This is a genomic window from Flexivirga meconopsidis (genome assembly GCF_026162425.1).
Lineage (GTDB): Bacteria > Actinomycetota > Actinomycetes > Actinomycetales > Dermatophilaceae > Flexivirga > Flexivirga meconopsidis.
This window is the reverse complement of sequence record NZ_JAOBQJ010000002.1, coordinates 625,359-681,761: the sequence shown is the minus strand read 5'-3', so window position 1 is coordinate 681,761 and position 56,403 is coordinate 625,359. Positions and strand designations below refer to the sequence as shown.

Sequence of the window (56,403 nt, the reverse complement as noted above, 5' to 3'; positions counted from 1 at the left end):
CCAAGCGCGACATCTTTACCTGGGGCGCGCTCATCGGTTTCGTGGTCTGGGTGGTCGCCTCCGGTGCGCTGGTCACCTACTTCGGACTCACCCAGGGCGCCAGCTACCAGAAGACGTATGGCGCGTTCGCGGGCGCGATCATGTTCATGCTGTGGCTCTGGATCACCAACATCGCGATGCTCTTCGGGGCCGAGGTGGACGCCGAACTGATCCGCACCCGGCAGCTGAAGTCCGGTCTGCCCGCTGAGGAGATGATCCTGCTGCCGCCCAAGGACGACTCCGGCTTCGCCGGGCAGGACCTGAAGGCGGCGACCACACTCGACACGGCGCACGACCTGCGGCTCACCTCGATGAAGGAGGCGTCCGGCGACCCGACCAGTTACGGTCGCGCGTCACTGGCCGCCGGGCATGCCGCGCTGGTCAGCGGCGAAGCCAGCACCGCCGTGCGGGACAAGCAGTCCGGCATCGTCGGGCCGCGTGACGCGAGCGCACCGCGCGGCACCGGCAGCGCGTTGCTCACCTCCAACGACCGAAAGGCGGGAAACACCGTGACGTCATACAACCCACAGTCGGGGCCGGCAGTGGAGGAGGCGCGACTGCTGCGCCGCGACGCCGCCCTGATCAAGTCACAGAAGTCGCGCGCGGCGCGTGATCGGCTCGCCCGGCAGGAGGCCAAGGCCAAGGCCGCGGCGAAGGAGCGAGAGAAGAAGGCCGCGCAGGCACGCAAGATCGCCGAGTCACACATCACCCGTGAGGAGCGTTGGGCCTCGGTTGACCGGGTCCGCGCACAGTACGCACCGACCGAGACGGCCGAGCGCGATCAGGTCGCCGCCGAACGCACCGCCCGTCGCGCGACGTATGACGCGAATCTCGCTGAGCGGCAAGCGAAAGCGGCCGCCGAGCCGCCGAAGCCGCCCGAGCCGAAGAAGCCCAAGGTGAAGAAGCCGCCGATGCCGAGCGCGCTGCGCACCGAGACCGAGCAGGAGCAGCAGCGGCGCCGCGACGAATGGTTCGCCGCGCACCCACCGCGGTCCACTGATTGAAATCGAGTGGACCCGCTCCCTTTTGGATGTGGCGCGGATGGGGTAGACACGTTGGTGGCGTCGGCATCGGCCGCGCCCCCGCGGGTGGACAGCCCGCAGTGCACCCAACAGGTCCCTGATGGACCACGAGATTCGCAGGAGGACGCATGACTGATTCCACGCAGGACTCGTTCGGGCAGGAAGGTTCGACCGGGGGTAACGACAACCTCTCCGGCGGCCAGGACAGCAACACCGGCGGTTCCGGTGGCTTCGGTGGCTCGGAGGGTCCCGCTGACGGCGGAGCCTCGGGCCAGCAGGGTGTGCAGGACGGCGGTGCCGATGGCGGCGCGGCCGGCGGTGCTGGTGGCGCCGGCGGAGACGGTGGTGCCGACGGTGGCGCCGACAGCGGTGCCGAAGGACCCGCCGACGGCGGAGCTGCCGGTTCGACCGGCCAGGACGGCGGCGCCGACGGTGGCGCGGGCGGTGGCTCCGGTGAGGGCCCGGCCGACGGTGGAGCTGCCGGTTCGACCGGCCAGGACGGCGGCGCCGATGGCGGTGCCGACGGTGGCGCCGGCGGCGGCTCGGACTTCAACAATTGAGCATTTCTCGCTCTGACCTTCGCGACCCCGGTGCCTCTGCAGGCGCCGGGGTCGCGTCGGCTCGCTTGTTCGACATACCTCTGCCGACCTTCGCCGACGAGCATTGGGCAGCGCGTGCGCTGCTCACCCGTGACGCCGACGACTACCGCGATCTCTTCTCGGCCGCGGCCGTCGACGAGTTGCTCTCCGAACGGGGGCTGCGCACGCCGTTCCTGCGGATGGCCAAGGACGGGTCGACGCTGGCCGAGCGCAGCTTCACCTCCGGCGCCGGTGTCGGCGCGACGATCGCCGACCAGCTCGACGACACCGCCGTATGGCGGCAGTTCGCCGACGGCGCGACCATCGTGCTGCAGGCATTGCACCGCACCTGGTCGCCGATCACCGACTTCACTGCCCGGCTCGGCACCGAGCTCGGCCACCCGGTGCAGGCGAACGCCTACGTCACTCCGCCACAGAACCGCGGTTTCGACGACCACTACGACGTGCACGACGTCTTCGTGCTGCAGATCGAGGGCAGCAAGCGCTGGATCATCCACGAGCCGGTGCACCCGGACCCGCTGCGCGACCAGCCGTGGACCGACCGCCGAGACGCCGTCGCCGAAGCCGCGACGCGACCGCCCGTCATCGACACCGTGCTGCAGCCCGGCGACTGCCTTTACCTGCCGCGCGGCTGGCTGCACGCCGCGCAGGCACAGGGAGCGGTGTCGATCCACCTCACCCTCGGCATCCACAACTGGACCCGATACGCCGTGGCCGAACAACTCATGCAGGACGCGCTGGCCAGGATGCGGCAGGACCCCGAGCAGCGGGCCTCCCTGCCGCTGGGCGTGGACGGCACGGCAGACGTCGTCGACGAGGTCCGCCGGGCGCTCGCGGCGGCGCTCGAGCAGGCCGACCCGGAGCCGGCCTTCCGGCGCACCCGCGGCACCCAGGCACGCCCCGCCGCGCTCGGTCCGTTGCAGCAGCTCGCCACGCTCGACGCGTTGAGCCCACGGACGACCTTGCGCCTGCGCGGCAACCTTGCGCCCCGGCTGGACGGCACCCGGTTGCACACGCGGGTCGGGTGGCTGGACCTGCCGACCGATGACCTGCCGGCAGCCGAATTGCTGCTCGGGGGAGGGGCTTTCAGCGCCGACGAGCTCGGTCTGGAGTTCGCGCGGCGCCTGCTGCGCGCCGGCATCGCCATACCCGCTGCGCCGTGACGCAGACCGGCGATTTCAGGTGTGCTGTGCAGGCGCGCCGGCGAGGTGACGACCAGGCCGGCACGGCGGCTCCGGCGCGCGGCTGGGTGCTGATCGAGCACCACGGGCCGTGGCCGTTCGGCGGCTTCGCCGAGCTCCCGATCGACCCGGAGATCGTCCAACCGGTCAGACACGCCGCGCAGCGAATCGGCGCTCGGGTGTTGCTGATTCGGCGCTATGGCCGCCGTGTTGCCGAAGGCCCGTTGCGGTGGGCAGTGCTGCGGTATGACGCGGACGGCAACCACCGGCAGCAATGGGGTACGTGGAGCACGGACCAGGACCTGCTGCGTATTGTGCCGGCGACCGAGGCGCCCGGCCGCAGCGATCTGCCGCCGGTCTTCCTCGTCTGCACGCACGGCGTGCACGACGCCTGCTGCGCGATCCGGGGACGTCCGGTCGCTCGCGCGCTCAGCCAGGTGTGGCCCGAGAACGCCTGGGAATGCAGCCATGTCGGCGGCGACCGCTTCGCCGCCAATCTGCTCGCGCTGCCGTCCGGTGTCTACTTCGGCGAGGTCGAGCCGGCCCAGGCGGTCGAGGTCATCCGGGAGCTGTTGCGCGGTCAGGTGTCCGCCGATCACCTGCGCGGCTATGCCGACCTGGCCCCGGCCGCCCAGGTCGCGGTGATCGAGGTGCTACGTCGCTTCGGTCCCGCGGGCCGGCACGCCATACGGCTGGAAGAAGCGGTGCGGTCCGGGGAGCAGTGGCGGGTCAGCTTGCGCTGCGCGCCTCCGCTGCCGGCGCGGATCGAGGTCGAGCTGCGGGCGCACCTGCTGCCGCAGGCCAGGCTCACCTGTCGCGCGCCGCTGCCGACGCAGGCGGTCGGGTTCGCGCTGGTGGAGCTGCGGGCGGACTGACCGACGTGCAAAGGCCCGGTCGTCTGTGCGACGACCGGGCCTCTTCCCGGGGTGAGTGACGGGGCTTGAACCCGCGACATCCGCGACCACAACGCGACGCTCTACCAGCTGAGCTACACCCACCATGGCTGCCTCCGGCGGGAGGCAACGCCGACTATCGTACCTGCTCCGGAGCAGTGGTCGTGACCACCACCAGGGCGGCTGGACAGTAGGCGTTATTCGCCGCTGTACTTCTCGGCGATCTTCTTGGCCTGCTTCGAGTCGGGACCGGGCGGGGCGACGAAGACCGCCTCCCGGTAGTAGCGCAACTCCTCGATCGACTCCCGGATGTCGGCCAGCGCGCGGTGGCCCCCGTTCTTCTCGGGGGCGTTGAAGTAGGCACGCGGATACCAGCGCCGGGACAGCTCCTTGATCGACGAGACATCGATGATCCGGTAGTGCAGGTGCGACTCGAGCTCCGGCATGTCGCGCGCCAAGAAACCGCGGTCAGTCGCGACGGTGTTGCCGCCGAGCGGCCAGCGGCCCTCGTCCGGAGCGAACTCACGGACGTAGTCGAGCACCTGCCGCTGGGCTTCCTCCATCGTGACGCCGCCCGAAAGCTCTTCCAGCAGACCGCTTTTGGTGTGCATGTCGCGCACGAAGTCGTTCATCTGCTCCAGCGCGTCGTCGGACGGTTTGATGATCACGTCGACACCGTCGCCGAGCTGGTTCAGCTCGAAGTCGGTGACCAGCGCGGCGACCTCGATCAGCGCATCGTCGGTCAGGCTCAACCCGGTCATCTCACAGTCGATCCAAACGATGCGGTCGCTGCGTGCCTTGTCCTCACTCACCCGCACACTGTAGGGGCATGTTCGCCATCCGGCGCACCGTGCGGGTGCGGGGCTCCCGTCATTAGAGTGCCGGGGTGATGCCGACGATGCAGGCCCGCGCCGACCGGCGGCCCCTGCTGCGCAAATGGCTGTATGCCGCCCTCGGCGCCCTCGTGTTCGGCTTCGGCGGCGTGGTCATGCTCGTCCTGATCGGCAGCCAATCGGGCGTCACCGCAACAGTTTTGGGATTTGTGCTGTCGCTGATCGTCGTCGGCGTCGTGGTGCCGGTCTTCCTGTGGCTCGATCGCTTTGAGCGTGAGCCACCGTGGATGCTGATCTTTGCGTTCCTGTGGGGCGCCTGCATCGCGACCCTGGGTGCGGCCATCCTGAACGACGTCGGCTCCTACCTGATCGACCCGTTGCGCGATCAGCAGCCGAGCGTCGCGGTGTGGGTGGCGCCGGTGGTGGAGGAGTCGATGAAGGGGCTTGGCCCGCTGATCCTGCTGTTGGTGCGACGGCGCGAGATCGACGGTGTCGTCGACGGCATGGTCTACGCCGGGCTGACCGCCGCAGGCTTCGCGGCGGTCGAGGACATCGTGTATCTCGCTGCGGGGTATGCCGATTCGGGGGACAAAGGTCTGGTCGCCACCTTCATCGTGCGCGTGCTGATGAGCCCGTTCGCGCACCCGATGTTCACCGTGTGCACCGGCATCGGCATCGGCATCGCGGCAACCACCCCGCACCGCTGGCTGCGGGTGGTCGCGCCGGTCGTCGGCTGGTGTGGCGCGGTGGCGCTGCACTGTGTGTGGAACCTCGGTGCCGTGCTCTCCCAGGACGGCTGGCTGATCTTCTACATCGCCCTCCAGGTGCCGCTCTTCGTCGGATTCGTGGCGCTCGTCGTGCTCGCGCGACGGCACGAGGGCCGCACGATCGCGGTCGAGCTCGGTCGGTATGTCGGCCCCGGCCTGCTGTCCGCGCAGGAGGTCACGATGCTCGCCTCGGTCAAGGAACGCCGCTACGCGGTCGCCTGGGCCGAACGACACGGCGGCAAGCGCGCGCAGCGTGAAATGCGGGAGTTCCAGGATGCCGGCAGCGAGCTGGCGATGATCCGCGCCCGGCTCGACCGCGGCCAGACCGACCCCAAGACCGTGCAGGCCGAGCACGAGCTGCTGCAACTGGTCGGCCGCCGACGTGCGCAGTTCCTCGGCACCGCGCTCTACCGCTACTACGACGACAGCGGGATCACCCGAGGCGGGGAGCAGCCGGTATGAAGCATCACATGGCGCCCCCGGCAGGACTCGAACCTGCGACCTAGGGATTAGAAGGCCCTTGCTCTATCCAGCTGAGCTACGGGGGCGGGCCTAGCAAGTGTAAAAGGCGCGCGGGGATGCCCCGGAAGTTGAGTCGGGGGCGCTGACACGAAATGCTGTGCCCTGTGTCCGACGACGTCGAGGGCGAACGCCTACTCACCGCGCTGCAATCGCTGCGTCGTGGCGTGGACGCGACGGCGCTCCCGCTGGACCTGCCGGCGGTCGACCAGGCTCGGCGTGAGCGCGCCGAACTCCTCGCCCAGCTCGACGACTACATCATTCCGCGGGTCACCGCCCTCGACGCGCCGCTGCTGAGCGTCGTCGGCGGCTCGACCGGTGCCGGCAAGTCCACCCTGGTCAACTCGTTGGTCGGCACGGTGGTCACCCGCAGCGGCGTGCTGCGCCCGACCACCCGCGCGTCGACGCTGATCCACAACCCGGCCGACGAGCGGTGGTTCACCGGCACGCGGGTGCTGCCCGGCCTCGCGCGACTGACCGGTGCCTCGCCCGAGACCGGCGACCCCAACACGCTCCGGCTCGTCGCGAGCACCGGCGTACCCCAGGGCCTGGCACTGCTCGACGCACCCGACATCGACTCGGTGGTGTCCGCCAACCGGGACCTCGCCCGACAGCTGCTGTCCGCGGCGGATCTGTGGCTGTTCGTCACCACGGCCGTGCGGTATGCCGATGCGGTCCCCTGGGACCTGCTGCAGCAGGCGATCCGCCGCGGCACCTCCGTCGCGGTCGTCCTCGACCGGGTGCCGCTCGACGCGATGGAGGAAGTGCGGGCCGACCTGGCCGGGATGCTGATGGAGCAGGGGCTCGGTCAGTCGCCGGTTTTCGCGATTGCCGAGGCGACGCTGACCGAGGACGGGCTGCTCCCGCCCAGTGAAGTCGAGCGGATCAACGGCTGGCTGCGCTCGCTCGCGGCCGACGCGCACGCGCGCAGCATCGTCATACGACGAACCCTGCAGGGAGCTCTTGACTCGCTCGACGGCCGAGCCCGCGCGCTCGGCAACGCCGCTCAGGAGCAGACCGACGCCCGTGGGGCGCTGCACACGGCGGCGCTCGACGGTTACGCGACGGCACGGTCCGGCGTCGAGGAAGGCATGCGGGACGGATCCTTGTTGCGTGGCGAAGTGCTTGCGCGCTGGCAGGAATTCGTCGGCACCGGAGAACTCTTCCGGCAGCTCGAAGCGGGCGTCGGACGGATGCGCGACCGTGTCGTCGCCGTGCTTCGCGGCCGCGGCCGCCAGCAGCCCGCGAACGAGCTCGGCGAGGCGCTGCAGAGCGGTGTCGCCGCGCTGCTCCAGGCGCACGGCGAAACCGCGGCGATCACCGTGAGCCGTGCCTGGCGCAGCCTGCCCGGTGGCGCACCGATCATCGAAGCGCATCCCGAACTCGCAGACGTGTCAACCGATTTCCACGCTCGCTCCGAGAAGCTCGTGCGCATGTGGCAGGACGACGTGATGGCGATGGTGCGCGAGGAAGCCGGCAATAAACGCACCACTGCCCGCTTCCTCGCGTTCGGGGTCAACGGCATCTCGGTGCTGCTGATGCTGGTGGTCTTCTCCGCCACCGCCGGCCTCACCGGCGCCGAGATCGGCATCGCCGGCGGTTCGGCGATCCTGGCCCAGCGACTGCTCGAAGCAGTCTTCGGCGACCAGGCGGTGCGTTCGCTGGCCGCCCGAGCTCGCACGCGCCTGCTCGAACTCGCCGACGAGCTGTATGGCGCCGAACGCGCCCGGTTCGAGGACGTGCTCGACCAGGCCGCGCCGGTCACCGAACCGGCCGCGCTCGCGAGCGCAATCTCCGACGTACAGGCGGCTCGATGAGCAACCTCTTCCGCCGTGACACCACGGCCACCGCCGACAGCGCGGTCTCCCGCGCCGACCTGACCTCCCGCAGTGAGGCGTTGGCCGAGGCACTGCGCATGGGCGCGGGACGCCTGCCTGCGGAGCAGGTCACCCAGACCCAGGAGCTGTTGCGCAAGGTCGACTCCCGCACCTCGATCGCCGGCTCACGCACGGTCGTCGTGCTCGCCGGTGCCACCGGCAGCGGCAAGTCAAGCTTGTTCAATGCCCTTGTCGGAGAACCTGTTTCGCGCATCGGCGCGCGCCGTCCTACGACCTCGGTGCCGAGCGCCGCAGTCTGGGGAGACGAGCCGAGCGGCGAGTTGCTCGACTGGCTCAAGGTCGGTGCGCGTCACCAGGTCCCGCCGACCGCACGTCGCGCCGAGACGCTCGACGGCCTGGTGCTGCTCGACCTGCCGGACTTCGACTCGCGGGTCGCCGCGCACCGCGCCGAGGCCGACCGGGTGATCGGGCTCGCCGACGTCTTCATCTGGGTCACCGACCCGCAGAAGTATGCCGACGCCGTGCTGCACGACGACTACGTGAAGCGGCTGGCGGGACACAACACGGTCACGCTCGTGGTGCTCAACCAGATCGACCGGCTCACCCGGCCCCAGGTGGCCGCGTGCGTGGATGACCTGCACGGACTGCTCACGGCCGATGGACTGAAGGACGTCACGATCATCCCGACCTCGGCGGCGCGCGGCATCGGCCTCGACGACGTCGCGGGCACGATCGCCGCGATCGTGCAGGAACGCAACGCGGCCGAGCAGCGGCTCCTCGCCGACCTGCGCGGCCAGGCGCGCACCCTGTTGACGAGCGTCGCGCCGGGCGAGGCGACCCTGCACCGGTCCGACGACTCCCAACTGAACGACGCGCTCGCCCGGGCCGCCGGCGTGCCGGCCGTGGTGAGCGCGGTCGAGCGGGACTACCGCATGCAGTCGGTGCGGCACGGCGGCTGGCCGTTCACCCGCTGGGTGCACCAGTTGCGTCCGGCGCCGCTGCGGCGGCTCGGGCTGGACAAGGTCGGGGGTATGACGCGCAGCGAGGCCAAGCGCGCGCTCGGCCGTTCCTCGGTGCCGCCGCCGACGCCGGCCGCGCGGGCCGCGGTCGATCTGGCGACCCGCAAGGTCGGCCAGACCGCAGCCGAGGGTCTGCCGGCGCCGTGGGCCGATGCCGTGCACGACGCGGCCACCCCGAGCGACCAGCATCTGCACGACGCTCTCGACCAGGCCGTGCTCGGCACCACGCTGCGCGAGCGATCGCCGATCTGGTGGACGGTCGCGTCCGTCCTGCAGTGGATCTTCGCGGCCGCGGTGATCGTGGGCCTGCTGTGGTTGGTGCTGCTCGCGGCGCTCGGCTTCGGCCAGATCCACGTCTCCGCGCCGACCTGGCTCGGCATACCGATCCCGTTGTGGTTGCTGGTGGTCGGTGTTCTCGCCGGACTCTTGCTCGCGCTGCTGTCGCGGTGGTTCGCCGCGCGCGGGGCGCGGCGGCGGGCCGAGCACGCCGACCGCAGGCTGCGCAAGGCGGTGTCCGGCGTCGCGGCCGAGCAGATCCACGAACCGGTGGCCCGGATCTTGCGCGAGCACCGTCATACCCGGGAAGCGTTGGAGACGGCCGCGGCCTGAGCCGCTTGTCCACATCCCCGCGCGCGCACGACGCTTTGTTCACAGCCGGCTGCATCGCGGGTTCCCGGGACGGTCGGATCGTCCGACTCTGGGCGCAGGTGACCGCCTGGTCGCCGCATCCACGCAAAGGACGAGTCATGAACGAAACCACCGTCACCATCCACGGCAACCTGGTCGCCGACCCTGAGCGGCGCACCGGACGCACCGGTGAGTTCACCACCTTCCGCGTCGCCGTCAACGAGCGCTGGTATGACAGGAAGACCCAGTCGTATGTCGACGGCGCCAGCTCCTTCTACAACGTCCGGGCGTTCCGGACCCTTGGTGAGCACGTGCACAAGTCGTTGCACTCGGGCGCGGCCGTGATCGTCACCGGCTTCCAGCGCGTCAATCGCTGGCAGACCGCCTCGGGGGAGTCCCGCGAGACCATCGAGATCGACGCGCACAACGTCGGGCCCGACCTGCGGTGGGGCATCGCCACCTTCCAGCGGGTGCGAGTCCGGGAGGAGTCGACCGGCTGGGGCGAGCAACGCACGGAGAAGCCGCAGGGTCCGCAGGTCGACGCATGGTCGCAGCAAGCATCCACGCAGGAGGCGTCCCCGGCCGTCCGGGCGGCGGCACCGGGCTGGCAGTCCGGCCCGTTGGTGTCCTCCGATCAGGCGCCGGACTTCGCCTCGGCTGAGGCGACGGCGCTGCAGGAATCCGTCGACGGGGCAGGCGATTTCGTCGAGCAGGATGCGTCCGCGTCCCACCAGGAGTTGCCCGTCGGGCAACAGGCGAGCTGAGGTGTAGCCCGCAGGCCGCCGCTGTGCGCGGGCGCGATTTCGAACGCACCGCCTTGCCCCGATAGCCTGACGGCCATGCCCGAGTTCATTTACACCATGACCAAGGCGCGCAAGGCGGTCGGTGACAAGCTGATCCTCGACGACGTCAGCATGTCCTTCTACCCCGGCGCCAAGATCGGCGTCGTCGGGCCGAACGGCGCCGGCAAGTCGACGATCCTGAAGATCATGGCCGGCCTGGATCAGCCGTCCAACGGTGAGGCCCGACTGTCACCCGGTTACAGCGTCGGCATCCTCCAGCAGGAGCCCCCGCTCAACGAGGACAAGGACGTCCGCGGCAACGTCGAGGAAGGCCTCGGGCAGATCAAGGCCGACCTCGACCGCTTCAACCAGATCTCCGAGGAGATGGCGCAGCCGGACGCCGACTTCGACGCGCTCATGGCCGAGATGGGCACCCTGCAGGAGAAGATCGACGCCGCCGACGCCTGGGACCTGGACTCCCAGCTCGAGCAGGCGATGGACGCCCTGCAGTGTCCGCCCGGCGACGCCGACGTGAGCGTGCTGTCCGGTGGTGAGCGCCGCCGCGTGGCGCTCTGCAAGCTGCTGCTGTCCAAGCCGGACCTGCTGCTGCTCGACGAGCCGACCAACCACCTGGACGCCGAGTCGGTCAACTGGCTCGAGCAGCACCTGGCGTCTTACGCCGGCGCCGTGCTGGCCGTGACCCACGATCGCTACTTCCTGGATCACGTTGCCGGCTGGATCTGTGAGGTCGACCGCGGCCGGCTCTACCCCTACGAGGGCAACTACTCCACCTATCTGGAGAAGAAGCAGGAGCGCCTGCAGGTCCAGGGCAAGAAGGACGCCAAGCTCGCCAAGCGATTGAAGTCCGAGTTGGAGTGGGTGCGGTCCAACGCCAAGGCGCGGCAGACCAAGAGCAAGGCGCGTCTGGCTCGCTACGAGGAGATGGCCGCCGAGGCCGAGCGCACCCGCAAGCTGGATTTCGAAGAGATCCAGATCCCGCCGGGTCCGCGGCTCGGTGCTCAGGTGATCGAGGTCAAGGACCTGCGCAAGGGTTTCGGCGACCGGGTGCTGATCGACGGTTTGTCCTTCACCCTGCCGCGCAACGGCATCGTCGGTGTGATCGGCCCCAACGGCGTCGGCAAGACCACGCTCTTCAAGACCATCGTCGGACTCGAGGAGCCGGACAGCGGCGAGGTCAAGGTCGGCGACACCGTCAACATCTCGTATGTCGACCAGGGCCGCGGCGGACTGGACGAGAACAAGACGCTCTGGGAAGTCGTCTCCGACGGGCTGGACCACATCCAGGTCGGGCAGGTCGAAATCCCCTCGCGCGCCTACGTTTCGCAGTTCGGCTTCAAGGGGCCGGACCAGCAGAAGAAGGCCGGCGTGCTCTCCGGTGGTGAGCGCAACCGTCTCAACCTGGCGTTGACCCTCAAGCAGGGCGGCAACCTGCTGCTGCTCGACGAGCCGACCAACGACCTCGATGTCGAGACCCTCGGCTCGCTGGAGAACGCGCTGCTCGACTTCCCCGGCTGTGCCGTGGTGATCAGCCACGACCGGTGGTTCCTCGACCGGGTCGCCACGCACATCCTGGCCTACGAGGGCACCGACGAGAACCCGGCCAACTGGTACTGGTTCGAAGGCAACTTCGCCGCCTACGAGGAGAACAAGGTCGAGCGTCTCGGCGTCGAGGCTGCCCGCCCGCACCGGGTCACCCACCGGCGCCTGACCCGCGACTGACCCCAAGCGCGACAGGCACGGCAAACGCTTTGCGGGGACCACGGATCTGTGGTCCCCGCAAAGCGTTTCTGGTCGCTTCGAGCCGAGCGCCGGCTACTGTGTCGCGGCGGCTCGTCGAGCGGCAACCTCGCCGTCCGACATCAGGACGCAGAACTCGTTGCCCTCCGGATCGGCAAGCACTGCCCAACCGCTATCCGGTTTGCGGCGGTCGTCATACATCGTCGCACCGAGCGCGAGGATGCGATCGACCTCCTCGTCGCGAGTCAGATCGGTCGAGCGCAGGCAGATGTGCATGCGGTTCTTGACCGTCTTGCGCTCCGGCACCTTGAGGAAAATCAGATATGTGTTATCCGGGCCGGCCAGGCCGGCCTCCTTGTCGCCGGGCTGCGGTGGGTCGTCGCTCTCGAGCTGGTAATCACCCAGCACCTTGGCCCACCAGAGCGTCTGAGCGTAGGGGTCGGCGGCGTCGATGCAGAAGTTGGCAGCGCGTGAGGTCATGCGCCACATCGTGCTGCCCACCACCGACAGCCGCAATGACCTCAACCGGACGCGCGTTGTGGGCGACCGTCGTCGCAAAAGTGCGGTGGTCGGTCGGTGGGGTGCGCGGTGGGGGCGACCGTCGTCGCAAAAGTGCGGTGGTCGGTCGGTGGGGTGCGCGGTGGGGGCGACCGTCGTCGCAAAAGTGCGGTGGTGGGTCGGTGGGGTGCGCGGTGGGGGCGACCGTCGTCGCAAAAGTGCGGTGGTGGGTCGGCGGGGTGCGCATTGGGGGCGACCGTCGTCGCAAAAGTGCACATCGGTCGTGGCGGGCCGGCCTCAGATGCGGTGCCGCAGGCGATGCTCCAGGTTGGCGCGGACGGTTGGCCACTCGTGCCGCAGGATCGAGAAGAGTACGGCGTCGAGCAGGGCGCCGTTGCGGTGCCGCTTGTTGCTGCGCAGCACGCCGTCCTGCTTGGCGCCGAGCCGGGCGATCGCCTCGCGTGACTGAGTGTTGACCCATTGGGTGCGCAATCCGACGCATTCGACGCCGAGTTCGTCGAAGGCATGCTCCAGGAGCAGCAGTTTCGACTCAGGGTTGGTGCCGGTGCCGTGCGCGGAGGCGGCGTTCCAGGTGTAGCCGACCTCCAGCCGAGGCACCTCCGGGTCGATGTCGTAATAGGTGGTCATCCCGATGACTCGATCGTCGGACTGCCGGATCGCGGTGAACGGCACCATCTCGCCCTTCGCCTGCAGAGCGAGACGACGCTCGATCTCGGCGCCCATGTCCTCCGGGCGCGGCACCGAGGTGTACCACCGGTCCCACACGTCTCCGTCGCGGATGGCCTCGACCAGTCCGTCGTGATGGTCGGGGGAAAGCGGCTCGAGGCGGACAAGTTTGCCGGTCAGGGTGACCGGCTGCAGGGGAGTTGGCATCGATGAAGTCGGCGTCATACGAGGATTCGATCAAATACTGGTCATCCAAATCAGACCAGAAAGAGCAAAACTGAAAGACCAGTATGGTGTCGGTGTGCCACGCACCCGTCGACCCGACACCTTCCACCTGCCGCCGCAGGACGCGCGCTCGGCGGATGCCGTCGCGGAGCACGTCGTCCGGCTGATCGCAGCCGGCACGCTCGCCGTCGGTGACCAGCTGCCGTCGACGCGCGCGTTGGCACTGGATGCCGGGATCCCCAGGTCGCGTGTGGTGCGTGCCTACGAGTTGCTCGGCGCCGGTGGCTATGTGACGGCCAAGGCCGGGTCGGGTGTGCTGGTCGCGGCCGGCCGTGCGGCGGCGAGCAGTGTCACAGCGCTGCCCGGGCCGAGTGCGCGGGGTCGGTCCCCGAAGCGGCCGATCAGTCGTCCGCGGCTCAATCTGATGCCGGGAGCGCCGGACACGTCGCTGGTCGACGAGCGTGCGTGGAGGCAGGCGTGGCGGGAGTCGAGCCGCCAAGTGCCGGAGCTGGACTGGTATCGGCCGAACGACCACGACCGGCTCTCGCGTGCGCTGCGCGACCATCTTCGTCGGGTGCGCGGAGTTGTCGCCGACGCGGCGGACATCGTCATCTTCCCGGGGGTGACCGCCGCGATCACCGCTGTGATCGATGCAGTCGCTCCCCGACGTGCCGCGATGGAAGACCCTGGCTACCGTTGGGCACGAACACCGTTGCAGGACAACGTTGCCCGAGTGGATTTGCTCGCGGTGGACGACGAAGGTCTGCCGGTAGACCAGCTGCACCCCGCACACCAGCTCGTCTATGTCACGCCGGCGCACCAGTACCCGCTGGGCGGCCGGATGCCGGTGCAACGTCGGCACGAGCTGCTGCGCTGGGCGCGGGAGCATCGTTGCGTGGTGATCGAGGACGACTTCGACGGTGAGTTCCGCCACGACGCGCCACCATTGGGGCCGTTGCGTGCGATGGCGGGCGCCGCGGATCAGGTCGTGTATGTCGGGACGGCCTCCAAGACGCTCACTCCGCACCTTCGCCTGGCGTGGGCGGTGACTCCACCCGGCCTCACCGAAGCGGTGCGACTGGCTGCGTCCCGGCGGCGCGCCGATGTCTGTCTGATCACCTCCGGCGCACTGGCGAGCTTCATCGAATCAGGTGCAATGGCAAAGCATTTGGCGCGGACCCAGCGCACCTATGCCGCGCGTAGACAGCGGCTGGTGGCGGCACTGTCCGAGCAGTTGCCCGAGCTCCGGCTGACCGGCGCAGACAGCGGCATGCACCTGACTGCACGCTGGCTCGGTGGCCGGGAGGACGTCGAGGTGGTCGACCGGTTGCGCAAGCGTGGGCTGGCGACGGCGGCGCTCTCGTCATACGGCGTGGAACATCGGCCGAACGGTCTGCTCCTGGGCTACGCGCAGCTGCCGGAGACGGCGGCGACCGGGGCAGTGCGTGACATCGCGCGAGCCCTAGACTGAAGGCCCCTCGCTCGGAAGGAGCCGGCTGTGCGTGCAGCTACCTATTCGGCCTATTCCCAGGACAATTCGACCCTCGGGGTCACCGAACAACCCGACCCGAAGGTTGCGCCGGGCACGGTGCTGATCGAGGTCGGGGGAGCGGGAGTCAACCCGGTCGACTGGAAGGTGATGGCCGGCTATCTGGACGGCCTGATGGACGCGGTGTTCCCGGTGATCCCCGGCTGGGACGTCGCCGGAGTGGTGAAGGCGGTCGGACCGGACACCCCGGAGTTCGCGGTCGGTGACGAGGTGTACGCCTACGCGCGCAAGGAGGTCGTGCACGGCGGGACCTTCGCCGAGCTGGTGGCAGTGCCCGCCGAGTCGGTCGCCCGCAAGCCGAGCAGTCTGGACCTTGTGCAAGCGGGCGCCGTGCCGCTCGCCGGCCTGACCGCCTTGAAAGCATTGCAGAGCACCGGAATCAGTCCCGACGGCAGCGGCAAGACAGTGCTGATCCACGGCGGCGCCGGCGGTGTCGGTGGGTTCGCCGTGCAGATCGCCAGGGCCGCCGGTGCTCGGGTGATCGCGACGGCGTCCGAAGGCAACCACGACTACCTGAGGTCGCTCGGCGCCGAGCCGGTGACGTATGGCGCAGGCCTGCCCGATCGGGTGCGCGCCCTCGCCCCTGACGGCGTCGACGCGGTCGTGGACTTCGTGGGCGGCGTCGAGCAGGACACCCTGGCAGTGCTTGCCGGTGACGGGCAGCACGCCTCGATCGCAGACGCCGAGGTGACCGAGCACGGCGGCGAATACCTCTGGGTGCGGCCGAGTCATGACGGCCTGGTCTTTCTCGCCGAACTCATCGACGCAGGAAAGGTGACCGTCGAGGTGGCGCAGACGTTCGGCCTCGACGGAGTCGGTGCTGCCTTTGACCTCAGCCGGGCCGGTCACACCCGGGGCAAATTGGTGATCGTGCCGACTGACCGGGGCTAACCCGACGTTGCCGTGGCGCTCGCGCTGCCGGTTGCTGCGGAGGCCTTCTTGCTGTCGTCGAAGACGATCATGCTGCCGCCGTAACAGGCGACCCAGACCTGTCGCGTCGTGTCGTCATACGTGATGCCGATCGGGCTCTGATCGGTCTCGACCCGCTGAGTGACCTTCATGTCTGCGGTGCTGATCTTGCTCATCGAGGCGCCCAGGTAGTTGACCGTGTAGAGCGCGGTGCCGTCCTGCGAGATCGTCATGCTGCGCGGCTCGGGCCCGGAGACCACCTGGGAGACGGTCTGGTCGTTGGACGTGTCGATCTTGTAGACGCTGTTGGTGCCGCTCGCGGCGAGGTAGAGGTACTTGCTGTCGGGGGAGAGCACCAGGTGGCGGGGTCGGTTGACCTCCTTGATCACCTTGGTGGTGCCTGTCTGCAGGTCGACCTTGACGACCTTGTTGCCATACATCGCCGCGACGTAGGCGGTGCGGTTGTCGGGCATCACCACGATGCCTCGTGGCTGTTGCCCGATCTTGATCACCTTGGTCTGCTTGGCGCTCGCCCGGTCGACGACACTGATCGTGAAGTCACACCAGTTGCTGACCAGCACCTTGCTCTGATCCGGTGTGATGGCAACGTATTTCGGCACTGCGCCGACGGGAATCACCTGGTCCCAGTCCATCTTCTCGGCGTTGAAGCGGTAGAGGTAGCTCGACCCGACGCCGGAGTCGGACGTGCAGTCGTCGAAACCCTCCTTGCCGAAGCCGGTGCCGTACATCGTGTACTGCGACACGTAGGCGTACTTGCCGTCCTTGGTCCACGCGGCTTCCACCGGCGAACCCTTGGAGATCCCGGGGTGCCCCGAGATCCCGAACTTCGCCAGGTCCACCGAGTCGGGCAGCTTCTTCAGCAGCTTCCGGGAACGGGAGTCGTAGAGCGCAACGGTGTGGCTGTACATCATGTTGTTGGCGATCACCAGGCCGTGCTGGCTCGCGTCCACCGACTTCGGCGTGATGCCGCCGGTGAAGCGGTCGATCCGTTGCAGCGCGGTGCCCGAGGACGGGCCGTCCTGTGCCGGCGACTTCGGTGCCGGCGACTGCGAGGACTCCGACGGGGCCGACCTCGAAGTGCTGCTGGTGCCGTCGGTTGCCGCGTCGGCAGCCTTCGAGGGGCTGAACGAGCGCCATACCGCGACGGTCGAGCCGACCGCCACGACAAGCAGCAGCACCACCAACGCCAGCACCAGACGCCGCCGTCGGACATAGATGTCGTCTTGTTTCCACCGGGCCCCCGCCATGGCAGTGAGCGTACGGGAGAAACGCCCAGTTCAATGTGATAGAAGCCGCATCGGCGAGCCGCCGCCGCGGGGTCACTCCGGTTTGAGCCGGACCATGCCCTCCTGCGCGACGGATGCGATGAGTGTTCCGTCCAGTGCGAAGATCTTGCCCAGTCCGAGACCTCGGCCACCGGACGCGGAGGGGGATTCCTGCTCGTAGAGCACCCACTCGTCGATGCGGCCCGGCCGGTGAAACCACATCGCGTGGTCCAGACTGGCCGCACGCAGCCGCCGGTTGGCCCAGGCCAGACCGTGCCCGCGCAGCACCGACTCCAGCAGTGAGTAGTCGGAGGCGTAGGCGAGCACTGCGGCGTGCAGCAACGGATCGTCGGGCAAGGTGTCGAGCGCCTTCATCCAGACGTGCTGCTGGGCCGCGTGCTGCCGACCGGGCACGAGGAAGATGGCGCCCTCGACCGTGCGCACGTCCATCGCCCGGCGCTTCCAGTGCTCGGCCGCCGGGTGGTCGATGCCGGCGAGTTCTTCGGCGGTGGTGCGCACCCGATCCGGGTCGGGCACCGAACTCATCGCGGCCTGGTGGTCCAGGCCTTCGGCCGGCTCCTGGAAGGAAAGCGTCGCAGACAGGATCGTGTGGCCGTACTGCATCGCGTAGACCCGGCGCACCGAGAACGAGTTGCCGTCGCGCAGGTTTTCCACCCCGAACTCGATGGGGTGGCCCGAGTCGCCGGGGCGGATGAAGTAGCCGTGCAGCGAATGCACCAGCCGGCTCTCCAGCCCGGCCGACGCAACCGAGCGGCCGGCCGCGATGACCGTCTGGGCGAGCACCTGGCCACCGAACGCTCTGCCGTGCGGGGTGCGCTGGCTGCGACCGGTGAACAGCTGCAGGGTGCGCTCGCTGATGTCGATCTCGGGAGCGTCGGCCGGTGCGGTCACCACCGAGCTGGTCTGCGCCTCGCCGACCGACCGCAGGTCGAGCACGTCGAGCAGGTCGGCCACGGGATCGGGGGTTTCGTCGTCGGAGCTCACGGCGTGAGCCTAATCGGCGCCGTTCGGCCGGTGCTGGGAGCATGGGGACATGCCGACTCGTCCCTATTACGTCGATGTCCCGCTTCGCTGGTCGGACATGGACGCGCTGCGTCACATCAACAACGTGCAGTTCCTCCGCCTGCTGGAGGAGGCGCGGGTGCACGGATTGCGCGAGTGGTTCGAGAGCACCGCCGCCGATCGGCACCGGCCGCCGCTGCTCATCGCGCGCGCCGAGATCGACTACGTCCGGCAGCTGCACTACCGCGAGGAACCGATCGTCATCGCCATGTGGGTGCCGAACATCTCCGGAGCCTCCTTCGACCTGGCCTACGAGGTGCTCTCCTCGCGTCAGCCCGACGCGGAGGTGTATGCCGTGGCCGAGACCACCCAGGTCGCCTTCGACATGGAGACCCAGCGGCCGATGCGCCTGAGCGAGGCCGATCGCGAGGTGCTCGGGCGATATGCCGGTAAGCCGCCGCACATGAAACGGCGGCCGAAGGGCCACCTGTGACGCTGCGCCTGGCGGACGCCGAGACGCGCGCGGACCTCGCGACGTATGTCGGGCGGGTGCGGCGCCTCGACGAGAGCGGTGCGATGCGTCTGCAGGCGACCGGTCGCACTCTCGCTGCCTGGGCCGGGGTCCTGTCCGGTCGCGGGTTGTCCGCCGAGGGCACCGCGCTCGGGCTGCGGGTGATGGCGCTCGCGGAGGACGCCGACGACGATGCGGTGGTGCCGGTCGCCGCGCTGGGCGACCGGCTTGCTCGTGCCGGGTCCGGGACCGACCTCGACGTGCCGCCGACCCGCGTCATGGTCAGCTGGGCTGCGGTGTCGCCACCCCGGTCGGGTTGGGAGCCGATCGGCGAGGTGCCGACGAGCGCACTCAAAGACGTTGCCGAACAAGGCATTTCGCAGATCGCGGCAGGTGCTCCGGAAGGTTCCGGGGCGGCAGCCGTCGAGTCGCTACGGCAACGTGTCTGGGGCCGGGGCTTCTCGGCTCCGGGCGGTGCCGACGGGTTGCCGGCCGGTGCGGCGTTTGCGGCATACACGTTGGGTTTCGTGGTCGGCGACCATGCCCAGGTGTATGCCGCAGGCCGCTGGCACCGGCTCAGCACCCCCGTCGGGCACGTCCTCGTGCGCTAACCCAGCCAGACGGCCGTGTCGGTCGGCAGTTCGGCGGTGATGCCCGGTTCACTGGTAACCAGCACCGCACGGTCCGCCGGCAGCGGCACCGGGGTTGCGCCGAAGTTGACGATGACCCGGACTGTGGACGCACCGCTCGTCACGTCATACGCGAGGACGTCCTCGCCGAGGTCGACCGCGGCGAGCGACCCCTCGCCGAGGTCGAGCTCGCGTCGCACCCGCAGCAGCCGGCGGTAGAGCTCGAGCGTGGAGCCCGGGGCGCCGTCCTGCTGGTCGACGGCGAGCTCGCCATACGCCTCGGGCTGGGGGAGCCAGGGCCGGTCCCCGTTGCCGAATCCGTATGACGCAGCGTCCTTTTCCCACGGCATCGGGACGCGGCACCCGTCGCGTCCCTTCTCCCGGCCCGCGGTGCGGTGGAAGGTCGGGTCCTGACGCACCTCGTCCGGCAGGGTGGTCGCCTCGGGCAGCCCGAGCTCCTCACCCTGGTAGAGGTAGGCGCCACCCGGCAGGGCCAGCATCAGCGTCGTCGCGGCACGTGCCCGGCGCAGGCCGAGCTCGGCGTCCGGCTGCGGGTCGTCCGCGCCGATCCCGTTCGGCCGCGGCTGGCCGACCGGCAGCCCCAGCCGCGAGGCGTGCCGCACGACGTCGTGGTTGGACAGCACCCAGGTGGTTGGGGCGCCCACCGCGTCGTTGGCCAGGTAGGACCGGCCGATCGCGTCCGCGAGGTCGCGCGCCCGCCAGGGCGCCTGCAGGAACTCGAAGTTGAAGGCCTGCTGGAACTCGTCGTCGCGCACGTAGAGGGCGGCCCGGTCGGCCGGCTGCACCCAGGCTTCGGCGACCATCGCACGCTCGCCGGGGTAGGACGCGAGCACCTTGTGCCAGGCGCGGTAGACCTCGTGCACGCCGTCCTGGTCCCACATCGGCGGCCGGGTCTGGTCGCCGCTGAGCTCCAGCATGTTGAGCGGACCGCTCCAGTCGGGCAGGCCGTCGGCCTTGATCAGGCCGTGCGCGACGTCGACCCGGAAGCCGTCCACGCCACGGTCGAGCCAGAAGCGCAGAATGTCCTCGAACTCCGAACGCACCTGGGGGTTCTGCCAATTCAGGTCCGGCTGCTTGCTGTCGAAAAGGTGGAGATACCACTGGCCGGGAGTGCCGTCGGGCTCGGTGACGCGGGTCCACGCGGCGCCGCCGAAGACGCTCTCCCAGTTGTTCGGCGGGAGCTCGCCGTGCGCGCCGGAACCGTCGCGGAAGATGTAACGCTCCCGCTCCGCCGAGCCCGGGGCGGCCCGCAGTGCCGACTGGAACCACGCGTGCTCGTCGGAGGTGTGGTTGGGGACCAGATCGACCAGCACCCGCAGACCGAGCTCGTGGGACTTCTCGATGAGCGCGTCGGCGTCCGCAAGCCTGCCGAAGAGCGGTTCGACTCCGCGGTAGTCGGAGACGTCATACCCGGCGTCCGCCTGGGGGGAGGGGTAGAAGGGCGACAGCCAGACCGCGTCCACGCCCAGTGCCTTGAGGTAGGGAAGTCGTGACGTGATGCCCGGCAGGTCGCCAACGCCGTTGCCGTCGGCGTCGGCCCAGGAGCGCGGGTAGATCTGGTAGATGACCGCGCTGCGCCACCACTCACCGCCCGGGTGGGCGCCGTGCAGCTGCACTTCGGTGGTCGCCTCGGTCGTGGCCGAGGTGTTGGTGTCTTGCATCGAAATCCTTTCTCGTGGTGCGAAGTTCATGGGTTTTTAGAAGTTCATGGCTTCGGGAGGTGCTCACGGCCGGGCCAGCAGCCGCTCCCAGGCGTATGACGAAGCTGCAGCCACGCCCCCGTGGACGACCGCGGTGCCGCCCAGCGTCGATGCCCGCAGGGTGACCGGCCGCCGCTGGAGCTCCTCCATCTGCGGCAGCCCAGCCTCCAGTGCCGCGATCAACCCCGGGGCTCCGGCGACCGCCCCGCTGATGACGATCACCTCCGGGTCGAGCAGCAGGTGCAGCGAGGCGATGACCCGAGCGACCGGCCGGACCGCCCGCTCGACCAGGCGCCGGGTCGCGACATCCTTGGTCGCGAGGTCGAACACCGTTGCCGGATCGGTCATTCCGCGAGGCGCGGCAGCCTGGCGGACCAGGTAGCCGACACCGAGAGTGCCCTCGACACCGCGGAGGAGGCCGGCGCCGCCGATCTCGCCGGCGCCCCCGCGCGAGCCGTGCAGCAGACGCCCGTCGCAGACGACGCCGGCGCCGAGCCGTTCCCCGGCGAGCAGTGCCACCAGGTTGTCGCTGCCCTGAGCGACGCCGCCCGCTCGCTCTGCGAGGGCGGCGAGGTTGGCGTCGTTGTGCAGGACGACCGGTGCCCCCTGTGCGCGGGCGACCTTGTCGGACAGCCCCGCCCGCGGCAGGTCGCCGAGGAAATCCTCGTCGGCGATGATCTCGGCCCCGTGCACCGGCGCCGGAAGCCCGATCGCCACCGCGAGCAGCCGGTGCTCGGGCAGCTTGGCGCGCAGGGCGGACAACTGCTTGTTGATCGCGCCGATGCGGGCTCGCCCGCCCGCCGTCGGCGAGATCGCCACGCTGCTGGAGTGCCGGATCCGGCCGGCCAGGTCGGCGATCGCGACGCGCACCCGCCCGAGACCGAGGTCGACTCCGGCGACGAAACCGGCGTCCGGGTCGATCTCGAACGTGCGGGCCGGGCGGCCCCGTCCCGACGTGACGCCGGGCACCTCGCGCACCCAGCCCGCCGCGACGAGGTCGTCGCAGGCGGTCAACACCGTCGGCCGCGACAGGCCGGTCGCCGCGACCACATCGCCCGCGGCGGCGGGGGAGCCGGTCCGCAGCACGGTCAGCACCCGGACGGCGCTGTCGGCGCGGGCATCGGGCACCCCGAGGGCCAGTGCGGGCAGGTCAAGGCTCGACGTCGTCGTCATGGGCGCGCTCCCTCCCGATTGTCGCGAAGTGCTTGACAGTGGCCTGCGTCACACGACAATATCAACTCGGTTTATTAAAGTCACCTTATTTAATCGTCGGAGGCAGCATGTCACAGCTCCCACCCACGCGGCGCCAGGTGCTCCGCTGGGGCCTGCTCGGCGCGGCCGGTGCCGCGACCTCGGGCGCCCTGGCCGGGTGCGGACTCGGCTCGAGCGACGACATCCGCTTCCTGCAGAACAAGCCCGAGGTGATCCCCTACTTCGACAAGCTGACCGCACAGTTCAACAGCTCGCAGCGCGGCGTGCGCGCCTCACACGATCCGACCACGACGCCGCTCACGCCGCAGTTCGTGCGCGGCACACCGCCCGACTTGGCTTGTTACAACTACCAATTGGAAGCGGCCAGCTTCCTTGCTCGCGGTGCGCTCAGCGACCTGTCGGACCTGCCCGAGGCCAAGACGATCGCGCCGAGCGTGCAGGCGCTCGTCGGGCAGTTCGCCAGCTACAAGGGCCAGACCAGCGTGCTTCCCTACTCCGTCGCGTCGGCCGGAGTGATCTACAACAAGGAGCTCTTCGCCAAGCACGACGTCGCGGTGCCGACCACGTGGAGCGAACTCATCTCCGCCTGCAAGAAGTTCCAGGCGGCCGGGGTGACGCCGATCTACTTCACCTTCCTCGACGGCTGGACGCTGTTGCAGGGCATCTGGGACTACGTCAGCGGCGGCACCCTGGACGTGGCCGCATTCTTCAAGCGGCTCAAGGACGAAGAGGGCAAGGTCGACAAGAACTCGCCAGCGTCGTTCAGCCGCAACTTCGGCGACGCCTGCCACAAGATGGTGCAGCTCTACCGCTACCGCAACGCCAACGCGCCGAGCCTCAACTACAACGCCGGCAACACCGAGTTCGCCAAGGGCAAGGCGGCGATGTATCTGCAGGGGCCGTGGGCGCTGACCCCGCTGGCCGCCGCCAACCCGAAGCTGCAACTCGGCTCGTTCGCGCTGCCCTGCACCGACGACCGCGCCGACACCAAGGTGCGGGTCAACCTCGACCTGGCGCTGTGGATCCCGAACGACTCCAGCCGCAAGGAGCAGGCGCGCACCATGCTGCAGTGGCTGATGAGGCCCGAGGTGATGAACGCCTACAACAAGCAGGCGCTGGCCACCTCGCCGACGGTGAACGCGCCGCCACTGGCTGATCCGCGCGTTGCGGGACTCTCGTCATACGTGCAGCAGGCGAGGTTCTACCAGGGCGCGAGCACCTACATCTCGATGACGATCCCGCTCGGCAACTACATCCAGACCATGCTCACCAGCGGTGACGTGCCCGGTCTGCTGAACCGGCTCGACACCGACTGGGCAAACCGCGCCGCTCGGTCGGCGGCGGCCTGAGAGGACCGATCCGATGACCGCAACAACCCGCCGCCGTCGATCCGACACGGCATACGTCTGGATGCTCTTCCCGGCGCTCGCACTCTTCACCGTCTTCGTGACCCTCCCGGCGCTCGTCGGGGTGTTCTTCAGCTTCACCAACTACGCCGGCTTCGGCTCGTGGAAGTGGGTCGGCTTCGAAAACTATCGATCGCTCTGGCACGACAGCACGATCCTCGGGTCCTACCGGTTCACACTGCTTTTCGCGGTCGTGACCACAATCGTGGTCAATGCGCTCGCCCTGGCGCTGGCGATCGGGCTGAGCTCGAAGATCCATTTCAAGCGCGGCCTGCGCAGCGTCTTCTTCGTGCCGATGGTGCTGTCCGGCATCGTCGTCGCCTACGTCTTTCAGTATTTCTTCTCGTTCTCGGTCCCGTCCGTCGCGAGCAGCCTCGGCTGGACCGGCGGTGAGCAGAGCCTGCTCGCCAACCAGGACTGGGCCTGGCTCGGCGTGGTGATCGTGACCGCGTGGCAGGCGATCCCGAGCGCGATGATCATCTACCTGGCGGGGCTGCTCGCCATACCTGGTGAGGTCTACGAGGCCGCGTCGCTGGACGGCGCGAGCGCGTGGCGGCGCTTCCGCAGCATCACGCTGCCGCTGGTGGCCGGCTACGTCGTGGTCAACTCGATCCTCAGCTTCAAGAACTTCCTCAATGCGTATGACGTGATCGTCGGTCTGACCGGCGGCGGTCCCGGCACCTCCACCACGAGCGTGGCGATGGGCATCTTCAACGGCTTCAACAACGGCGACTACGCCTACTCGATGGCCAATGCGGTCGTCTTCTTCGTGATCACCGTCGTGATCTCCCTGCTGCAACTGCGGCTGCTCCGCGGTCGAGAGGTGAATCTCTAGACATGGCAACGATTCCGACTCCTGCACCTCGCGCGCGCAGCAGTGCTGCCACCGGCGAGCGCCGCAGCTGGAAGCTGACCACCGTGCTGGCCATCGCCAGCCTGGCAGTGTTCATCCCGCTCTACCTCGCGGTCACGATGGCGCTCAAGACCAACGCCGAGGCGTCCAGCGGCAGCGGCTTCGCACTGCCCACCTCGCTGCACTGGAGCAACTTCTCCACGGCGTGGGACCTGGTGCACTTCCCGCGGGCTGCGGCGGTGTCGGTGGTCATCGCGGTCGTGGCGGTCGTCGGTTCGCTCGCCGTCTCGTCGATGGCGTCCTACGCGATCGTGCGCAACTGGCACCGCAAGGCGTTCCGCTACTCCTACTTCTACCTGCTGGCCGCGATGTTCATCCCGTTCCCGGTGATCGCGCTGCCGCAGGTGAAGCTGACCGCACTACTCGGCCTCGCCAACCCGATCGGTGTCGGGCTGCTGCACGTGCTGCTCTCGATGGGCTTCAACATCCTGCTCTACACCGCGTTCCTGCGGTCGATCCCGTTCGAGCTGGAGGAAAGCGCCCGGCTGGACGGCGCGAGCACCTGGCAGACGTTCCGGCAGCTGATCGTGCCGCTGCTCGGGCCGATGAACGCGACCGTCGGCATCTTCGCGTTCCTCGCCTCCTGGAACGACTACATGATGCCGGCGATCATCACCGCCGACGCGCAGTACCAGTCGCTGCCGGTGGTACAGAACATCTTCGCGGTCTCACTGACGACCAACTACAACGTGGCCTTCGCGTCATACCTGATGGCGATGCTGCCGACCCTGGTGGTCTACTTCCTCGCCCAGCGCTGGGTGCTGAGTGGCGTCACCCAGGGCGCGATCAAGTAACCCCACGAAGTTCGGGGGTCAGTCCTCCCAGGCGTTGACCATCGAAAACGCCGCGCGCGTGAGGTATTCGCGCAGCAGGGCGTCGTGCTGGGCGTCGAGGTCGAGGGAGTCGACCGCGGCCAGCATGTGCGTGAGCCAGCGGTCGCGCTGCGCCGGCGTCACCTTGAACGGCAGGTGCCGCATCCGCAGCCGCGGGTGACCCCGCTCCTGGCTGTAGGTCGTCGGGCCGCCCCAGTACTGCTCGAGGAAGAGCAGCAGACGCTCCTCGGCCGGGCCGAGATCCTCCTCGGGGTAGAGCGCCCGGAGTTCGGGGTCGCTCGCGACGCCGACGTAGAACTCGTGCACCAGCTTGGCGAACGTCGGGTGTCCGCCGACCTCGTCGTAGAACGTGCTCACCACGCCATCCAATCAGTTCGTGGTCGGACCGGGCGCCGCGCCCTGGCCGGGGTATGACGGGAGCTGCGGACCGCGCACGCCCGCCGCGTCGAGCGCGACCTTGGCCCGCTCGCGAATCTCCCGGGCCACGCTGTACTGCTCGTTCGGCACACAGGTCGCGATGATCCGCAAGGTGACCACACCACTGCTCACCGACTCCACGCCCGCGACCTGCGGCTCCTCCAACAGCCTTTCCTTCCATGGGGATTCGTCGTCCACGGCGGCAACCACCTGACGCAGCACCTGCAGCGCCTTCTCCACCGACTGGTCGTAGCCGATCGGCACGTCGATCAGTGCGGTAGCCCAGCCTTGCGACTTGTTGCCGACGCGCAGGATCTCGCCGTTGCGGACATACCAGACCACGCCAGAAGCATCGCGCAGCCGGGTGACCCGCAGCGTGACCTCCTCGACCGTGCCGATCGCCTGACCGGTGTCGATGACGTCGCCGACGCCGTACTGGTCCTCCATGATCATGAAGATCCCGGACAGGAAGTCCTTCACCAGGCTCTGCGCGCCGAAACCGAGCGCGACACCGCCCACACCGGCGGAGGCGAGCAGGGGCGCGAGCGGGACGCCGAGCGTGGACATGATCGTCAGCCCGGCGATGCCGAAGATCACGATCGTGGTCACCGACCGCAGGATCGAGCCCATCGTCGCCGCGCGCTGCTTGCGCCGCTCGGAGTCCAGGCCGGTCGCTTGTCGCAGCACCCGCCCGGCGCGGCCCTCGCGCTGAGCGCCGCGGTGCTCCATCACCCGCACCGCCCGCCGGATGGCCCGGATCACCAACCATCGCAAGAGCACTGCCCCGATCAGGATGCAGACGATCATCAGCGGCGTGCCGACGGCCCAGTCCAGGGTTGAACGCTGATCCGCCTGAGCAAGAGAAGGCATGGGGTCCATCATGGGCGCTGGCACCCCGGACAGTGCCACCTGCCGCGGTGTGGCGCCTCTGACACACTGGCGCACATGCCCGACGCACCACCCGCCGCGCCCTCCGAAACCCTCGCCCAACTCGCCCGCGCCCACGGCGTCGCCACCGACTACTGGGACTGGAAGGGCAACCACGTGACGGTCTCGCGAGCGACCGTCGTCGCCGTGCTCGACGCCCTCGGCGTCGACGCGGGAGACGACGACGCCGCCCGCGAGGCGCTCGCCGACAAGGCGCTCGAATCCTGGCGCCGAGTGCTCCCGCCGGTGGTCGTCATGCGCGAGGGCTGGACCCCGTGGGTGCCAGTGCATGTGCCGGCCGACGCTCCCGTCGACGCGCGAATCACCTTGGAGGACGGCGAAACCCGCGACATCCCGCAGGTCGACCATCAGGTCGAACCCCGCGAGGTCGATGGGAAGCGGACCGGCGAGGTCACCTTCGAGCTGCCGAGCGACCTGCCGCTCGGCTACCACCGCCTGCAGGTGTCGTATGGCGAGGGTGACGTGCAGACCGCCGAGACCACCGTGATCGTCACCCCCGTGACGCTGGAGCTGCCGGACGCGCTGCAGCAGGACCGCGCCTGGGGGCTGACCACTCAGCTCTACTCGGTGCGCTCCGAACGGTCGTGGGGGATCGGCGACGCCGCGGACCTCGCCGAGCTCGGCACCTGGGGCGCGCGCCAGGGGGCCGATTTCGTGCTGATCAACCCGGTGCACGCCGCGGAGCCGGTCGCGCCGATGGAGGCCTCGCCATACCTGCCGACGTCGCGCCGCTTCGTCAACCCGATGTACATCCGGGTGGAGGAGGTGTCCGAACTCGGCTACCTGTCGGCCGCGCAGCACCAGCTGGTCGAGTGGCACAGCGACGACGCACGCCGGCTCAACAAGCTGGATCACCTGGACCGGGACGGCAGCTGGCAGTCCAAGCAGGCCGCGCTGCGGATGATCTTCCGCACCGAGCGCACCCACCGCCGGCGTCGCGACTTCGAGAGCTTCTGCGAGCGGGAGGGCCAGGGGCTGTTGGACTTTGCGACCTGGTCGGCGATCGCGGTCGACCGTGGGTTGCCGTGGAGCGACTGGCCGGCCGAGCTGCAGGACCCCCGTAGCGATGCGGTCGCCGCGGAGCGCGACCGGCTCGCCGAGGAGGTGGAGTTCCACTGCTGGCTGCAGTGGATCGTGCAGTCGCAGTTCACCGACGCCCAGCACGAATTGCGTGCTGCGGGAATGTCGCTCGGCGTCATACAGGATCTTGCCGTGGGGGTGCATCCCGGCGGCGCCGACGCGTGGGCGCTCGGCGACGTGCTCGCCGGGGGAGTGTCGGTCGGCGCCCCGCCGGACGACTACAACCAGCAGGGTCAGAGCTGGAGCCAGCCGCCGTGGCGACCGGACCGACTCGCCGAGCTCGACTACGCCCCCTACCGCGACCTGCTGCGCACCTGCCTTCGTATGGCGGGGGGCCTGCGCGTCGACCACATCCTCGGACTGTTCCGGCTCTGGTGGGTGCCCGACGGTCAGGGCCCCGCGGAGGGCACCTACGTGCGCTACGACCACGAGGCGATGGTCGGCATTCTCGCGCTCGAGGCGCAGCGCGCCGGCGCCGTCATCATCGGCGAGGACCTCGGCACGGTCGAGGACTGGGTGCGCGACTACCTTGCCGAGAGAGGGCTTTTCGGCACTTCGATCCTGTGGTTCGAACGCACCGACGACGGCTCGCCACGGCAGCCGGAGACCTACCGCAGCCTCGCGCTGGCGAGTGTCACCACCCACGACCTGCCACCGACGGCCGGTTATCTGCAGGGTGAGCATGTGACCGTCCGGCACGAGCTCGGGCTGCTCGAGCACTCCCTGGAGGAGGAGCTCGAGCAGGACACCGCGCAGCGGGAGAAGGTGCTGGCCGCACTGCGCGAGCGCGGCCTGCTGCGCGACGGGGCTTCGGTCGACGACCAGGTCGACGCGCTGCACCGCTTCCTCACCTGGTCGCCGAGCAAACTGCTCGGCGTCTCGGTCAACGACCTGGCCGGTGACGTGCGCACGATCAACCAGCCGGGCACCTTCGAGGAGTACCCCAACTGGCGGCTGCCGCTCGCGGGCGCCGACCGCGAGGCGGTCACCCTCGACCAGCTGATGGTGTCGCGGCGGGCCAAGCGGCTGATCCGGGCGGTCACCCGACGCGGGGAGGGTGCGTAGCTTCGTGACCGCCGAGGTCGAAGCGCCGCCGGAGCTGCAACGCAAGCTCAAGGCGCGGCACATCAACATGATCGCCATGGGCGGTGCCATCGGCACCGGCCTGTTCGTGGCGTCCGGCAAGTCGATCCACGACGCCGGGCCGGGCGGGGCGCTGGCGGCATACGCCGCGATCGGGCTGATGGTCTTCCTGCTCATGCAGAGCCTTGGCGAGATGGCGACCTACCTGCCGATGGCCGACTCGTTCGAGGCGTATGGCAGCCGGTTCGTCAGCCCGTCGTTCGGCTTCGCTGCCGGTTGGAACTATTGGTACAACTGGGCCATCACGGTGGCGGCGGAGTTGGTGGCCGCCGCGCTGGTGATGGGCTACTGGCTGCCGGACGTGCCGTCGTGGATCTGGTCGGCGATCTTCCTGGCAATCCTCTTCGGCCTCAACGCATTCAGCGTCGGGACATTCGGTGAGGCGGAGTTCTGGTTCGCGTCCATCAAGGTCGCGGCGGTCGTGATCTTCCTGATCGCCGGTGTCGCGATGATCTTCGGCATCCTCGCCGGACCGTCACCGGGCACCTCCAACTGGACCCGCGGCGAGGCGCCGTTCGTCGGCGGGTGGTCGGGGCTGCTCGGCATCTTCATGGTGGCCGGTTTCTCCTTCCAGGGCACTGAGATGGTCGGTGTCGCCGCAGGCGAGGCCGACGACCCGAAACGCACCATTCCCAAGGCGATTCGCACCGTCTTCGTGCGGATCATGCTGTTCTACATCGGCGCCATCGCGGTGATCGGCTTCCTGCTGCCCTACACCGACAACCGGCTGCTCAAGGCCAGCGACGACTCCGACGTCAGCATCGCGCCGTTCACCCTGGTCTTCGACAAGATCGGCGTCCTCGGCGCGGCGTCGGTGATGAACGCGGTGATCCTCACCGCGATCCTGTCGGCCGGCAACTGCGGATTGTTCGCGTCCACCCGGATGCTGTGGGCGCTGGCCAAGCGCGGGAAGGCCCCGAAAGTGTTCTCCCGCATCGACGCCCGCGGCATCCCGTGGCCCGCCCTGCTGGCGACCACCGCGATCGGTGCGCTGTGCTTCCTGACCAGCCTGCTCGGCGACGGCGTCGCCTACACCTGGCTGATCAACGCCTCCGGCCTGGCCGGTTTCATCACCTGGCTCGGCATCGCGTGGAGTCACTACAACTTCCGCCGGGCGTTCCTGCGGCAGGGACACAGCCTCGACGAATTGCCTTACCGCGCAGCGTTCTTCCCGGCCGGCCCGATCATCGCGATGGTGATGTGCGCGATCGTCATCGTCGGCCAGAACTACCAGGCCTTCACCTCGGACACCATCGACGTCAAGGCGCTGCTCTCGTCATACCTCGGACTGCCGTTGTTCCTCGCGATCTGGTGGGGGCACAAGCTGATCACCCGCCTGCCGAAGGCGGACCTCGCGACCGCGAGCTTCCGGGTCGACTGAGCCGCGCGGCCTTCGGGCGGGGCGCGCGCGGGGCGCGGCGCGGGCGGGGCGGGTCGGGGCGCACAACTCACCGATAAGGTGCTCGCCGCGCCGTGTGTTGCTCGGATTTCGGCGTGTTGCGGACCTTATCGGTGAGTTTTGCGGGGGTATGGCGCCCGCGCAGCCCCCGGGGCGCATAACTCACCGATTAGGTGGCCGCCGCGCCGTGTGTTGCTCGGATTTCGGCGTGTCGCGGACCTTATCGGTGAGTTTTGCGGGGGTATGGCGCCCGCGCAGCCTCCGGCGCGCACAACTCACCGATAAGGTGGCCGCCGCGCCGTGTGTTGCTCGGATTCCGGCGTGTCGCGGACCTTATCGGTGAGTTTTGCGGGGGTATGGCGCCCGCGCAGCCCCCGGGGCGCATAACTCACCGATTAGGTGGCCGCCGCGCCGTGTGTTGCTCGGATTTCGGCGTGTTGCGGACCTTATCGGTGAGTTTCGCGGGGGTATGGCGTCAGGCGATCCGGATGAGCTTCTTGTTGACGAACTCCTCCATGCCGAAGCGGCCCAGCTCGCGGCCGAAGCCGGAGCGCTTCACGCCACCGAACGGCAGGTCGGCGGCGTCCGCGCCGACCACGTTGACGAAGACCATGCCGGCCTCGATCTGGGCGGCGACGCGCTGGGCCTGCTCGGAGTCGGTGGTGTAGAGGTAGGAACCGAGCCCGAAGGGTGTGTCGTTGGCCAGGCGCACGGCGTCCGCCTCGTCCTTGGCCTTGACGACCATCGCGACCGGTCCGAAGAACTCCTGGTGGAAGGAGTCACCGTCCGGGTCCATCCCGGTGAGCACACCGGGCGGGAAGTGCGCACCGTCACGCTGACCGGAGGTCTCCAACTTCGCGCCCGCCGCGGTCGCCTCGTCGACCTGCTTCTGCAGACGCTCGGCCGCCGCCTCGGACGACAGCACCGCCGGCGGGGCAGCCTTCAGCTGTGCGGTGAACTCGGTGAGGAAGTCGTCGTACAGGTCCTCGGCGACGATGAAGCGCTTGCCGCCGTTGCACACCTGGCCGCCGTTCTCCAGCCGGGCCTGCACCGCCGCACCCACGGTCGCCTTGAGGTCGTCGGTGCTGAGCAGGATGAACGGGTCGGAGCCGCCGAGCTCGAGCACGCACTTCTTGAGGTACTTGCCGGCCTGCGCCGCCACCTGGGCGCCGGCGCGCTCCGAACCGGTCAGCGACACGCCCTGCACCCGCGAGTCGGCGATCAGGTCGGCGATCTGCTCGTTGGTGGCGTAGATGTTGTTGTAGACGCCCTTGGGTGCCTGCGCCTCGTCGAACATCGCCTGGATCGCCGCCGCCGACTCCGGGCACTGCGGCGCGTGCTTGAGCAGGATCGTGTTGCCGATCAGGATGTTCGGACCGGCGAACCGGGCCACCTGGTAGTAGGGAAAGTTCCACGGCATGATCCCGACCAGCACCCCGAACGGCTGCCGCACGATGACTGCGCTGCCCTCCTCGACGTCGATCTTCTCGTCGGCGAGGAACTCCGCGGCGTGGTCGGCGTAGTAGTCGTAGATCTCCGCGGCGAAGTCGACCTCGCCGAGGGCCTCCTCCTCGGGCTTGCCCATCTCGCGGACGATGATCTTGGCCAGCTCGTCGCGGCGGTCGCGGTGCAACTGCGCAACCCGCTTGATGACCGCGACCCGGTCCTCGAGCGCGGACGTGCGACCCCAGCTCAGATACGCCGACTCGGCCGCCTCCAGCGCCGCAGTCACCTCCTCGTCGGTCGCCGTGGGGTAGGTCTTGATCTGCTCACCCGTGGCGGGGTCGACGACGGCATAGATCACCGAAGCTGCGTCGGACATCACTGTCCCTCTTTCGTGGCTCGCGAGAAGTTTCCAAATCGAACAAGTCCCACGCTAGCCGTCCGGAGTGAGCTGCGACACAGGGGACCGGGCGATCGGCCGGCGGGTCGAGGCGGCTACTCGACGTCCGCGGCCTGCGCAGTGAGCGCGACCTGCACGATGTCGCGATTCTCGGCCACCAGCCGCACCAAGCCTGCGGGCGCGTCCGGGTGAGCGTCGAGCCAGGTCTGCGACGCATCGAGCAGCTCCTTGCTCGCCAGCGCGATCGGGTAGGCGAGCTTCACCACCGCGGCCGCCATCGCGTAGGTGCGCGAGGCCCACACGTCGAGCAACACCTCGTGATAGCGGTCGATGTATGGCGTGAGCAGCGCGCTGTCGTCGGCCCGACCGAAGCCGAGAGCGACCGCCCGGGCCGTCTCGTTGGGCAACGAATCCGACTCGACCAGTGCGCTCCAGGCTGCTGCCTTCGCGTCCGGCGTCGGCATGGTCGCGCGCGCGCCTGCGGCACGGGTGGCGCCGTCGGCGGTGTTGTCCGCGCGCAGTTGCTCGGCGATCTCCTCCTCGCCCGCGGCGCCGGCTGCGACGAGCGCGGTCAGTAGGGTCCAGCGCATGTCCGAGTCGAGCTGCAGACCGGCGAGCACGGCCCGGCCATCCAGCAGTCCGCGGATGAAGGTGAGGTCGTCCGGGCGCCCCGCCATACTTGCGAAGGCCTGGGTGAACTGCAGCTGGGCGTCGCTGCCCGGCGCCGCGCCGGTCATCAGCGCCCGCAGCGCTGTCGCCACCTGGGCGGCTTCCTCGTCGCGGTGCTCAGGCCGCAGGAACGAGGTGATGTTGCCCACCGCCGAGTTGGTCAGGTAGGCCGTAGTCGCGCCGATGGTCCGCATGAGCAGAGCCTGCAAGAGCGCCGAATCGGTCTCTGTCGCAGCGGCATCCAGGCAATAGCGGATGAAGGCGCGCGGCGGCAGTTCGCCGGCGCGGGCCATCTCCCAAAGCGCACCCTGGACCACCGCACGGGTCAGTGAGTCGGTGATCGCGGACGGGTGTGCCAGCACCGTGCCGAGCGACCGGTCGTCGAGGCGCACCTTGGCGAAGGACAGATCCTGGTCGTTGACCAGCAGCAGGTCGGGCACCTGGCGGCCGACCAGGGCCGGGACCTCGGTCGACTCGCCGTCGACGTCGACCTCGACGCTGTCGAGCGCGACCAGCGAATCACCTTGCATTTCATACAAACCCACCGCGAGGCGGTGCGGACGCAGGGTTGGGTGGTCGGTCGGCGCGGTCTGCTCGATCCGCAGGGCGGTGATCGTGCCGTCGTCGCTGACCGTGACGACCGGACGCAGCACGTTGCTGCCGGCGGTTTGCAGCCACAGGTCGCGCCAGCTGGACAGGTCACGTCCGGAGGTTGCTTCCAGCTCGCCGAGCAGATCGTCGAAGGTGGTGTTGCCCCACTTGAACTTCTCGAAGTACGAACGCAATCCGGCGACGAAGGGTTCGACGCCGACATACGCCACGAGCTGGCGCAGCACCGACGCACCCTTGGCGTAGGTGATCCCGTCGAAGTTGGCTTCGACGTCGTCCAGATGCCGCATGTTCGCGTAGACGGGGTGGGTCGAGGACAGCGAGTCCTGGCGGTAGGCCCACGCCTTCTCCACGGTGCTGAACGTCGTCCAGGCACTGGTCCACTGCGTTGCCTCGGACTGGCAGTAGGTGGAAGCCCATTCGGCGAACGACTCGTTGAGCCACAGGTCGTCCCACCACTGCATGGTGACCAGGTCGCCGAACCACATGTGCGCCAGCTCGTGCAGCACGGTCAGCGCCCGTCGCTCGACGAGGGCGTCGGACACCTGGGTGCGGAAGACGTAGGTCTCGGTGATGGTCACGCAGCCGGCGTTCTCCATCGCGCCGGCGTTGAACTCCGGGACGAAGATCTGGTCGTACTTCTCGAACGGGTAGGGCTCGCCGAATTGCGTTTCGTAGAAGTGCAATCCGCGTTTCGTGGTGTCGAAGATGTTGTCCGCGTCGAGGTGGTCGGCAAGCGACTGACGACAGAGCACGCCAAGCGGTACGACGCCGCGCGCGGCCTCGACCTCGTCGCGGACGACGGCGTAAGGGCCGGCGACGATCGCGGTGACGTAGCAGGCGAGCCGGGGTGTCGGCGCGAACCGCCAGGTGGCCGCCGGTTCGATGGTGCCGTCCGGCGCGGTGTAGGTGACGCTCGCCCCCTCCGGCTCGGGCGTCGGTTGGGTCGAGACCACCTGCCAGCGCTCGGGCGCGGTCACCGTGAACGCGAAGGTCGCCTTCAGGTCCGGCTGGTCGAAGACCGCGAAGACGCGACGGCAGTCGGCGACCTCGAACTGCGAGTAGAGGTAGACCTCGCCGTCGGCCGGGTCGACGAAGCGGTGCAGACCTTCTCCGGTGTTCATGTAGGCGCCGGTGGCCCGCACGGTGAGCTCGTTCTGCGCTGCCAGCTTCGGCAGGGTGATGCGTGCACCGTCGAAAACGGTTGCAGGGTCAAGAGATTCGCCGTTGAGAACGATCGACTCGACTGAGGGTCCGATGAAGTCGATGAAGGTCTCACCCGCGTCCGCGGAGGCGCTGAAGCGCACTGTCGCGGTGGACGCGAAGGTCTCCGGTGAGGTGCACAGATCGAGGCTCACGTCATACGACTCGACGGTGAGGGTGGCGGCGCGGCGCTGCGCCTCCTCGCGGGTGAGGTTGAAATCGGGCACGGAGCGGCTCCATCGGGTTGTGCGGGGGAGAATTGTGGCGTCGGTCATCCTCGCACGGCGGCTGTGCCGGCCCGCGGTGCTGGTGGCAGGATGACGACGTGAGCACTCCGACGAATCAGCAGCGAACCCCGGTCGAGATGTTCTTCGACCCCCTCTGCCCCTGGGCGTGGATGACGTCGCGGTGGCTGATGGAGGTCGAGAAGGTGCGACCCATCGACGTCACCTGGTCGGTGATGAGCCTGTCGGTCCTCAACGAGGGCCGCGACGACCTGCCCGAGCAGTACCGCGAGCTGCTCAGCCGCGGCTGGGCTCCGGTGCGCGTGGTCATCGCCGCGGCACGCGAGCACGGCGACGAGGTCAAGAAGAAGCTGTATGACGCGATCGGCACCCGCCTGCACCCCGGCGGCCGCGGCAAGGACGAGGCCGACATGCGCACCGTGCTGGCCGAGGCGCTGGAGGAGGCCGGACTGCCGGCCGAGTTGATCGAGGCCGCCGACAACGTGCCCGGCGACGAGATCGACAAGGCGTTGCGCGCGTCGCACGAACGCGGCATCAGCCTGGTCGGCCAGGACGTCGGCACGCCGATCATCGCCCTGGAGGACACCGCGTTCTTCGGCCCGGTGGTGACCCCGGCCCCCAAGGGCCAGGACGCCGGCAGGCTCTGGGACGGTTCGGTGCTGGTCGCGAGCACGCCGGGCTTCTACGAGCTCAAGCGCACCCGCGACAAAGACCCCGACTTCAGCTGAGGAGACCTCGCGATGCGAGTGCACATCGGCGGCGACCACGCCGCGTTCGAAATGTCCCGTGCCCTGGTGGAGTGGTTGCCGACCCAAGGCCACGAGGTGGTCGACCACGGCGCCACCGAGTACGACGCGGTCGACGACTACCCGGTGTTCGTGCTGCGCGCGGCGCAGGGCGTGGCCTCGGACCCCGGTTCGCTCGGGATCGTGCTGGGCGGGTCCGGCAACGGGGAGCAGATGGCGGCCAACAAGGTGGAGGGCATCCGCGCGGCGCTCTGTTACAACACCGAGCTCGCTCAGCTGGCGCGCCAGCACAACGACGCCCAGATCATCTCCATCGGCGGCCGCTTCAACACGATCGACGAGGCGAAGGCGATGGTGCAGGTCTTCCTGGACACGCCCTTCTCGGGCGAGGCACGCCACCAGCGTCGGCTCGACATGGTCGCCGACTACGAGAAGGACGGCACTCTTCCCCCAGAGGGGTGAGTTTCCCAAGCCTACGACCCCGGCGGGGTCAAGGCTTGTCCTGTGCTCGGTAAGAACTCGGTAAAGAAGGCTCATTTCGGTTGTCCTGGACGACAGGATCATCCCCATGGCCATCGATCTGTCGCTCGCACCGCGACGGCTCGCCCGCACGCACCCACCGGTCGCCGAGCCGACCCGGATCGGGCCGTGCGCACCGGCGTTGCTGTCGTTGGTCGCCGCCGCGCTGGCGCTGACCCTGGCCTGGCCGAGCGCTGCGTCATACGCGCTGTTCATCCCGCTCGCCGTTGCGGCAGGGATGCTGCTGCCCCGGCGACAAACTGGCTTCGTCTTCGGCTGTCTGGCGGTGGCCTACCTGGTCAGCATGGACCAGACCCGGCTGAGCGGAGCGGCGCCGATCGGCCTGGTGCTGCTCGCGACGATGGCCCTCGTCACCGTGGTGGACCGCCGTCATACCCGCGCGGGAGTCACACCGGCGGTCGGCAGTGACATGCTCGTCGACCTGCGCGAGCGGCTGCGGGCGCAGGGGCGCCTGCCGGTGTTGCCGACCGGCTGGAACGTCGAGGCCAGCGTGCAGCCGGCCAACGGTGACTCCTTCTCCGGCGACTTCGTGGTCGGCAACTGCCCCACGGCGGATCGTTTCGAACTCGCCCTGGTCGACGTCTCGGGCAAGGGCTGCACCGCGGGCAGCCGTTCGCTGCTGCTCGGTGGGGCCTTCGCCGGACTGCTCGGCGCGATGGAGCCGCGCCGCTTCCTGCCCGCCGCCAACGACTACCTGGTGCGGCAGGGCTGGTCGGAAGGCTTCGCCACCGCGGTGCACGCGTCGGTCGACCTGTCCACCGGGGAATACACGGTCGGCTCGGCCGGCCACCCGCCCGCCATGCACTTCCACGCCGGCTCCGGCCGGTTCGTTCCGGTCGCCGGCGCCTCCGGCGTGCTGCTCGGGGTGCTCGAACGGCAAGGGCCGGACGACTTCGTGCGCGCACACGGGCGCCTGGCCCGCGGCGACGCGCTGCTGTTTGTCACCGACGGGGTCATCGAGCAACCGGGTGTGGACCTGATGCAGGGTGTTGACCGGATGCTCGGGCATGCCGATCGGGCGCTCGCGACCGGGGCGCGAGGCGCTGCCACCCGCATCTGCAACCTCGGCAGTGGCGGTTGCGGCGACGACCGCGCGGTGGTCGTAATCTGGCGCGAGTGAGCGGTCGGGTCTTCGTCGTCGGCAGCATGTCGGCGGATGTCACCACATTTTCCCAGCGGTTGCCCGCGCCCGGCGAGACGATCCATGGGGACCGGCTCAGTCTCGTGCTCGGCGGCAAGGGTGCCAATCAGGCGATCGCGGCCGCGCGCGCCGGTGCAGCCACGGCCTTGATCGGCTGCGTCGGGGACGACCTCTTCCGCGACCTGGTGCTCGACGGGCTGCGCGCGGCAGATGTGATCGTCGACGGCGTCCGGACCGTGCCCGGACCGACCGGCGTGGCTCACATCCGGGTGGACCGCCACACCGGTCAGAACGACATCGTGATCGTCGCCGGTGCCAACGGCGCACTCAGCGGGCAGGACGCCGAGCGGCAGTTGCGCGCGATGGGCGCCGGCTCTGGTGACGTGCTGCTGCTGCAGTTGGAGGTGCCGGTCACCACGTCGGTGCACGCCGCACGGGTCGCCGCGGGGCTGGGCATGATCGTGGTGCTGGATCCGGCTCCGGCCACGGAACTGCCCGACGAGTTGTGGCCGGCGCTGACCGCGGTGACGCCGAACGAGTCCGAGGCCGCGCTGTTGACCGGGATCCCCGCCGGTCAGCCGGACGCCGCGAAGCGGGCAGTGCGGTGGTTTGCCGACCGCGGCGTCGACCACCCGATCGTGACGCTCGCCGAGCGCGGCCTGGTCGGCGTGTGGGATCACCAGCTGCGCACGCTGCCCGCCATACCTGCCGAAGCGGTCGACACCACGGCCGCCGGTGACGCGTTCGCGGGAGCCTTGGGTGCCGCGCTCGCGAGCGGTGACTCCTGGGCCGACGCGGTGCTGCGGGGGAGTGCGGCGGGTGCGTATGCCGTCACCGTCGAAGGCGCCAGTCCGAGCCTGCCGACGGCGGCGCAGGTGGATCAGGTGCTGGCCGGCGCGACCCGGGCATGAAGAAGGGCCCGGGCGAATCGCCCGGGCCCCTCAACGCAACGAGTGGTGAGTCGTCACTGCTGCTGCTGGTCGTCGGCGTTGCCCTCGGCGCCGCCACCGAACTTGTCCTTCGCGAAGTCCTGACCCTGGTCGACCTTGTCGGCGTACTTGCCGCCGGTCTTGTCGTCGACGAAGTCGCCGGCCTTGTCGATGCCGTCACCCACCTTGTCGGGGTTGTTCCCGGCGAACTCGGAAGCCTTGTCCTTGGCGCTGTCGAACAGACCCATTGCGGAATCTCCTTCGGTTGCCGCCGGCCCGTCGCCGGCGGGGCTTCCGTCATGCAAGCACAGATCGCCGAATAGGTCGATACCCGCGCGTCTGTGTGTTACCTGTCCGTAGGTCGCGTGGGAGTGGGCTGGGTGCGCCCTGGGCGAATTGCGGGACCGAGGGTCGAAGCGGACTCGGTCTCCGGTCTGCGGTCTGCGGTCTCCGGTCTGCGGTCTCCGGTCGGCGGCCGCGGTGATCGGTCGACTTGTCACGTTGGCCGCGACTTGTCACGTCCTCCACCGACTTGTCGCGTGCAGGAGCACGTGACAAGTGCACGCTTTGCGTGACGAGTTGCCCGGGAAGGAGAACGTGAAACCGGCGGAGCGACGATGCCGCCCGGGCGAGCGCCAGCGAGCTCGGGCGGAGGAGGAGCGCAGCCCAATAAACAAGGAGCTCAAACGAATTCCGCCCGCGCGAAGCGCGGGCGGAATTCGTTTGAGCGGGCGACGAGAATCGAACTCGCGTAATCAGTTTGGAAGACTGAGGCTCTACCATTGAGCTACGCCCGCGGGGTCTGCCGCGACCGCGATGTGCGGTGTGGCGAACCGGGGCGTTAGCCTACTGCCCGCCATACCTCGCGCCAAACCGGGCGGGTGTGTGGCACGTGTCGGGCGGGGTATGGCGCAGTTTGGTAGCGCGTCCGCTTTGGGAGCGGAAGGCCGCCGGTTCGAATCCGGCTACCCCGACAGCTAGCATGACTGGGAAGTGCGGGCAATGACCTCTCGTCATGCACCTGCATCGAACCACTCGATCCGCGGATCAGCGGATCACACCACCACCAATTTGGAGTCCTTGCAGTGAAGAGTGCCGTCGAGAAGTTGGGTCCGACCCGGGTCAAGCTGACCGTCGAGGTCCCCTACGAGGAGCTGAAGCCGAGCGTCGACGAGGCGTACAAGACGATCGGCGCGCAGATCCAGGTGCCCGGTTTTCGCAAGGGCAAGGTGCCGGCGCGCATCATCGACCAGCGCGTGGGCCGCGGTGCGGTGCTGCAGGAGGCGGTCAACGACGCGCTGCCGACCTTCTACGGTCAGGCGCTCGCCGAGAACGACGTGCGGCCGATGGGTCAGCCCGAGCTCGAGGTCACCGATGTGCCGGCCGACGAGTCGCAGCCGCTGAAGTTCGACGTCGAGGTCGACACGGTGCCGCAGTTCGACCTGCCCGACTTCAAGGGCATCACCGTCGAGGTCGACCCGCTGCAGGTCACCGACGAGGACACCGACAAGGAGCTCGAGGCGCTGCGTGAGCGCTTCGGCACGCTGGCCGGCGTCGAGCGCCCCGCCGCCGACGGCGACTCGGTCACCATCGACCTCAAGGCGACTATCGGCGACGAGGACATCGACGACGTCACCGGCATTTCGTATGTCGTGGGCGCCGGCAACATGCTCGAGGGCATGGACGAGGCGATCACCGGTATGTCGGCCGGTGACACCAAGACCTTCAAGGCGCCGCTGGCCGGCGGCGAGCACGAGGGTGAGGACGCCGACGTGACCGTGACGGTGCAGTCGGTCAAGGAGCGGCAGCTGCCGGAGCTGGACGACGAGTTCGCCCAGATGGCCTCCGCGCACGACACGTTCGAGGAGTTGAAGGCCGAGGTCGCTCAGCAGGCCGAGCGCGGCAAGCGGTTCGAGCAGGGTGTGCAGGCGCGCGACAAGGCGCTGGACCAGCTGCTGGAGACCCTCGACATTCCGCTGCCGGACAAGGTCATCGAGACCGAGGTCAATCAGCACCTGGAGCAGGAGGACCGGCTCGAGGATGACGAGCACCGTGCCGAGGTCGACGAGTCCACGCGCAAGGCGCTGAAGACCCAGCTCATCCTCGACAAGCTGGTCGAGCGGGACGAGGTGCAGGTCTCCCAGGAGGAGCTGATCGAGTACCTCATCATGTCGGCGCAGCAGTACGGCATGGACCCCAACCAGTTCGCGCAGGCGCTGGACCAGCAGGGCCAGGTGCCGGCGATCATGGGTGAGGTCGCCCGCCGCAAGGCGCTCGCCTCGATCCTGGACGAGATCAAGGTGGTCGACACCGACGGCAACGACGTCGACCTCAGCGAGCTGGACGAGGACGAGGCCGACGAGTCGGACGACACCACCGCCGAGGCCGACTCCGCGGAGTCGACCGGCGAGACCGCCGACGCCGAGGGCGACAAGGCCGACGCGAAGGCCTGAGCCCGGCGGCGCCTGCCGAGGCGGCATACGGGAGGCGAAAAGGCCCGGACGACCACATGGTCGTCCGGGCCTTTTCCGCCCGTGGCGAACATCGCCGAAGCCGGGGACGAAGACGTCAGTTCGTGGCGTTAGGGTCCAGTGAAGCCACGCAGCACGAGCTGCCAGCACGACCGACAACGATGGAGACGCGTGTGAGCAACACATCGGAGGTGTCCATGGCCACCGAACCGCAGACCGGCCTGGACGACCAGATCTACAACCGCCTGCTCAAGGAACGAATCATCTTCCTGGGCTCCGACGTGCGCGACGACAACGCCAACGCGATCTGCGCGCAGCTGCTGCTGCTCGCCGCCGAGGACCCTGAGAAGGACATCTGGCTCTACATCAACAGCCCCGGTGGTTCGATCTCGGCCGGTATGGCGATCTTCGACACGATGAACTGGATCCCCAACGACGTCGCCACGGTCGCGATGGGTATGGCGGCCAGCATGGGCCAGTTCCTGCTGTCGGCCGGCACCCCCGGCAAGCGCTACGCGACGCCGCACGCGCGGGTGATGATGCACCAGCCGTCGGGTGGCATTGGCGGCACCGCTTCGGACATCAAGATCCAGGCCGAGCAGTTGGTCTTCATCAAGAAGCAGATGGCCGAGCTGATCGCCGAGCACACCGGCCAGAGCGTCGAGCAGATCGAGAAGGACTCCGACCGTGACCGCTGGTTCTCCGCGCAGGAGGCCAAGGAGTACGGCTTCGTCGACCACGTCTTCGAGCGGTCGACCGACGCACCCGGTGGGACCAACTGATGACCGATAACTTTGGAGCACAGATGAATTCGCCGTATGCCGGGCTGCGCGCCCCGCAGCCGAGCAGCCGCTACATCCTGCCGCAGTTCGAGGAGCGCACCTCCTACGGCATGAAGCGGTCCGACCCCTACAACAAGCTCTTCGAGGACCGCATCATCTTCCTCGGCGTGCAGGTCGACGACGCATCCGCCGACGACGTCATCGCCCAGCTGATCGTGCTGGAGAGCCAGGACCCCGACCGGGACATCCTGATGTACATCAACTCTCCCGGCGGCTCGTTCACCGCGCTGACCGCGATCTACGACACCATGCAGTACATCCAGCCGGACGTGCAGACCTTCGTGGTCGGCCAGGCCGCATCGGCGGCAGCGGTGCTGCTCGGCGCGGGTGCGCCGGGTAAGCGATTCGCGCTGCCCAACGCGCGGATCCTGATCCACCAGCCTGCGATGGAGGGCACCGGCGGCACGGCCTCCGACCTGGAGATCACCGCCAACGAGATCTTCCGGATGCGGGAGTGGCTGGAGCAGACGATGGCCAAGCACACCGGCCGCAGCGCCGAGGACGTCAAGCGCGACATCGAGCGCGACAAGATCCTCACTGCCGAGGAGGCCAAGGAGTACGGCCTGATCGACCAGGTGCTGACCAGCCGTAAGGCGTCGGCTCAGGCCTGAGGAGCGTGATCGCCATCCGGGCCGGTATGACGGGGAATCTCCCGCCATACCGGCCCGGATTGCTTTTGCTCACAATGCAAACGCCGGGTTGCGCTGTCAGCGGACAGGCGTGACTTGGCGGCCGACACCGCGATTCAATGGGGTCGCGTTCGACGCCGGCAAGGTAGCGTCGACGGGGCGAACGCAGCAGAGCCGGTAGAAACAGTCGCAGGACATGGAGGGCACGTGGCACGCATCGGAGAAGGCGGAGACCTGCTGAAGTGCTCCTTCTGCGGGAAGAGCCAGAAGCAGGTCAAGAAGCTCATCGCGGGTCCCGGTGTCTATATCTGCGACGAGTGCATCGATCTGTGCAACGAGATCATCGAGGAGGAGCTCGCCGAGACCTCCGAGCTGGGGCTGGAGCAGCTGCCCAAGCCCCGCGAGATCTTCGACTTCCTCGAGCAGTACGTCATCGGCCAGGAGACTGCCAAGCGCGCGCTGTCAGTGGCGGTCTACAACCACTACAAGCGCATCCAGGCCGCCGAGCAACCGGCCCCGGGCAAGAAGGACGCCGCGGCCGTCGAGATCGCCAAGTCCAACATCCTGCTGATCGGCCCGACCGGTTGCGGCAAGACCTACCTGGCGCAGACGCTGGCGCGGATGCTCAACGTGCCGTTCGCGATCGCCGACGCCACCGCGCTCACCGAGGCCGGTTACGTCGGCGAGGACGTGGAGAACATCCTGCTGAAGCTGATCCAGGCCGCTGACTTCGACGTCAAGAAGGCCGAGACCGGCATCATCTACATCGACGAGATCGACAAGGTCGCCCGTAAGAGCGAGAACCCGTCGATCACCCGTGACGTGTCCGGTGAGGGCGTGCAGCAGGCGCTGCTGAAGATCCTGGAGGGCACCACCGCGAGCGTGCCGCCGCAGGGTGGCCGCAAGCACCCGCACCAGGAGTTCATCCAGATCGACACCACCAACGTGCTGTTCATCGTGGGCGGCGCGTTCGCCGGGCTGGAGAAGATCATCGAGGGCCGCACCGGCCGGCAGGGGCTGGGCTTCGGCTCGGAGCTGCGCACGGCCAAGGACCCGATGACCAGCTTCTCCGACGTGCTGCCGGAGGACCTGATGAAGTTCGGGTTGATCCCGGAGTTCATCGGCCGCCTGCCGGTCATCACGACGGTCGAGCCGCTGGACCGCGAGGGTCTGGTGTCGATCCTGACCGAGCCGCGCAACGCGCTGGTCAAGCAGTACGAGCGGATGTTTGACATCGACAACGTCGAGCTGGAGTTCACCACGGACGCGGTCGAGGCGGTCGCCGAGCAGGCGATGCTGCGCGGCACCGGTGCCCGCGGTCTGCGTGCCATCCTCGAGGAAGTGCTGCTGCCGGTGATGTTCGACGTCCCGAGCGACGACGACATCGCTCGGGTCGTGGTCACCCGCGAGGTCGTGCTCGACAACGTCAACCCGACGATCGTGCGGCGTGAGACGCAGCCGACCCGCAAGCGCGCCCCGCGTAAGGAATCCGCCTGACCGAGCCGGTCTACGGATCGCGCCGGCGCAGCGCCAGCACGCCGGCCACCGCGAGCGCGACGAGCGCGAGCACCGCGGCATACGACAGGAGTGGGCCGGCTAGCGGTGTCGCGGTCAGCCCGACGACGGCGACGAGTGCGGTGACGGCGGCGACCGCGCCGACCCGACGCAGCCAGCTGACGAGTTGTTCGCGGGGGACGGCCGCGCCGTCGGGGCCGGCGGCGAGCAGCGCCACCGCCGCAAACGCGAGCAACAACAACCACGCGGCCGGCAGCGACCACCATGTGTCGGCCGGCGGCCGGCTCGAAATCCATTGCCAGACAAGGGCACCCAGCAATAGCGCACCCGCGATGCCGTCGCTGTCGCCGATGATCAGCAGGCTTGCGAGCAACACCAGGAGCAGCCCGAGGTAGGACATCGAGCCGACCAGGTCGGCGAGCACCACGAATCCCCAGGCCGCGGCCAGCGCGATGACCAGCAGAACCTGCCGGTCGTGGTGCAACTCCACGACGCGGGCCAGCCGCGGACGCCCGATCATCGCTGCACCACCCGCGGCACCGGTCGCCGACCCAGGTGCACCAGCACCTGATCGAGGCTGCCCGGTCCCTGCCACGGCGTGACCGGGACACCCAGCCGTCCGATCGCGCGGATCTCCTGCTCGCGCTCGAGCAGCCGGATCCGCAGGGCGAGTTCGTCGAGCCGGTCGGTCTGTGCGGTGAGCGGTGGTAGGCAGTCGACGATCAGCACGGTGAGTCCGCGCTGCGCGAGCTCGGCGGCCACGGTGAGCGGCACCTGACCGAGCAGCGGGCTGATCAGCATCACCAGCGAGCCCGCGCGCAATCGCGATCGGACGGCGCTGCGGCGGAAACCGCCCCCGGTGCCCCGTTCCACCCGGGCCAGGGTGTCCAGCATCCGCCGGGTCTGCAGCCGGCCCATCGCGGCCGGCACCCGTGCTGGCGTCATACCGCCGACGACCTCCAGGCCCACCCGGTCTCCCCGCGCAAGGAAGTGGGTGGCGAGCGCCGCGGACGCACGGACACCGAGGTCGAGCGAGGTGGGAGAGTCCTCGTCGGACTCGTAGTCGGTCGAGGCGTCGAGCAGGAGCAACACCTCGGTGTCCTGCTCGGCGTATGACGTGTGCACGTGCAGTGCACCGGTCCGCGCCGACACCGGCCAGTGGATCCGGCGCAACCGATCGCCGGGCTGGAACGGGCGGATGTCGGCGAACTCGGTGCCGTCGCCCTGACCTGCACTGCGGTTGACTCCGATCAGACCGCGCGGATGCGGCATGCCGGCGCGGCTGTCGAACGGCGCCGTCTGCGGGTAGGCGGTGATCGTGACCGGCGGGATCGTCACCGGCCCGCAGCGGTAACCGGCCCACGGGGAGAGCAGGGCGACCCGAGTCTGCAGCTCCTCATGGGTGCCCCACCGGCGCGGCTGCCAGCGCACGGTGCAGGTGGCGGTCTGACCGCGGGCGACCGGTGTCACCGCGACACCACGGTCGGGCGCGATGCGCACGTGCCGGTCGTCGGTGGCGGCGACGACGAGACTCTCGGCCCCGCCGGGTGCGGCCGCCCGGATGGTCCAGGCCGCCGTCTCACCTTCCGCAGGGGTGGTGGTCGAGACGGTCCCGGTGAAGTCGGGATCGCCGGTCGGCCGGGTCGCGACGCACCACGCGGTGATCGTGAGCAGCGGGGTGCCGAGGACCAGCAGGTCGATGCGTCGCAACGCGACCGCCGCGGCGGCAAGTAACAGACCGCCGACCGCGGCCGTGAGCAGCGCCGCCGTCGGTTGCCAGCGGGCCGCTTCGGTGGGACGGATCGTGCGGGTCACTGGTCAGGCTCCGGCGGTCGCCGGTGTGGGCACGCTGTCCAGCACGCTGCGCACGACCCCGCTGGTGGTCGCGCCGCTCATCCACAACTCGGGTTTGAGAGTGATCCGGTGGGCGAGCACCGGTCCGCTGACGGCCTTGACGTCCTCAGGGGTGACGAAGTCACGGCCGCGCACCACCGCCAGGCCGCGTCCGACCAGCATGAGCCCGAGCGACCCGCGCGGTGAGGCGCCGATCAGGGTCTGCGGGTGCTCGCGGGTCGCCGCGGCCAGGCGCACGCAGTACTGCACCACCGACGGGTCGACCACCACCTGCTCGACCGCGGCCTGCATGCGCAGCAGCCCGGCGGCGTCGGTCACCGGGGCGAGGCTCAGCTCTTCGCGCCGTCTCGTCATACGGCGGGTGAGGACGTCGGCTTCCTCGTCCTCGGTCGGATAGCCGAAGCTGACCCGGGCCAGGAAGCGGTCGAGTTGCGCTTCAGGAAGCGGGTAAGTGCCTTCGTATTCAACGGGATTCGCGGTTGCAATGACATGGAACGGCTTCGGCAGCGGGAAGGTCTGGCCCTCGATCGTGACCTGGCGTTCCTGCATCGCCTCGAGCAACGCGGCCTGCGTCTTGGGTGGGGTCCGATTGATCTCGTCGGCCAGCAGCAGACCGGTGAACAACGGGCCCGGGCGGAACTCGAAGTGACCCTCGCCCTGGTCGTAGATGAAGGAACCGGTCAGGTCCGCGGGCAGTAGATCGGGGGTGAACTGGGCGCGGGAGAAGTCCAGGCCGAGGGTCTGGGCCAGTGACCGCGCCGCGAGCGTCTTGCCGAGTCCCGGATTGTCCTCCAACAGCACGTGTCCGCCCGCCAGCACGGTGGCCAGCACCAGTTCGAGCGTATGGCGCTTACCGACGACTGCCTGCTCGACGACATCGAGGATGCGCGCGGCCAACTCGGTCGTCTGCTGCGCCGACGGTATGCCGGGGGTTTCTTGCTGACTCACAGTTCCTCGATCCGGTCGATGATGCGGGACAGCTGGTTCGGGTCCAGCCGCGGTGGTGGCTGCGCGAAGAGATAGCGAGCGAGCGTCGGAGCACCGGCCTCGATCATGGAGGCAGGGTCGGTGTTCGGGGCGGCACCGGAGACCGTGCGATCGCGCACCCGCGCAGTGGCGAGGTCGCGCAGTACGCCCTGCAGCGCGGCCGCGGCAGGTGCGCCCCGCGAGGTGCCGCCGCCTGAGTCGTTGGCGATGCGGCGCAGGTAGCCCAGCCGCGAATCGCTCACCGTCCGCAGCCGCCGGCCGACCAGGTCGGCCGACCATTCGCTCGGCTCCCAACCGGTGCGGTGGTCCGAGATCAGCCACCAGGCCGTCGCCGCCACGAGCACGAGCGCCAGCAGTCCGACCGGGTCGGGCCGCAAATACCACCAGCTGGTGAACAGCCACGTCACTGCCCAGGCGACCAGCACGGTCACGGCCCGGCGGGCCCAGAGGCGGCGGTCGCCACGCGGCGCGGGGTTCACAGCGTGGCCTTGACTCGCAGCGACCGATGCAGCGCCTCAAGCGCCGCGCCCGCGGCAGCCCGGTCGCCCTCGGTGATCGGGTGCTCGGAGTAACGGGCGGCGCGGTAGAGCCGGCTGAGGGTGCGCAACGCGTCGCGGTCGGCGTCGGTCTCGTCGAGCACCCGAAGGGCCAGTTCGGCGGACGTCTCGCTCGGCCGGCGCTCCAGGCCGGCCGTCGCCACGGTTTGTTCGAGGTCGACCCAGCAGGCGACGACCGCGTTGCGCGGGGTGCCTTCGGCCAGTCGCGCGTGTTGCCGCCGCGCCACCTGCTCGACTGCATCGGCGACCGCGTCCGAGACCTGCGGCAGCACGCTGTCCTCACGCGCGGCGCGGCGCTGCGCAAGCTGCCGGCGTACCGCCTGGACGACCCCGAACAGCACCCACAGCAACAGCAGCAACACCGCGATGCCCACCACCCAGGCGAGGATGTCGCCGACGAGCGAGTCACCGGCCTGGGGCGCGCCGCGCGGTGTCGCCGATTGCCCGGACGGCTGGTTGGCACTCGGCAGCAGATTGGACGGCGGCGGACCCGAGCCGCGGCCGAAGCGGTCCCGGTCCGGCGCGTGCAGCACCGGATCCCGGCGTGCGGTGGTGACCACGGTGAGCACGAGCAGGCCGGCGACCGTCGCGGCAGCGATCAGCCACCCCTGCCGACGAGCCCCGGTCACCCCCGTGACATTAGATCGTCCGGCAACCGCGTGGTCGCAGGGCGAGCTACTTCGTTACCGAACGTATGCCGGTGCGCTCAGTGCTGAATGGGCTTGCTGTCGCAACTGTCGGAGGTGCCCGGGGTCACCGAGATCCGCACGCCGGGCATCTTGGCGACCTCACTGACCTTGAAGCCGTACATCCGGCCCCGGATGTTGCTGAACTGCCCGACGCCGCTGTTGATGCCGAACCACCCGGTGCCGGACGGTGCACCGAGCGGGTTCGGGTCCGGCTCGCCACCGGTATCCGTGGTGACCAGCGAGTCGCCGCTCACGCCGATCTCGACGACGCCGTCGAGGTTCAGCCCAGGATTGCCGTCGCCCTTGATCGACGTCACGTCGAAGGTCGCGTCCTGCGCCTGGATCTCGTGGGTTGATGAGTTGCCGTCGCCCGCGCTGACCCGCACGGTGTAGTCGATGCCCGCGATGCTCTGCTTCTGCGACAGGCACAGCCCGTCGAGCTGCAGGCCGGCCGCGCCGACCCGCAGCGCCGGACCGGTGGTGAGCTTGCCGTCGACGCTGCGCGTGCTGCGCACGACGGTGATGCCCACCTTGTTGCCGGTGAGGCCGCCCACCGAGACCTGCGACGGGTTGCCCTGGAAAGTCACCTGGGTGGCCAGCACGTTCTGACTCATCAAGGTGCCGAGGCCGATCGTCGCGGCGACCCCCGCGGCGGCGAGCGCACCGGCACGGCCCCATCGGGTCCCGGTGCGGACGGTGGCGCGCGTGGCGCTGTCGGTGCTCATGACAGCGACAACGTCGTGTTGGGCAAGCGCACCGGGTAGTTGCCGGCCGAGCTGGGGTCGTCGCTGTAACTGACCAGGTAGCGGATGTCCATGTCGATGGCGCAGCCGCCCAGGGTGATCGCGTTGGGTATGGCGCTGTTGGCGACCGTCACCAGGGCGAGCAGCGGGTTGCTCACATCGATCGGCACCAGGCAGCCGATGAGCAACAGGTTGATCCGGAAGGTCGCCGCGGAGACCCACACATCGGTGTAGATCGGCTTGCCGGAGTCGGCGGCGCCACCGAACGACGCCTCCTTGTCGGGGGTGATCGACACCTGCGCGTCGTTGTTGTCCGTGGTGCGGATCGTGGCTCCGTCGAGGACCTTGAACGACGCGAACGACAGATGCCACAGCTTCTCGGTGCTGCCGTCGGCGAACTTCACCGTCTCCTGGCCGGCCCGGCGAATCTCTTTGACGTTGAACCGACTTCGCAACCCGTCCTGCGGGATCGACAGCTTGAGGTTGACCTTGGAAAGGCAGGGCCGCAACGCGCGTTCGCCGTGCACGGTCTTCAGGGCCGCCCGGTTGGCGTCACCCGGTCCGCATGGCGCGCTCGCGGCGCTCGCGGACGTCTGGGTCGCCAGCGCGAGCCAAGTCACCACGAACAGCAGCACGGCGACGATCACCGTCAACGACTGCATGCGTCGGGAAGGCTGGTAGGTGCTCACCGACCGACGACCTCCGCGGCTGGTGCAGGGGTGGACGCGTCCGGGGTCGATTGGCGTTTGCCCGGCTTCTTCTCACCCCAGGCGAAGACCATCGACCCGCCGACGATGCCGAGCAGCGTGCCGAGCAGCATGCCGCCCAGGTTGGCCGCGACGAACGCGGCGAGCGCGACCAGCACGCCGAGCACCCCGAGCAGCGGGGAATGGATCGGTGCCATCGCCGCGACCAGTCCGAAGAGGATGAGCCCGCCGCCGAGGATGTACGCCGCAGAGGAGTTCCAGCCACCGCTCACCGCGAAGAAGATCGGGTAACCGGCGAAGTAGATGACGTCGGCGCCGGCCGCCACCAGCAGGAGTGCGCCCCAGAACGGGCGAGTCCTGCGGAAGGCGGCGAAGCCGTCGAGCAGGCGGCCGACACGGCGGTTCATGAACAGGATCCCTTCTCTGCCGCGCCGAGCGCGGTCTTGATCCCGAGCCGGTTCAGCGGCAGTTGCCCGTCGATCTGCAGGCCCGCCGCGTCCAGATCGGTGCGGTCGATGGTCGCGGTGTCGAGTTGTATGCCGAGAGCCCCGGGTGTGCCGCGCCACGGCCCGGAACCGGTCGTCAGTGTCTCGGCGCTCTGACCGACCGCGAGGCTGGAAACTCCGCGGCCGTCCCCGTTGATCGAGGTCGCGGACACCAGCGCGCTCGCGGTGCGAATCGGGGCGAAGGCCGGGTCGGTGGTGCCGTCCACCGGCTCGCCGGCGGTCACGATCATCGACGCCTTGCCCAGCACGGGCAGGTCCGCTGTCGAGATGATGCACAGGCCGTGCAACTGCACGTCCTGTACGACGAGTTGCTCGGTGCCTTTCACTCCCGCGGAGGTCTGTTGCGGCCCGGCATACGCAGCCAGTGAGCTGCCGCTGAGGCTGTCGCTGTAGACCCGGAAGTTCTGGGAACTGGTCGCGAAGGTCAGTGCGAGCACACCGCGGGATGTCATCACCAGCATCGAGGCCAGCACGGCAAAGCCGAGGGTGAGCGGGATCAGCACCCGGCGCCGGGTGCCGAACTGCGCGGTCGTCGGGCGGTCAGCCCGTCGGGTGATCGGTGACTTCAACGATCGGTGCCTTCGTCGGCGAGACCGTCGTCGACGAGGCCGTCGTCGGTGCGCTCGGCCTGACGGCGGCGAAGTTTGCGGGCGTTGATCCGGTCGAGCTGTTCGTCGTTGTACGGCGTCCAGGCGAACACCATCGACCCGCCGACGATGCCCAGCAGCATGCCGACCAGCCAACCGCCGAGGTTGGCCATCGCGAGCGAGGCCACCGCGAAGATCACGCCCATGATCGCGGGGAAATGCCGTTGTGCGGGGGAGATCACCGCGACGACGGCGGCAGCGATCATTCCGCCACCGAGGACGTAGGCGATCATTCCGCCGCCGCCCATCGCGACGACGGCCTCGTAGGACGCGAGCACCGGGGTGATCACGAACCAGCCGCCCAGTGCGAGCACGATCCCGCCCCAGAACGGCCGGGTCCGCCGCCACCGTGCGAATGCCGAGGCCCATCGGCGCAGCGTCCCGTCCTGATCGGTCGGGCGCTCGGCACGGCGTGCTCCGCGGGTCGCAGTGACATGCTCGTCGACGAGAGTGCGGTCCTCGTCCTGCGCGGGCGCTGGTTGCTCGTCGGTCACGATGGATTCCTGCTTTGTCACGGTTACTACTTCCGGTCCGCACCGCCGGCGCGCGGGGGAGGCGCGCCGGCGGCGGTCGGGCGTCAGCTGCAGTGCTGGACGCCGAGCTTGGGCACGATCGAGAGGGTCTTGAGGTTGATGCCGCTGTTGAGGCGGATGCCGTAGGCCTTGGCATCGAGGTTGTCCAGCGAGATGCCCTGGTCGGTCTTGTCGGTGCGCAGACCGAACGCGCCCGCGGTGCCGCCGATCGCCGAGTCGCCGGCGCTGGTGCCGATGTCGGTGGCCGGCAGTTGGGCGTTCTGGGCGTTGAGGGCGTCGGCGCTGAGGTCGATGTTGCCGACCGCGACCGGTGAGGTCGAGGAGATCTTGAGGCTAATGTCGCCGAGGATCGGGAAGGACTGCTTGGCGGAGATGCACATGTCCTGCAGGTTTCCGCCGGCCAGCCGGGCAAGAGCCGCCTTCTTGGTCGTCGCGGTGTCGTTGCCCACCGACTGTGCGGCCTGGGTGCCGGCCAGTGAGAGGCCGAGCTGATCGGCCTTGACGTTGCTGCTGCCGAGCTCGAACGGATCAGCCGCGGAGAGAGCAGCGGTGACCATGCCCTGCGCGATCGCGACGCCGAGTCCGAGGCTGACCACCGTCGCCGGCGCGGCGACGGCGAGGAACCGCGGGACGCGGACGCGACCCATACCCTTGTTGACCATACGTTCTCCCTGAAATGTGGGCACCCGGCGCAGGCGCTGCGTGGGTGTGCGGGGTGGCCTGCGCGACGAGTCGGGCCGGCCCGAAAGCGCTGCAAGTGTGACACAGGTCTCGTCAAAAAGTGGACACCGTCTCACATTTTGTAAAGTACCCGTACTGCCGGTAACGCCGGTGCCCTTCGAGCGTGAGGAAAGCACGAGTGGCCAGCCCGGGAACTGTCGATGCACGTCGTCGCCACGGCCGCCGGCGGGCGGTGCGCATCATGCTCGTTTCGGCGTCGATCGCCGTACTCGTCGTGCTCTGCGTGCTGGCCTTGATCGCGCTTGCGTTCTCGACGACGGTGTCCGGTCAGAGCATGCAGCCCACGTTGCGAAGTGGTGACCGGATGGTCGTGAACGTGCTGAACCACGGGTCTGGTGCCTCCCGCTTCGACCTGGTCGAGCTGCCGCTCGGTCCGCAGCGTGAGCGGGCCGTCAAGCGCCTCATCGGCTTGCCCGGCGACCAGGTGCGCATGTCGACCGTCGCCGGCAAACCGCTGGTCGAGGTCAAGCGACCTGGGCAAGCCTGGGAGGCGGTCGACAATCCGGCGTGGCGCCCCGGGGGTCGCCCGGTCACCTGCTGCGACAAGCAGGGCCGCATGGGTGTGTCCCGACCGACCGCGGCGACGGTGCCGGCCGACGCCGTGTGGGTGCTCGGCGACAACCTGGACGCATCGCAGGACTCGCGGATCTTCGGCTTCGTCCGGCGGGACGACATCGGCGCCACGCTCAACTGGCGGATTTTCCCGCTCGGTGATTTCGGGCCGGTGGAGCGCAACGTCCGATTTGCCGCCGAGTGAGTCGGCGCAGGGTCAGTCACACGGCTTTGTGTCGTAGGGGCACTTGGCGACGACCGTGAGGTAATCGCGGACCTCATCGGTGCGATTGGTGACGGCGCCGGCGGGGGAGTAGTAGGCAACCCAGGTGCCCAGTTGGTAGCGCTTCTTGGCGCCGTCCCGGTTGCCGTCGTCGAAGACCGGCGGGTCGTCGGTGATCAGCTTCTCCGCGGCGGGTGAGTAACCGGTCCAGACCATGAGCAGGGCGCCATTGCGGCGGACCGAATCGGGGTCGGCCAGGTTGCTGATGAGCGCCTTGTCGTCCTTGAGCGGCAGGCTGATCTGCCCAGCCACGGTGTCCGGAACCTGCGACGGGGAGGTTGCTCGCACGTTCCATTTCGCGTCCGCCTGGTTGAGCCGGGCCGCCATCTGGGTCGGGTTGGAGGTGGTCGGCAGCTGCGGGTCGACAATCATGTCCGACTTGACGCCGTCGTCGGCCTTGAGCCAGTTGAACCCGATGAGGGCGAGGACCAGGACGATCACCAGCAGCAGCGCAGCTGCGATCACGGCGACAACTGCGAGCAGCCGGCCACGGGGGTACTCGGCGATACGGTCGGCGACGTCAGCGAACATACGCAAAGGTAACCAGACCCGGCGGCTGGCGTGCCGGGTTGTCCATTTCTTTGCCGCCTTGTGGGGGCGACCTAGTGCTTCGGCGGCGGCGGCACCAGCTCGACGTCGCGCACCTCGAGGCGCTCGGCGTCGTCATACCCGAGATCGCCGGTGACCTTGCCGGCGGCGCGCAGGTCGCGCTCGGACCGGCGCACCAGCTCCTGCAGGTCGGCCGGCGCCGCGAGGGTGGCGGCGGTGACCTCGGCGCGCATGCCGAGCTTGGCGTCCGACTTGGCCTTGCGCAGGCCGGCGAGCGCCTCGCCCACCGCGTGCAGCGCGGCCGGCTCGCCGCTGCCGGGGCCGGTCTCATCGGCCGTCGGCCAGCTGCTGCGGTGCACCGAACCCTCCTGCCACCACGACCACACTTCCTCGGTCGAGTAGGGCAGGAACGGTGCGAACAAACGCAATTGGACGTTCAGCGCGATGCGCAACGCCGCGCGGGCGCTGGCCGCGGCGGCCTCACCCTGCCCGCCATACGCGCGATCCTTGACCAGCTCGATGTAGTCGTCGCAGAAGGTCCAGAAGAACGCCTCGGTCAGCTCCAGGCTGCGGGTGTAGTCCCACGCCTCGAAGTGCTTGGTCGCCTGCTCGACCACCGTGCGCAGGCCGGCCAGCATCGCCAGGTCGAGCGGCTCGGTGACGGCCGCGTCCAGGTCGCCCTCAACTTCGCCCATGCCGAGCGCGAACTTGCTGGCATTGAGCAGCTTCATCGCGAGGCGCCGGCCGACCTTCATCTGGCTCTCGTCGTATGCCGCATCGGCGCCCAGCCGGCCGGACGCCGCCCAGTAGCGGACCGCGTCGGCGCTGTGCTTCTTCAGCACGTCCTCCGGGGTGACCGCGTTGCCCTTCGACTTGGACATCTTCTTGCGGTCCGGGTCGAGGATCCAGCCGTTGATCGAGGCGTTCTGCCACGGCACGGTGTCGTTCTCGAAGTGGGCCCGCACGACCGTCGAGAAGAGCCAGGTGCGGATGATGTCGTGGCCCTGGCTGCGCACGTCCATCGGGAAGAGCTTGGCGAAGAGCTCGGCGTCGTTGCGGCCGCCGGCGTTGCTCGCGACCGGCCAGCCGGTGGCGATCTGCGGGCTCAGCGACGACGTCGCCCAGGTGTCCATGATGTCCGGGTCAGCGGTGAATCCGCCTGGCACGTCACGCTGTTCGGCGGTGTAGCCGGACGGCACGTCGGTCGCCGGATCGACCGGAAGTGACTCGGGGTCGGCGAGGATCGGGTGCTCGTGGTCGGCCTCGCCGTCGGCGTCGAGCGGATACCAGACCGGGAACGGCACCCCGAAGAAGCGCTGGCGGCTGATCAGCCAGTCGCCGTTGAGGCCGTCGACCCAGTTGGTGTAGCGGCTGCGCATGAACGCCGGGTGGAAGTGGACCTGCTCGCCGCGCGCGACGAGCTCCTTGCGCAGGTCGGCGTTGCGGCCGCCGTTGGTGAGGTACCACTGGCGGCTGGTGACGATCTCCAGCGGCTTGTCGCCCTTCTCGAAGAAGTTCGCCTTGCGCTGGGTCGGCTTGGGCTCGCCGTCGAGGTCACCCGACTCCCGCAGTGCGTCCACGACGGCGGTGCGGGCCGAGTGCACGGTCTTGCCCGCGAGGCTCTCGGCATACAGGCCGGCGCCGGGACCGCCGGCGATCCAGTCCGGGGTCTCGGCCTGCAGGCGGCCGACGCGGGTGATGATCGAGCGGGTCGGCAGTTGCAACTCGCGCCACCACATCACGTCGGTGAGGTCACCGAAGGTGCAGCACATCGCGATGCCGGCGCCCTTGTCGGGCTCGGCCGCGGGGTGTGCCAGCACGGGCACCTCGACGCCGAAAAGCGGTGAGGTGACGGTGGATCCGAAGAGCGGCTGGTAGCGCTCGTCGTCCGGGTGGGCGATCAGCGCCACGCAGGCCGGGATGAGCTCAGGACGGGTGGTCTCGATGTAGATCGGCTCGTCACCGTGGTGGAACGCCACCCGGTGGAAGGCGCCCGGGTAGTCGCGAGCCTCCAATTCGGCTTGGGCCACTGCGGATTGGAAGGTCACGTCCCACAGCCCCGGCGCCTGCGCCTGGTAGGCCTCGCCGCGCTCGACGTTGTGCAGGAACGCCTCCTGCGCGACCGCGCGCGAGCGGTCGTCGATGGTGCGGTAGGTCCGCGCCCAGTCGCAGGAGACGCCGAGCCGCTCGAAGAGCGACTCGAAGGTCACTTCGTCCTTCTCGGTGAGCTCCTCGCACAGCGCGATGAAATTGGCGCGGCTGACCGGCACCTGGTCGGCCGCCTTCACCGACTTGCCCTCCGCACCCTGCAGCGGCGGGGTGAAGTCGGGGTCGTATGCCGCACCGTGGTCGCCGCGCACGCCGTAGTAGTTCTGCACGCGGCGCTCGGTCGGCAGGCCGTTGTCGTCCCAGCCGATCGGGAAGAACACCTCCTTGCCGCGCATCCGCTGGTAGCGGCCCATGCAGTCGGTGTGGGTGTAGGCGAAGACGTGCCCCACGTGCAGGCTGCCGCTCGCGGTCGGCGGGGGAGTGTCGATCGAGAAGACCTGGTCGCGCGGCAGCTCGAGCGCACGGTCCCGGTCGAAGCTGTAGGTGCCCTGCTCCCGCCATACGGCAGCCCACTTGTCCTCCAAGCCGTCGACGGTGGGCTTGTCGGGGACCTGGGCGGTGCGCGGGTGGGCGGAGTCAGTCATGCGACACATGATCCCATCCGGGGGCGCCCCGGATCGAATCGGTTGGTGCGGCAGGCTGGGCCGCATGACCGACCGTATGGCGAGCGCCGCGCTCGACGCCCACGTCACCGCCTTCAACGCCCGCGACCTGCCCGGGCTGCTCGCCGGATTCACCGAAGACGCGGTCTGGGTGACCGGGCGTTACACCTGCTCCGGGCAGGCCGAGCTGCGCGAGTTGTTCAGCGGAACCTTCGCGGCGATCGCGCCGCAGTTGCGGGTGCTGCGGGTCGTCGGCGGCGACGCTGCGTCAGTGGTCGCGGCCGAGCTGGTCGAGACGATGACGGTCGAGGGCACGGTCGTGCAGGCGCCGATCGCCGGGTTCTACACCCTCCGCGACGGCCGCATCGCGGCCGCCAAGATCTACCGCGAGGGCAGCGCGGACATCCCGCAGGTGTGAGCCGGCGGGTCGTCGGCGACGGCGCTGCCCTCCCGCCGAGAGGCTCACTTACCGTCGACAGGCCTACTTATCCGGGCGAACGGGGCGCCGAATAAGTGTGCCTGTGGGAGATAAGTGAGCCTGTCGGCGAAGGGACTAGCCGGTGTAGTGCTCGTCGGCGACCTTGAGCGCCTCGTCGAGGATCGCGATGCCCTCGAGCGCCTCCTCCTTGGTGGTCGTGCAGGGCGGCACGACGTGCGTGCGGTTGAAGTGGGTGAACGGCAGCAGCCCCCGCTGCT

The 56,403-nt window shown here is 69.1% G+C and carries 54 protein-coding genes and 4 tRNA genes (2 of these 58 running past the window's edge); 29 read left to right on the top strand and 29 right to left on the bottom strand.

The features are described 5' to 3' along the window. From N2M23_RS08515 to N2M23_RS08500, 4 genes are all read left to right on the top strand, one after another. Window positions 1-1,043: the 3' portion of a YihY/virulence factor BrkB family protein gene (locus tag N2M23_RS08515; protein WP_265444730.1), read on the top strand. 1,084 nt of this gene lie to the left of the window's left edge; only the last 1,043 of its 2,127 coding nucleotides appear in the window; its start codon lies beyond the left edge, outside the window; the stop codon is at window positions 1,041-1,043. Window positions 1,044-1,189: 146 nt separating this feature from the next. Next, window positions 1,190-1,621 carry a hypothetical protein gene (locus tag N2M23_RS08510; protein ID WP_265444729.1) on the top strand — a complete coding sequence of 144 codons (432 nt, stop codon included), beginning with the start codon at window positions 1,190-1,192 and terminating at the stop codon, window positions 1,619-1,621. Next, window positions 1,618-2,823: a cupin domain-containing protein gene (locus N2M23_RS08505; protein ID WP_265444728.1), complete on the top strand. Its 1,206-nt coding sequence runs from the start codon at window positions 1,618-1,620 to the stop codon at window positions 2,821-2,823. The genes N2M23_RS08510 and N2M23_RS08505 overlap by 4 nt, the downstream gene beginning before the upstream one ends. Then, on the top strand, window positions 2,820-3,716 hold the full coding sequence (locus tag N2M23_RS08500) for a sucrase ferredoxin (RefSeq protein WP_265444726.1): 897 nt from the start codon (window positions 2,820-2,822) through the stop codon (window positions 3,714-3,716). The genes N2M23_RS08505 and N2M23_RS08500 overlap by 4 nt, the downstream gene beginning before the upstream one ends. A 50-nt stretch (window positions 3,717-3,766) precedes the next feature. On the opposite strand, the gene N2M23_RS08495 is transcribed toward N2M23_RS08500, so the two are convergent. After that, window positions 3,767-3,839: transfer RNA gene (locus N2M23_RS08495), tRNA-His, on the bottom strand. A gap of 92 nt (window positions 3,840-3,931) precedes the next feature. After that, entirely contained in the window at window positions 3,932-4,546 is a 615-nt protein-coding gene (gene orn / locus N2M23_RS08490) for an oligoribonuclease (RefSeq protein WP_265444725.1), read from the bottom strand. A 77-nt stretch (window positions 4,547-4,623) separates the two neighbouring features. On the opposite strand from orn, the gene N2M23_RS08485 reads away from it, so the two are divergent. Then, window positions 4,624-5,796 (top strand): PrsW family intramembrane metalloprotease, encoded by a 1,173-nt coding sequence (locus N2M23_RS08485; protein ID WP_265444723.1) that lies wholly within the window; start codon window positions 4,624-4,626, stop codon window positions 5,794-5,796. Between the two features lie 9 nt (window positions 5,797-5,805). Here N2M23_RS08485 and N2M23_RS08480 read toward each other — a convergent pair. Continuing rightward, window positions 5,806-5,882, bottom strand: a tRNA-Arg gene (locus N2M23_RS08480). A gap of 78 nt (window positions 5,883-5,960) precedes the next feature. On the opposite strand from N2M23_RS08480, the gene N2M23_RS08475 reads away from it, so the two are divergent. The 4 genes from N2M23_RS08475 to ettA all read left to right on the top strand — a co-directional run bounded on the left by N2M23_RS08475 (window position 5,961) and on the right by ettA (window position 11,859). Next, window positions 5,961-7,670 carry a P-loop NTPase family protein gene (locus N2M23_RS08475; RefSeq protein ID WP_265444722.1) on the top strand — a complete coding sequence of 570 codons (1,710 nt, stop codon included), beginning with the start codon at window positions 5,961-5,963 and terminating at the stop codon, window positions 7,668-7,670. Beyond that, on the top strand, window positions 7,667-9,319 hold the full coding sequence (locus N2M23_RS08470) for a GTPase (protein ID WP_265444721.1): 1,653 nt from the start codon (window positions 7,667-7,669) through the stop codon (window positions 9,317-9,319). Before N2M23_RS08475 ends, N2M23_RS08470 begins: the two co-directional genes overlap by 4 nt. A 137-nt stretch (window positions 9,320-9,456) precedes the next feature. Beyond that, window positions 9,457-10,101, top strand: coding sequence for a single-stranded DNA-binding protein (ssb, locus tag N2M23_RS08465; RefSeq protein ID WP_265444720.1), 645 nt, complete (start codon window positions 9,457-9,459; stop codon window positions 10,099-10,101). Between the two features lie 75 nt (window positions 10,102-10,176). After that, window positions 10,177-11,859 (top strand): energy-dependent translational throttle protein EttA, encoded by a 1,683-nt coding sequence (gene ettA, locus N2M23_RS08460; RefSeq protein ID WP_265444719.1) that lies wholly within the window; start codon window positions 10,177-10,179, stop codon window positions 11,857-11,859. Window positions 11,860-11,952: 93 nt separating this feature from the next. On the opposite strand, the gene N2M23_RS08455 is transcribed toward ettA, so the two are convergent. Continuing rightward, window positions 11,953-12,357, bottom strand: coding sequence for a VOC family protein (locus tag N2M23_RS08455; RefSeq protein WP_265444717.1), 405 nt, complete (start codon window positions 12,355-12,357; stop codon window positions 11,953-11,955). 315 nt (window positions 12,358-12,672) lie between these two features. Then, window positions 12,673-13,269, bottom strand: coding sequence for a GNAT family N-acetyltransferase (locus N2M23_RS08450; protein ID WP_265444715.1), 597 nt, complete (start codon window positions 13,267-13,269; stop codon window positions 12,673-12,675). 94 nt (window positions 13,270-13,363) lie between these two features. On the opposite strand from N2M23_RS08450, the gene pdxR reads away from it, so the two are divergent. Together pdxR and N2M23_RS08440 are read left to right on the top strand one after the other, a co-directional pair. Then, window positions 13,364-14,758, top strand: a complete 1,395-nt coding sequence (gene pdxR / locus N2M23_RS08445) for a MocR-like pyridoxine biosynthesis transcription factor PdxR (RefSeq protein WP_265444713.1) — start codon at window positions 13,364-13,366, stop codon at window positions 14,756-14,758. Between the two features lie 27 nt (window positions 14,759-14,785). Then, window positions 14,786-15,727: an NADP-dependent oxidoreductase gene (locus N2M23_RS08440; protein ID WP_265444711.1), complete on the top strand. Its 942-nt coding sequence runs from the start codon at window positions 14,786-14,788 to the stop codon at window positions 15,725-15,727. Here the strand turns inward: N2M23_RS08440 and N2M23_RS08435 are convergent. Further along, window positions 15,724-17,013: a YncE family protein gene (locus tag N2M23_RS08435; protein WP_265444710.1), complete on the bottom strand. Its 1,290-nt coding sequence runs from the start codon at window positions 17,011-17,013 to the stop codon at window positions 15,724-15,726. The two genes, N2M23_RS08440 and N2M23_RS08435, sit on opposite strands and share 4 nt — an antisense overlap. 72 nt (window positions 17,014-17,085) lie before the next feature. After that, window positions 17,086-18,036 (bottom strand): acyl-CoA thioesterase, encoded by a 951-nt coding sequence (locus N2M23_RS08430; protein WP_265444708.1) that lies wholly within the window; start codon window positions 18,034-18,036, stop codon window positions 17,086-17,088. 49 nt (window positions 18,037-18,085) lie between these two features. On the opposite strand from N2M23_RS08430, the gene N2M23_RS08425 reads away from it, so the two are divergent. After that, on the top strand, window positions 18,086-18,547 hold the full coding sequence (locus N2M23_RS08425) for an acyl-CoA thioesterase (protein WP_265444707.1): 462 nt from the start codon (window positions 18,086-18,088) through the stop codon (window positions 18,545-18,547). Further along, complete coding sequence (locus tag N2M23_RS08420; RefSeq protein WP_265444706.1) at window positions 18,544-19,176, top strand: DUF8185 domain-containing protein; 633 nt, start codon at window positions 18,544-18,546, stop codon at window positions 19,174-19,176. Before N2M23_RS08425 ends, N2M23_RS08420 begins: the two co-directional genes overlap by 4 nt. Here N2M23_RS08420 and N2M23_RS08415 read toward each other — a convergent pair. Both N2M23_RS08415 and N2M23_RS08410 read right to left on the bottom strand, forming a co-directional pair. Next, window positions 19,173-20,876 carry a glycoside hydrolase family 13 protein gene (locus tag N2M23_RS08415; protein WP_265444704.1) on the bottom strand — a complete coding sequence of 568 codons (1,704 nt, stop codon included), beginning with the start codon at window positions 20,874-20,876 and terminating at the stop codon, window positions 19,173-19,175. The genes N2M23_RS08420 and N2M23_RS08415 overlap by 4 nt on opposite strands. Window positions 20,877-20,939: 63 nt before the next feature. Then, window positions 20,940-22,088 carry an ROK family transcriptional regulator gene (locus N2M23_RS08410; RefSeq protein ID WP_265444702.1) on the bottom strand — a complete coding sequence of 383 codons (1,149 nt, stop codon included), beginning with the start codon at window positions 22,086-22,088 and terminating at the stop codon, window positions 20,940-20,942. A gap of 107 nt (window positions 22,089-22,195) precedes the next feature. On the opposite strand from N2M23_RS08410, the gene N2M23_RS08405 reads away from it, so the two are divergent. The 3 genes from N2M23_RS08405 to N2M23_RS08395 are packed head-to-tail and all read left to right on the top strand — an operon-like array spanning window position 22,196 to window position 25,240. Next, window positions 22,196-23,476 carry an ABC transporter substrate-binding protein gene (locus N2M23_RS08405; protein WP_265444700.1) on the top strand — a complete coding sequence of 427 codons (1,281 nt, stop codon included), beginning with the start codon at window positions 22,196-22,198 and terminating at the stop codon, window positions 23,474-23,476. Window positions 23,477-23,489: 13 nt separating this feature from the next. Beyond that, the gene (locus tag N2M23_RS08400; RefSeq protein WP_265444699.1) at window positions 23,490-24,368 is read left to right on the top strand and encodes a carbohydrate ABC transporter permease; all 879 of its coding nucleotides are present in this window, start codon (window positions 23,490-23,492) and stop codon (window positions 24,366-24,368) included. Between the two features lie 2 nt (window positions 24,369-24,370). After that, window positions 24,371-25,240, top strand: coding sequence for a carbohydrate ABC transporter permease (locus N2M23_RS08395; protein WP_265444698.1), 870 nt, complete (start codon window positions 24,371-24,373; stop codon window positions 25,238-25,240). An 18-nt stretch (window positions 25,241-25,258) separates the two neighbouring features. On the opposite strand, the gene N2M23_RS08390 is transcribed toward N2M23_RS08395, so the two are convergent. Together N2M23_RS08390 and N2M23_RS08385 are read right to left on the bottom strand one after the other, a co-directional pair. After that, window positions 25,259-25,636, bottom strand: coding sequence for a globin (locus N2M23_RS08390; RefSeq protein WP_341870587.1), 378 nt, complete (start codon window positions 25,634-25,636; stop codon window positions 25,259-25,261). 12 nt (window positions 25,637-25,648) lie between these two features. Beyond that, a complete protein-coding gene (locus N2M23_RS08385) occupies window positions 25,649-26,566 on the bottom strand; it encodes a mechanosensitive ion channel family protein (RefSeq protein ID WP_265444696.1) in 918 nt (305 codons plus the stop codon). A 75-nt stretch (window positions 26,567-26,641) separates the two neighbouring features. On the opposite strand from N2M23_RS08385, the gene malQ reads away from it, so the two are divergent. Beyond that, window positions 26,642-28,789 (top strand): 4-alpha-glucanotransferase, encoded by a 2,148-nt coding sequence (gene malQ, locus N2M23_RS08380; protein ID WP_265444695.1) that lies wholly within the window; start codon window positions 26,642-26,644, stop codon window positions 28,787-28,789. Window positions 28,790-28,793: 4 nt separating this feature from the next. After that, window positions 28,794-30,248, top strand: coding sequence for an amino acid permease (locus tag N2M23_RS08375; RefSeq protein ID WP_425270203.1), 1,455 nt, complete (start codon window positions 28,794-28,796; stop codon window positions 30,246-30,248). A 493-nt stretch (window positions 30,249-30,741) separates the two neighbouring features. On the opposite strand, the gene N2M23_RS08370 is transcribed toward N2M23_RS08375, so the two are convergent. Both N2M23_RS08370 and pepN read right to left on the bottom strand, forming a co-directional pair. Beyond that, entirely contained in the window at window positions 30,742-32,088 is a 1,347-nt protein-coding gene (locus N2M23_RS08370) for an NAD-dependent succinate-semialdehyde dehydrogenase (protein WP_265444694.1), read from the bottom strand. 116 nt (window positions 32,089-32,204) lie between these two features. Further along, entirely contained in the window at window positions 32,205-34,817 is a 2,613-nt protein-coding gene (gene pepN / locus N2M23_RS08365) for an aminopeptidase N (protein ID WP_265444693.1), read from the bottom strand. Window positions 34,818-34,954: 137 nt separating this feature from the next. On the opposite strand from pepN, the gene N2M23_RS08360 reads away from it, so the two are divergent. From N2M23_RS08360 to N2M23_RS08345, 4 genes are all read left to right on the top strand, one after another. Then, window positions 34,955-35,563 carry a mycothiol-dependent nitroreductase Rv2466c family protein gene (locus N2M23_RS08360; RefSeq protein WP_265445124.1) on the top strand — a complete coding sequence of 203 codons (609 nt, stop codon included), beginning with the start codon at window positions 34,955-34,957 and terminating at the stop codon, window positions 35,561-35,563. A 12-nt stretch (window positions 35,564-35,575) separates the two neighbouring features. Beyond that, complete coding sequence (locus N2M23_RS08355) at window positions 35,576-36,043, top strand: ribose-5-phosphate isomerase (protein ID WP_265444692.1); 468 nt, start codon at window positions 35,576-35,578, stop codon at window positions 36,041-36,043. Window positions 36,044-36,149: 106 nt separating this feature from the next. Then, window positions 36,150-37,241, top strand: a complete 1,092-nt coding sequence (locus N2M23_RS08350; RefSeq protein ID WP_265444691.1) for a PP2C family protein-serine/threonine phosphatase — start codon at window positions 36,150-36,152, stop codon at window positions 37,239-37,241. After that, window positions 37,238-38,173: a ribokinase gene (locus N2M23_RS08345; protein WP_265444690.1), complete on the top strand. Its 936-nt coding sequence runs from the start codon at window positions 37,238-37,240 to the stop codon at window positions 38,171-38,173. Before N2M23_RS08350 ends, N2M23_RS08345 begins: the two co-directional genes overlap by 4 nt. A 53-nt stretch (window positions 38,174-38,226) precedes the next feature. Here the strand turns inward: N2M23_RS08345 and N2M23_RS08340 are convergent, their stop codons facing one another. Next, window positions 38,227-38,439 (bottom strand): antitoxin, encoded by a 213-nt coding sequence (locus tag N2M23_RS08340; RefSeq protein WP_265444689.1) that lies wholly within the window; start codon window positions 38,437-38,439, stop codon window positions 38,227-38,229. 478 nt (window positions 38,440-38,917) lie between these two features. Beyond that, window positions 38,918-38,988, bottom strand: a tRNA-Gly gene (locus tag N2M23_RS08335). 103 nt (window positions 38,989-39,091) lie between these two features. Between N2M23_RS08335 and N2M23_RS08330 the strand changes: the two genes are divergently transcribed. From N2M23_RS08330 to clpX, 5 genes are all read left to right on the top strand, one after another. Next, window positions 39,092-39,165, top strand: a tRNA-Pro gene (locus tag N2M23_RS08330). 111 nt (window positions 39,166-39,276) lie between these two features. Further along, on the top strand, window positions 39,277-40,644 hold the full coding sequence (gene tig, locus N2M23_RS08325) for a trigger factor (protein ID WP_265444687.1): 1,368 nt from the start codon (window positions 39,277-39,279) through the stop codon (window positions 40,642-40,644). 215 nt (window positions 40,645-40,859) lie between these two features. Next, entirely contained in the window at window positions 40,860-41,444 is a 585-nt protein-coding gene (locus N2M23_RS08320) for an ATP-dependent Clp protease proteolytic subunit (protein WP_265445122.1), read from the top strand. Beyond that, window positions 41,444-42,115, top strand: coding sequence for an ATP-dependent Clp protease proteolytic subunit (locus N2M23_RS08315; RefSeq protein WP_425270202.1), 672 nt, complete (start codon window positions 41,444-41,446; stop codon window positions 42,113-42,115). The genes N2M23_RS08320 and N2M23_RS08315 overlap by 1 nt, the downstream gene beginning before the upstream one ends. Before the next feature lie 225 nt (window positions 42,116-42,340). Then, window positions 42,341-43,630, top strand: coding sequence for an ATP-dependent Clp protease ATP-binding subunit ClpX (gene clpX / locus N2M23_RS08310; RefSeq protein WP_265444685.1), 1,290 nt, complete (start codon window positions 42,341-42,343; stop codon window positions 43,628-43,630). Between the two features lie 10 nt (window positions 43,631-43,640). Here clpX and N2M23_RS08305 read toward each other — a convergent pair whose 3' ends face one another. The 11 genes from N2M23_RS08305 to N2M23_RS08255 all read right to left on the bottom strand — a co-directional run bounded on the left by N2M23_RS08305 (window position 43,641) and on the right by N2M23_RS08255 (window position 51,533). After that, a complete protein-coding gene (locus tag N2M23_RS08305; RefSeq protein WP_265444683.1) occupies window positions 43,641-44,168 on the bottom strand; it encodes a hypothetical protein in 528 nt (175 codons plus the stop codon). Further along, window positions 44,165-45,463: a DUF58 domain-containing protein gene (locus N2M23_RS20960; RefSeq protein WP_265444682.1), complete on the bottom strand. Its 1,299-nt coding sequence runs from the start codon at window positions 45,461-45,463 to the stop codon at window positions 44,165-44,167. Before N2M23_RS20960 ends, N2M23_RS08305 begins: the two co-directional genes overlap by 4 nt. 3 nt (window positions 45,464-45,466) lie before the next feature. Then, window positions 45,467-46,450, bottom strand: a complete 984-nt coding sequence (locus N2M23_RS08295; protein ID WP_265444681.1) for an AAA family ATPase — start codon at window positions 46,448-46,450, stop codon at window positions 45,467-45,469. Beyond that, window positions 46,447-46,968 (bottom strand): hypothetical protein, encoded by a 522-nt coding sequence (locus tag N2M23_RS08290; RefSeq protein WP_265444680.1) that lies wholly within the window; start codon window positions 46,966-46,968, stop codon window positions 46,447-46,449. The genes N2M23_RS08295 and N2M23_RS08290 overlap by 4 nt, the downstream gene beginning before the upstream one ends. Beyond that, window positions 46,965-47,675 (bottom strand): DUF4129 domain-containing protein, encoded by a 711-nt coding sequence (locus N2M23_RS20955; RefSeq protein ID WP_265444679.1) that lies wholly within the window; start codon window positions 47,673-47,675, stop codon window positions 46,965-46,967. Before N2M23_RS20955 ends, N2M23_RS08290 begins: the two co-directional genes overlap by 4 nt. A 77-nt stretch (window positions 47,676-47,752) precedes the next feature. Then, on the bottom strand, window positions 47,753-48,460 hold the full coding sequence (locus tag N2M23_RS08280) for a DUF6230 family protein (RefSeq protein WP_265444678.1): 708 nt from the start codon (window positions 48,458-48,460) through the stop codon (window positions 47,753-47,755). Then, window positions 48,457-49,167: a hypothetical protein gene (locus N2M23_RS08275; protein ID WP_265444676.1), complete on the bottom strand. Its 711-nt coding sequence runs from the start codon at window positions 49,165-49,167 to the stop codon at window positions 48,457-48,459. The genes N2M23_RS08280 and N2M23_RS08275 overlap by 4 nt, the downstream gene beginning before the upstream one ends. After that, window positions 49,164-49,592 carry a DUF6114 domain-containing protein gene (locus N2M23_RS08270; RefSeq protein ID WP_265444674.1) on the bottom strand — a complete coding sequence of 143 codons (429 nt, stop codon included), beginning with the start codon at window positions 49,590-49,592 and terminating at the stop codon, window positions 49,164-49,166. Before N2M23_RS08270 ends, N2M23_RS08275 begins: the two co-directional genes overlap by 4 nt. Then, window positions 49,589-50,260, bottom strand: a complete 672-nt coding sequence (locus tag N2M23_RS08265; protein WP_265444673.1) for a DUF6230 family protein — start codon at window positions 50,258-50,260, stop codon at window positions 49,589-49,591. Before N2M23_RS08265 ends, N2M23_RS08270 begins: the two co-directional genes overlap by 4 nt. Continuing rightward, a complete protein-coding gene (locus N2M23_RS08260) occupies window positions 50,257-50,853 on the bottom strand; it encodes a DUF6114 domain-containing protein (RefSeq protein WP_265444672.1) in 597 nt (198 codons plus the stop codon). Before N2M23_RS08260 ends, N2M23_RS08265 begins: the two co-directional genes overlap by 4 nt. 62 nt (window positions 50,854-50,915) lie before the next feature. Continuing rightward, window positions 50,916-51,533 carry a DUF6230 family protein gene (locus tag N2M23_RS08255; RefSeq protein WP_265444670.1) on the bottom strand — a complete coding sequence of 206 codons (618 nt, stop codon included), beginning with the start codon at window positions 51,531-51,533 and terminating at the stop codon, window positions 50,916-50,918. Window positions 51,534-51,715: 182 nt separating this feature from the next. Between N2M23_RS08255 and lepB the strand changes: the two genes are divergently transcribed. Beyond that, a complete protein-coding gene (gene lepB, locus N2M23_RS08250) occupies window positions 51,716-52,369 on the top strand; it encodes a signal peptidase I (protein ID WP_265444669.1) in 654 nt (217 codons plus the stop codon). Window positions 52,370-52,381: 12 nt separating this feature from the next. Here the strand turns inward: lepB and N2M23_RS08245 are convergent, their stop codons facing one another. After that, on the bottom strand, window positions 52,382-52,978 hold the full coding sequence (locus N2M23_RS08245) for a hypothetical protein (protein WP_265444668.1): 597 nt from the start codon (window positions 52,976-52,978) through the stop codon (window positions 52,382-52,384). Window positions 52,979-53,049: 71 nt separating this feature from the next. Next, window positions 53,050-55,689, bottom strand: coding sequence for a valine--tRNA ligase (gene valS, locus N2M23_RS08240; protein ID WP_265444667.1), 2,640 nt, complete (start codon window positions 55,687-55,689; stop codon window positions 53,050-53,052). Window positions 55,690-55,753: 64 nt separating this feature from the next. Between valS and N2M23_RS08235 the strand changes: the two genes are divergently transcribed. Continuing rightward, window positions 55,754-56,125: a nuclear transport factor 2 family protein gene (locus N2M23_RS08235; protein WP_265444665.1), complete on the top strand. Its 372-nt coding sequence runs from the start codon at window positions 55,754-55,756 to the stop codon at window positions 56,123-56,125. A 135-nt stretch (window positions 56,126-56,260) separates the two neighbouring features. Here N2M23_RS08235 and N2M23_RS08230 read toward each other — a convergent pair whose 3' ends face one another. Then, window positions 56,261-56,403: the end of an aspartate aminotransferase family protein gene (locus N2M23_RS08230; protein ID WP_265444664.1), read on the bottom strand. It continues 1,216 nt past the right edge of the window; only the last 143 of its 1,359 coding nucleotides appear in the window; its start codon lies off the right edge, out of view — the gene reads right to left on this strand; it ends in the stop codon at window positions 56,261-56,263.

Coding starts and splice junctions, on each gene's coding strand:
- N2M23_RS08340 (WP_265444689.1), bottom strand. CDS start 38,439: ATGGGTCTGTTCGACAGCGCCAAGGACAAGGCTTCCGAGTTCGCCGGG.
- N2M23_RS08400 (WP_265444699.1), top strand. CDS start 23,490: ATGACCGCAACAACCCGCCGCCGTCGATCCGACACGGCATACGTCTGG.
- ettA (WP_265444719.1), top strand. CDS start 10,177: ATGCCCGAGTTCATTTACACCATGACCAAGGCGCGCAAGGCGGTCGGT.
- N2M23_RS08415 (WP_265444704.1), bottom strand. CDS start 20,876: ATGCAAGACACCAACACCTCGGCCACGACCGAGGCGACCACCGAAGTG.
- N2M23_RS08410 (WP_265444702.1), bottom strand. CDS start 22,088: ATGACGACGACGTCGAGCCTTGACCTGCCCGCACTGGCCCTCGGGGTG.
- N2M23_RS08360 (WP_265445124.1), top strand. CDS start 34,955: ATGTTCTTCGACCCCCTCTGCCCCTGGGCGTGGATGACGTCGCGGTGG.
- valS (WP_265444667.1), bottom strand. CDS start 55,689: ATGACTGACTCCGCCCACCCGCGCACCGCCCAGGTCCCCGACAAGCCC.
- N2M23_RS08245 (WP_265444668.1), bottom strand. CDS start 52,978: ATGTTCGCTGACGTCGCCGACCGTATCGCCGAGTACCCCCGTGGCCGG.
- N2M23_RS08270 (WP_265444674.1), bottom strand. CDS start 49,592: ATGAACCGCCGTGTCGGCCGCCTGCTCGACGGCTTCGCCGCCTTCCGC.
- N2M23_RS08320 (WP_265445122.1), top strand. CDS start 40,860: ATGGCCACCGAACCGCAGACCGGCCTGGACGACCAGATCTACAACCGC.
- N2M23_RS08355 (WP_265444692.1), top strand. CDS start 35,576: ATGCGAGTGCACATCGGCGGCGACCACGCCGCGTTCGAAATGTCCCGT.
- N2M23_RS08350 (WP_265444691.1), top strand. CDS start 36,150: ATGGCCATCGATCTGTCGCTCGCACCGCGACGGCTCGCCCGCACGCAC.
- N2M23_RS08280 (WP_265444678.1), bottom strand. CDS start 48,460: ATGAGCACCGACAGCGCCACGCGCGCCACCGTCCGCACCGGGACCCGA.
- N2M23_RS08485 (WP_265444723.1), top strand. CDS start 4,624: ATGCCGACGATGCAGGCCCGCGCCGACCGGCGGCCCCTGCTGCGCAAA.
- N2M23_RS08305 (WP_265444683.1), bottom strand. CDS start 44,168: ATGATCGGGCGTCCGCGGCTGGCCCGCGTCGTGGAGTTGCACCACGAC.
- N2M23_RS08450 (WP_265444715.1), bottom strand. CDS start 13,269: ATGCCAACTCCCCTGCAGCCGGTCACCCTGACCGGCAAACTTGTCCGC.
- malQ (WP_265444695.1), top strand. CDS start 26,642: ATGCCCGACGCACCACCCGCCGCGCCCTCCGAAACCCTCGCCCAACTC.
- N2M23_RS08425 (WP_265444707.1), top strand. CDS start 18,086: ATGCCGACTCGTCCCTATTACGTCGATGTCCCGCTTCGCTGGTCGGAC.
- N2M23_RS08385 (WP_265444696.1), bottom strand. CDS start 26,566: ATGCCTTCTCTTGCTCAGGCGGATCAGCGTTCAACCCTGGACTGGGCC.
- N2M23_RS08455 (WP_265444717.1), bottom strand. CDS start 12,357: ATGACCTCACGCGCTGCCAACTTCTGCATCGACGCCGCCGACCCCTAC.
- N2M23_RS08235 (WP_265444665.1), top strand. CDS start 55,754: ATGACCGACCGTATGGCGAGCGCCGCGCTCGACGCCCACGTCACCGCC.
- ssb (WP_265444720.1), top strand. CDS start 9,457: ATGAACGAAACCACCGTCACCATCCACGGCAACCTGGTCGCCGACCCT.
- N2M23_RS08470 (WP_265444721.1), top strand. CDS start 7,667: ATGAGCAACCTCTTCCGCCGTGACACCACGGCCACCGCCGACAGCGCG.
- N2M23_RS08255 (WP_265444670.1), bottom strand. CDS start 51,533: ATGGTCAACAAGGGTATGGGTCGCGTCCGCGTCCCGCGGTTCCTCGCC.
- N2M23_RS08315 (WP_425270202.1), top strand. CDS start 41,444: ATGACCGATAACTTTGGAGCACAGATGAATTCGCCGTATGCCGGGCTG.
- N2M23_RS08510 (WP_265444729.1), top strand. CDS start 1,190: ATGACTGATTCCACGCAGGACTCGTTCGGGCAGGAAGGTTCGACCGGG.
- N2M23_RS08370 (WP_265444694.1), bottom strand. CDS start 32,088: ATGTCCGACGCAGCTTCGGTGATCTATGCCGTCGTCGACCCCGCCACG.
- N2M23_RS08435 (WP_265444710.1), bottom strand. CDS start 17,013: ATGGCGGGGGCCCGGTGGAAACAAGACGACATCTATGTCCGACGGCGG.
- N2M23_RS08395 (WP_265444698.1), top strand. CDS start 24,371: ATGGCAACGATTCCGACTCCTGCACCTCGCGCGCGCAGCAGTGCTGCC.
- N2M23_RS08405 (WP_265444700.1), top strand. CDS start 22,196: ATGTCACAGCTCCCACCCACGCGGCGCCAGGTGCTCCGCTGGGGCCTG.